Genomic DNA, 56,128 nt, shown 5'->3' on the forward strand with positions numbered 1-56,128 from the left:
TCGACCCCCACGCCGGCCACATCCTCACCAACCGAGGGACGCCGACCACTTGGAGTGAACTCACGACAAGTCGTGTGTCACTACATACCGTCTAGCCGGACTTGTCGGTCACGAGGCGGTAGATCACGTAGACGCAGAACCAAGTCGTCATCAGAACGGCGAGTGCGAGGAGAGCTTCGATCACAATCGCGAGCATGGTTGCCTCCAGGGCATCGGTTGGATTGTGGACTCCGGACGTGGTGTGTGCTGTGGACGGTGCCGGAAGGCCGTGAGACGAGTGGGACAGGGTCACGACCACTGTGCATTCACGACCTCAGCCCCTTCCCGAAACGACCTCCGACACCCCTGTGGCAGCCGACGCTAGATCCCCGAATCCGATATCTCCAATGCATTCAAACCATCGACCTAATGCATTTACGCTATGGGCGTGACCCTGGATCAATTGGCCTGCTTTGTCGCGGTCACGAGAAGTGGGCATTTCACCCGGGCAGCCGACGAGGTCGGCATCGCTCAGCCGTCCCTCAGCCGCCAGATAGCCGCACTCGAAAAGGATGTCGGCACCCGACTGTTCGACCGAGGGGCGGGAACCGTCACACTCACCGATGCCGGCGAAGCACTGCTGCCCGTCGCTATTCGCATGCTCGAAGACCGCGCGGAGGCATATCGGCAGATCGCGGAACTCAACGGATTGATCAAAGGCAGGCTCCGGCTGGGAGCCACCCCAAGTCTGTGCATCAGCCTTGTTGCCGACGTCCTCAGTCAGTTCCATGCCAAGTACCCGGGCATCGAGCTACACCTCACGGAGGCCGGATCGCGCACCCTCGTAACCAAACTCGATCAGGGCGAGCTCGACCTGGCGCTGGTTGTCGCGGAACGAACCGACAAGGGGTCCGGACTCGTCCTGACACCCCTCCTGAGCGAGGAACTTGTGATTGTCTCCTCTGCGAGCAAACCGCCGTTGACATCCCACCATTCGATGACGCTCGCGGAGCTTGCCAACGAAGAACTCGTGGCGTGTCACGACAACTACGACCTGCGCGTCACCGTCGACCACGCCTTCGCCACCGCTGGACTGCAAACGCACACCGTCGTGGAAGGTGCCGAATTGGATGCAGTTCTACGATTCGTCGCCCACGGAATAGGGGTGAGCGTCGCACCCATGATGGCGGCCCTCCACTACCCGGGCTTGAGGATTACGCGCCTGACCGCACCACAACTGACTCGCACTGTCAGCCTCGCGCACCGCTCGAACCTGGCTCCGACTCGCGTGTCCGCCGCGTTCCACGCCCTGCTCGACGACGCGATCGCTGAAAACACCGCTCGAGCGATCGCGTCGTTCTCGCCGGCATCGTCGTAGCGTGTGGCGTCAGGGAGAACGACTTTCACGGCGTCTTCGGAGATCCCAGCAGCGCCTCGGTTAACCTGTCTTGATGTTCCTCACCAGGATCGTCGCCGGGCGCATGCCGAGTCGGTTGTTGTCTGTGTTCGTACGCAACGCGGAACTGTTGAAATTCCTGACAGTGGGATCGATCGCGTTCGTCGTCACGTGCGTGCTGTTCTTCGGTTTGAAGTGGACGATCCTGGACGGCAAGCCGGTAACAGCCAATGTTGTGGCGGTGCTGCTGGCCACCGTGCTGTCATACGTCCTCAATCGAGAGTGGGCATTCACCGCCCGCGGAGGTCGAGAGCGTCGGCACGAGGCAGCCCTGTTCTTCGTCGTGGCAGCTGTCGGGCTGGTGATCAACCAGCTACCGCTGGCGGTGTCGCGGTATGTCTTCGCTCTCCAGACACCACATGTGTCGCTGGTCGTGGAGAACCTTGCCGACTTCATCAGCGCCACAATCGTGGGCACCCTCCTCGCGACGGTGTTCCGTTGGTGGGCAATGCGCAAGTTCGTGTTCCCGGATCCAGTGACGCCGCAACAGGAGTGTGACGAACCGGTGCTGGAAGCCGGACGCTGACGTCGTCGCCGCAAGCGGCATCGGGGCCGGGGTCGCGGGATTCAGTATCGCCTGGCTGTACGACGCGATGAATTCCGTGGCCGGCCCGGGTCAGTACCGGTGGACACGGGAGCACCCCCGTGCCGTGAATCGAGGAGGCGCGGTCCACATGATCGTCATCGAGGCAGGCCGACTACGCCACGGGAACTGCTCACTTCCCGTCGGACCGGGGACCGGCGGGGCAGCCGACCGGAAGTTACCCTGCAGGGCAGGTGATCCCGATCTGTGGTTCGCCGAGTCGCCGGCCGATCTCGAACGTGCCAAGGGGCTGTGTGGGGGATGCGCTGTCCGTTCCCGCTGTCTGAGCGACGCGCTCGATCGCGCCGAGCCGTGGGGTGTGTGGGGTGGTGAGATCCTTCGACAGGGGGTTGTCGTCGCCCGCAAGCGGTCCCGAGGTCGACCGCGCAGGAACACGGTGTTCGGATGCAGCCGAGTCGGAAGGTCGGGTGTCGCTCACTGCGGTGGCGACTCGGGACCGAGCGGCATCGTGTCGGCGTCCCCGTCCCGAACGGCTCGGCGGTAGCGGTCGAGGTACTCGTCTTCGAGTTCCCGCGCGGCGGATTGTCCCTCCCATCGGGCCGGCACGGGAACGCCGTCGTGGGTGCAGCGGGTGCGCCGCGCGGCATCCAGGCCGGGCAGGGTGCCGCGAAACTCGCACCGGTCGAACGTGGTCAGCGGCGAGACGGTGACCCCGTCGAACGTGCAGTCGACGAATCGTCCGCCGATGAGCGTGGCGTCGGTGAGGTCGGCCGCGTCGAGGGTGCATCGCTCGAACACGGTGTTCTCGCCGAGGGTGAGCTTCCGGAGCGACGCTCCGGTGAAGTCGCAGTCGACCAGTCGACGCCCGATCCGCGACTTCGAGAGGCGGGCCGAGCGGAAGCTGCATCGCTCGAACAGTCGGTCCAGCAGGCTGTCCGACGCCGAGATCCTGTCGAAGCAACTGTCCCTGACCTCCGTCTCGAAGACGTGCAACCGTCCCCGGGCGTGACTGAGATCGAGACGCTCCACGGACAGGTACCTGATGGACAGATCGTCCGCGGTCCGCGGCGTCAGGCCACGCAGGTCCAGCAGGCCCTGCGGTGTGGTGCCCTGTGGTGACGCGATCAGGTGCGGACCCCGGACGATCCGGGCCTGCAACTCCAGTTGACGCCGCACGTCGGCCAGTTGATCCGGGTCCCACCGGCGGCGAAGCATCGCAGCGCTTTCGCCTGCACTCCTGCGCGTCGTCACGCGCCCACTATAGGAGTCGGGGCGGGATCTAGCGGTAGGCGCCGGGCGTCGATCCGGTCCAGCGTTTGAACGCGCGGCGGAAGGCGCTGGGCTCCGAGAAGCCGAGGCGGGTCGAGAGTTCGTCGACGGGTTCGCCGCGTCGCAGCGCGGCGATGGCGGCGTCGCGCAGCACTTCCTCGCGAAGGGTGTTGAGCGAGGTGCCCTCCTGGCGCAGCAACCGGCGCAGGTGCGGCACGCTGATGGAGAGCATTTCCGCGATCTCCTCAGCTGTGCACGTCCGCCCGCGCACACCCATCTCCAGGACCCGACGGACCTGTGCGGACGCGGTGCTGTCGTAGTCACGTGCGGAGAGAAGGAGATTCGGCGACTCGCGCAGGTACTCGGCGAGGCTCTGCTCGTCCTGGATGAGCGGCGCGCGCAGGATCGCGTTGTCGAACTCGAGTGAGGCCACGCTCGCGTCGAACGTGACGGGGACACCGAAGATGGTGTCGTAGTGCTTCGCGAACTGAGCCTCGGGCTGCGGGTAGGGGATGAGCACGGACCGCAGCTTCACGCGCCGGCCCACCAGCCAGGCCGCGAACCGGTGCAGCAGGATCAGTTCGAAGTCCGTGACCAGCCGGAAGGCCTCGTCGGCGAACTCGGGGGAGACGGCGCCGTCGCGGACCTCGACGCGCACCTCGAGGCGGGTGGACTCGTCGCCGGGGACGAGGGTGAGCGGCGGCACCGGCAGCGCCCGTGTCACGTCGGCCATCCGTTCGAGGGCACTACCGAGATCGGGTCGGTGGATCAGCGACAGGCAGATCAGCCGGAACGTCCCGCGCGGCACCGGCGACGCGCCGATACCGAACAGTTCGTCGTCGGTGAGCTGCCACGTGGCCTGGGTGAACGCCGTGACCTGCTCCGGTGTCAGTCGGGTGCGGGGATCCTCGAGCGAGGCCACGTCGATCCCCGACGCCTCGAGCGTGGCGGCCAGGTCGGCCCCGGCCGATTCGGCGAGATGCAGCGCACGACGGAGGAAGTCTGCCGGGATCGTCGCCAGACTCACCGCGGCACCTCGAGCCGGCGCAGGCGCGACACCGCCTCCGACAGCACGTCCTCGCGCTTGCAGAACGCGAAGCGCACCAAGTGATTCCACTGATCGGGGCGGTCGGTGAACACACTGATCGGCACCGCCGCGACCCCCACCCGCTGCGGCAGCGTCCGGCAGAACTCGACGCCGTCGCGGGTACCGAACGCGCTGATGTCGGCGCACAGGAAGTACGTGCCGCCGCCCGAATAGACGTCGAATCCGGTGTCCCGCAGCGCCGTCGCGAGCAGATCGCGTTTGCGCTGCAGTTCGTCGCGCATGGACCGCACCCATGCCTGCTCGTGCTCGAGCGCGTACGCGACGGCGGGCTGGAACGGGCCGCCGGCCACGAACGACATGAACTGCTTGGCGGCGCGGACGGCGTCGATCAGTTCCGCGGGCCCGAGCGCCCAGCCGGTCTTCCAGCCGGTGACGTTGAACGTCTTCGCGGCGCTCGACACGGTGACGGTGCGCTCGTACATCCCCGGCAGCGACGCCATCGGGGTGTGCGTGCGGCCGTCGAAGACCAGGTGTTCGTACACCTCGTCGCTGAGGACCAACAGGTCGTGCTCGCACGCCAGTTCGGCGACCGCGATCAGCTCGGCCTCGGTGAGCACCGTCCCGGTGGGGTTGTGCGGCGAATTGACCACCAGCATCCGGGTGTTCGGGGTGATCGCGGCCCGCAGGGCGTCGAGGTCGAGGGCGAAGCTGTCGCCGTCCCGCACCATCGGCACGGCCCGGCGGACCGCCCCGGCCAGCGCGACGGCGGCGGCGTACGAGTCGTAGTACGGCTCGATCAGCACCACCTCCTCGCCGGGCTCGACGAGCCCGAGGATCGCGGCACTGATCGCCTCGGTGGCGCCGACGGTGACCAGGACCTCGGAGTTGGGCTCGTGCGAGATGCCGTACCGGACGGCGCGGTCGGCGACGATGGCCTGCCGCAGCACCGGCATGCCCGGACCCGGCGGGTACTGGTTGAGGCCGTCCGCGATGGCACGGCGCGCCGTCTCGAGCATCGCCGTCGGGCCGTCGGTGTCCGGGTAGCCCTGGCCCAGGTTGATCGCGTCGTGCTCGGTGGCCAGCGCTGTCATCTCGGCGAAGATGGTGGACGCGAACGGTTGCAGTCGCGAGACGGTGCGGGAACGTGGCGCTGCGGGCATTTGTCCAGCGTAGCGGCGTGGACGTCGTCGAACGAACTCGGTGTGTCACGTTCTCGGGTGCTGCATCGTCCTAGGGGTGGACGGGCGCGCACCGGCGCCCGACGACGGTCGAGACGACGGAGGAGATCATGCCTCGTATTGCCCCTGTGTCCCCGCAGGAAGCCGGCCCCCTGATCAAGGCCGCGTACAAGTACGTGGGTCGCCGGTACGGCGAGGTGCCCGAGCCCTTCGCGGTGGTCGCCAACCATCGCAAGCTGTTCGCGGTGTCGGCCGCTCACGAGATGGGCGCCCGGAAGGCCTCGACCGTGCTGCCGCCCAATGTCCGCGACATCGCGGTGTACCGGGTGGCATGGACCGTCGGCTGCTCGTGGTGCATCGACTTCGGCACGATGCTCCAGAGGTTCGAGGGACTGGACGTGGAGCGCCTGCAGCACATCGCAGACTATGCGGACTCGCCCCTGTACACCGAGGACGAGCGGATCGCGATCGCGTACGCCGACGCCATGACCGAGACTCCCACGACCGCGACCGACGAGCAGGTGGCCGAGCTCGAACGGCGGTTCGGACGCGACGGCGTCGTGGAGCTGACCTACCAGATCGGGCTCGAGAACATGCGGTCGCGGATGTACTCGGCGCTCGGCATCCACGACCAGGGGTTCGACTCCGGCGATGCGTGCCGGGTGCCCTGGGCGACGGATCAGGGGACGGCGGATCGGGAACGGAAAGCCTGATCCCGCGCAACTTCTCGCGGTTCGCGATGTCGTACGCGGACCGCACCTTGCCGTCGCCGGCCGTGAACGCGGTGACCAGCCCCGGAGAACCGGGGTGGACGTCGTCGCCGGGGGAGCCGTGGCCGAGGACCCCGGTTGGTCGTCGACCGATACGGGTGCAGCGCGGCGACGACCGCGTCGAGGTCGCCGGCCGCCATCGCGGAGAGCAGTCGGGTGACGACCTCCGCGTGCGCGGCATCGGGGACCGGCGGCGGTGCGGCGGCGACCGCGCGCCGGGCGCGGGACGCGAGCTGCCGAGCGGACGGAACGTTCACCGACAGCACGCCCGCGATCTCGTCGAACGGCACCGCGAAGCCGTCGTGCAGGACGAACGCCACCCGCTGGGCGGGGGAGAGGGCGTCCAGCACGACCATCGCCGCCATACGGTTTGCTTCTTGCCGGACAACCGATTCCAGTGGATCCGGCGTGTTCGACGGCGTCAGGTCGGTGCCGATCGGCTCGGGCGGCCACTGTCCGACGTACCGTTCGCGGCGCGCCGTCGCCGAGTGGAGGCGGTCCAGGCAGATTCGGTCGACGACGGTGGTCAGCCACGCGCGCAGGTCGCGGATGGCCGCGGTGTCGGCAGCGGCCAGTCGCAGCCAGGCGTCCTGCACGGCGTCCTCGGCGTCGCTCACGCTGCCGGTGAGGCGGTACGCCGCGGACAGCAGGTGGCTGCGGTGCGACTCGAACGACTCCGCGAGTGGCGCGACGCTCATGCCGTGATCCTACGTCCGCCCCCGTGTTGGACAAATGTCCACTTTGTAAGCCCGATCACATTAATGTGAACATCGGTAACGGCTACCGCTAGCGTGTTGTCCGGGTAACAGCAGGGCGGTTCCGGTGATCTCGCCGACATGCTTTGAGTGGCGAGTGGTGGAGGGCCGTCGACGTTGAACACGGTGTCGAAGCTGGCCAGGTGGCAGCTGAGCGCGTTCGTGGTGCTCGCGATCCTGAGCGTGATCTTCGTGGGCGGACGCTATGTTCGGCTCGACAACCTGATGGGTTTCGGGCAGTACTCCGTCTACGTGGACCTGCCGTCGTCGGGTGGCATCTTCACCAACGCCGAGGTGACGTACCGGGGTGTGCCGGTGGGCCGGGTCGGCGACCTCACGCTCACTGCCGACGGGGTCCGGGTGGAACTGCACCTCGACAACGACGGGCCGGACGTGCCCGCGTCCGCGGCGGCGGTGGTCGCCAACCGGTCGGCGATCGGTGAGCAGTACGTGGATCTGCGGCCCGACCGAGACTCCGGGCCGTACCTGCGGGACGGGTCGGTGATCGACGTCGACGACGCCGCAGTCCCGATCCCGGTCGAGGACCTCATCGCATCGGTCGACTCGCTCGCGCGATCAGTCCCGACCGACAGCCTGCACGCCGTCGCGACCGAACTCGGGAAGGCGTTCGACGGCCAGGGCGACAACCTGCGGACCGTCGTCGACTCGCTGGCCGACTTCACCCGCGAGGCCTCCGCCGCGTTGCCGCAGACCCTCGACCTCGTCTCCGACGGTCGCACCGTGCTCGACAGCCAGGCGGACCAGGTGTCGTCGATCCGTTCGTTCAGCTCCGACCTCGACGCGCTCACCGCGCAGTTGCGCTCGAGCGACCCGGACGTGCGCCGGCTGATCGGCACCGGCGCCGCCACCAGTGAGCAGGTGGGGGCGCTGGTCCGCGACAGCGGCGCCGACCTCACCGAGGTGCTGTCGAACACCCGGCAGATCGTCTCGCTCGCGCCGGGGCGCGAGGCCTACCTGCGGACCGCGCTGCAGTTGCTGCCGGCGCTGCCGGTGGCGGCGCGTGCCGTGGCGCCGGGTGACGGCACCATCCACTTCGGCCTCGTTCTCGAGACCAACAACCCGCCGGCGTGCACCCTCGGCTACGAGAGCACCCACGAGACGCTCGCCGAGATGAAGCGTCGTGACCCGGACTTCGACGACACCCGCGACGACTTCCCGTTCTCCTCCGATGTCCGGTGCCTCGTCCCGCAGGGCAGCGTCACCGGTGTGCGCAATGCCGAGCGTGCGGTCCTCGCCGACCCGACGGTGTCGCAGCCGTGGGACGCGAAGCCCAAGCAGGCCCCGGATGCGTTGAACCTCAACCCGATTGCGTCCGCGCTCGCGACCCTCATGGGCATCGCTCCGCCGCGCTGACGACCCTATCCGTGAACGGGACACAGTGGGAAATGCGGAACCGACCTGCGAAATCCGCCGATGTGCGAGAGACTGAGGTGACCCCCTAGTAGGAGGTCACCTCGTATGGAACTCCGATCGAACGGGTCTCTACCCGATGAAATTCGTCCAGCCTTGTTGCAGGACTTCGATCTTCGGAGGTCGAACCCGATTCCGGCCGTGCTGTGGTGGGTCGTTCTGATGCTGATGGTTGCCGCGGTGCCGGCTGTCGCGACGGTTCTGCTGGTGGGTTCGGTGACCCTCGCAATGACAATGGCTCTCGTTACCGTCGGCGGCGTCGGCCTTGCGGCGCTGATGATCTGACGACGTCACCACCCGGATTGGACTGGGGCGAATCCCATCAGTGCAATTCGGTCGCTAGTTCGGCCGAGGCCGTTGCAACCAATTGGTTGTTCGATGCCGGGAGCATGGCGCTCACAGTGCGATCGAGTCGAGTCCGTCCGCCTCTATGCCGATGGAGGCTCGATCCAAGGTCGCGTCGAGGATGCGGAAGAGTCGCTCGGCGTCACCCGCCGGCCAATTGTCCGGAAGTAGCGGAATGGGTAGTAGGGGATCGGTCCGCGTGATGGAGAGCCACTCCGCCTGTAGTCGCACCCGCGTGGCGAAGGCATGTTCACGGGTCGGTCCCGAGGTGTCCTGGTTCTGCCACCGTGACGTGAATCCGGTGTAACGGGCGGCGATCTCGTCGAGGTCGAATGCCGAGGTCACCAGCGCTTCGTCGGTCGTGGGCGGGATGACCCGGCCGACCAGCACCGTGAGGTCGACATCGGCGAACTCCGGGCCGAGGATCGTGGCTACCTCGTGCCGGCGGGGTGCCACCCAGAGTCCCGAGGCGGTGTTCCCGAAACCGGCCCAACTCAATCGTGAGCGGGCCCGGTGGCGCAGATGGCGCGAATCCTCGGGCACCGACAGTGCGACCGTCGTCCACAGGCCGTCCCAGTCCGCGTCCCCTACGCCGCGCCACACCTTCTTCGATCCGTCCTCGAGCACGGATGTCCCGTGCTCGGTCAGGGCGTAGTAGGTCTTGCGGCCCAACTTGTGTCGCTCCAGCAGCCGTCGATCCGTCATCCGGGCGAGTAGTGACCGAGTGGCCGACTGGCCGACGTCGAGCCAGCCGAACACCTCGACAATGGACGCGCCACTGATGGCGATCGGCTTCCAGAGCAGGTGCATTCCCAGGAACGCGAGCAGGAGCGACTGGGGGGTGGCGTCGACCCTGTCGATGGGCTCTGCAGTGGGGTTATACCGCATGCGTGGAGTGTAGTTGTCGCGCCCGGAGGGTGTCCCGCCAAGTCAATTACAACTCATGTCATTGACGCTACGTAATGAAAGTGCATAGTATTCGGCGCGTCAGTGAGTGAGGTGGATCACGGTTGAGTCCGGATTCGCCGTCCGTCCAGACCACTCCCCAGTGAGGTTTCCCCATGGATCAGAGTCATCCCGAGGCGGCAAAGGACCCGACGATGCTCAAGCGCGCCGCCGCGTCGAGCTTCCTCGGAAGTGTCATCGAGTACTTCGACTTCTTCGTCTATGCCACCTGCGCTGCGGTGGTCTTCAAGGACGTGTTCTTCTCCAACATGGCCCCGCTCGTCGGCACGCTGGCGAGCCTGGCCACCTTCGCCGCCGGCTATCTGGCTCGACCGCTCGGCGGCATCGTCTTCGGGCACTTCGGCGACAGGCTCGGCCGCAAGAAGATGCTCGTGATGACGATGTCGATCATGGGCATCGCGAGTGCACTGATCGGTGTGCTCCCGACGTACGCCACCGCCGGTGTCATCGCCCCGATCCTCCTGGTGCTCCTGCGTGTGGTCCAGGGCATCGCGCTCGGCGGCGAGTGGGGCGGCGCAGTCCTCATGTCGGCCGAGCACGCGGACTCGCGCCGCGGATTCTGGGCCAGCTTCACCAACGCCGGCGCGCCGACCGGCACCCTCACCTCCACGATCGTCATCACCTCCACGATCGCCATCGTGGGCAACGACGCCTTCGTCGAGTGGGGTTGGCGCCTACCGTTCCTGTTCAGCCTCCTGCTGCTGGTCATCGGTCTGGTCGTCCGCGCCAAGGTCGACGAGTCGCCCGAATTCGTTGCCGCCCGTGAGCGCACGCCGACCGCCGGTGTCCCGCTGCTGCGGGTGTTCAAGGATCAGCCCAAGACGCTGCTGCTCTCGGTCGGCGTCGGTCTCGGGGCCTTCGTGTTCCAGGGCGCGTTGACCACCTACTCGATCGCGTTCGGCGTGCAGTCCGGGGTCCCGCGCCAGGAGATCCTCAACGCGCTCACCATCTCGTCGTTCCTGTCGATCTTCGGCATCATCGGGTGGTCGGCCCTCTCCGACAAGATCGGCAGGCTGCCGATGGTCGTCGCCGGCTCCGTCGGCATCATCGCGTGGGGATTCGCGTTGTTCCCCCTGATCGGATCGAAGAGCTTCCCGCTCATCGTGCTCGCGATGGTGGTCGGCCAGGCGATCGTCCACCCGATGGTCTACGGCCCGCTCGCCGGCCTCTACACCGAGCTCTTCAGCACCGAGTACCGCTACACCGGCGCCTCGCTCGGGTACCAGCTCGCGGGTCTCGGTGCGGGCATCTCCCCGGTCCTGTTCGCCGAGATCATGCGCTCGAACGGCGGCACCAGCACCGTCGCGCTGTCCGTCGTCATCGCCGTGACCTCCGGGCTGAGCATCGTCTGTATCGCGAAGCTCGGCGAGACCAAGAATCGGCGGCTGTCGAAGGTCGGGGCCGACGAGGTCGTCGCCCCCGACTCGCGTCCCGCCGGCGCACCCGCGGCGGGGGTGGCGTGATGCGGGGCGGCTACCGTCCGGGCCTGGCCACACTGTCCGAGCGGCGGGCTCGGATGAGCGGTGACTCGGTGGCGCTGGTCTACCGGGACACCGAGCTCAGCTACCGCGAGGTCCACAACCGCGTCCTCGTCAGGGCCGCACAGCTCGCGCGGTGCGGGGTGGGACAGGGGGACCGGGTCGCCTATCTGGGTCCCAACCACCCGGCATTCGTCGAAACGATGCTCGCGGTGGTCCGGCTCGGGGCCGTCTTCCTTCCGCTCAACCACCGCCTCTCGGCTCCCGAGCTGGACTACCAGCTGACCGATGCCGGGGTCTCTGTGCTCCTCGTCGCCCCCGAGTCGCGGGCGACCGCGGATTCGCTAGGAGTCGACGGCGTCGTCGTCGAGGACGTGGTGTGGTCGACCGAATCGGTGGATACGCCCGGTGATCCGATCGGCGCCGCCGAGGTCGGCGGGCACGATCCCGCCTTCGTTCTGTACACCTCCGGCACGACGGGTCGTCCGAAGGGCGCGATCCTCACTCACGAGAACCTGTTGTGGAACAGCGTCAACCTGCTCCTCGACCTCGACGTCACGTCCGACGAGGTGGCGCTCGTGTCCGCCCCGTTGTTCCACGTCGCCGCCCTCGACCAGCTCGTCCTGACGGTGTTCCTCAAGGGCGGCACGAGCGTTATCACCCCGAAGTGGGACGTCGACGTCGCCCTCGACCTCATCGAACGTCACCGGATCACATGGATGTTCGGGGTCACAACGATGTTCGCGGACCTCGCACACTCGCCGCGCTGGGAGGACGCGGACCTGAGTTCCATCCGCAGCGTCATGTCGGGCGGGGCCCCGATTCCGGTGCGCCTCATCGACACCTACCGCGCGAAGGGTGTCACCTTCTGCCAGGGTTACGGCCTCACCGAGACCGCGCCCGGCGCAACCTTCCTCGCTCCCGGGGACGCGGTCCGCAAGGCAGGTTCGGCGGGGCAGCAGGTGATGTTCGACGAGGTCAAGATCGTCGACGACATCGGCGAGGAATGCCCCCGAGGCACGGCAGGGGAGGTGATCATCCGGGGGCCGAACGTCACCCCCGGTTACTGGAACAATCCCGAGGCGACCGCGGCGGCCTTCACCGACGACTGCTGGTTCCACTCCGGCGACATCGCGTACATGGACGACGACGGGTTCGTCTTCGTCGTCGACCGCATGAAGGACATGTACATCTCGGGCGGTGAGAACGTCTACCCGGCCGAGGTCGAAAGCGTGCTGTTCCAGCACCCCGACGTTCTCGAGGCCGCGGTCGTCGGCGCCCCGGACGACCGTTGGGGCGAGGTGGGTCATGCCCACGTCGTCCGGCGGGAGGGCTCGGGTCTCGACCGGGACGCCCTCCTGGCCTTCGCGACCGAGCGACTGGCCCGGTACAAGGTTCCGAAACTGGTGTCGTTCGTTCCTGCCCTACCTCGCACCGGCTCCGGAAAGGTGCGCAAGCAAGACCTCCGCGCCGGCACCGCACTCGGCGCTCACTCCGATTCCGTACAACAGATCTGCACGATCAGCAAGGCGTTGAATTGATATGACCACCGCCATCTCCGAATCCCTCGTCTTCGACCAGCGCGGCGACATCGGCATCCTCACCCTGGACCGACCGCACAAGCGAAATGCCCTCGACGACAAGACCGTTCTCTCCCTCGGTGACTTCTTCCGGACGCCCCCCGAGGGCGTGCGTGCCATCGTCCTGACCTCGTCCGGCGATCACTTCTGCGCCGGCCTCGACCTCTCGGAGCTCTCGGACCGGGACGCCGTCGCCGGACTCCATCACTCCCGTATGTGGCACAAGTCGCTCGGCGAGATGGCGGGCGGCACGATCCCCGTGGTCGCGGTCCTGCGCGGTGCGGTCGTCGGTGGCGGACTCGAACTCGCCAGCGCCGCGCACATCCGAGTGGCGGAGCGAAGCGCGTTCTTCGCGCTGCCGGAAGGACAGCGCGGGCTGTTCGTGGGCGGCGGTGCCTCGGTGCGGGTTCCGCGGTTGATCGGCGTCGCCCGGATGCAGGACATGATGCTCACGGGTAGGGTCCTCACCGCAGAAGAGGGCGAACGTGTCGGCCTCGCAACCTATCTCGTCGACAACGGTGGTGGCGACAACCTGGCCCGCGAGCTCGCCGGGAAGATCGCCTCGAACTCTCCCGTCACCAACTACTCGGTGATGCACGCCCTTCCACGGATCGCCGAGGTCGGCCCGGACGAGGGGCTGATGATGGAGTCGCTCATGGCCGCCGTCGCGCAGTCCAGCCAGGAAGCCAAGCATCGGATGAACGAGTTCCTCACCGGCCGTGGGCCAAAGGTCCGCACCGCGGACGGAGGGGCGAACTGATGGCGGCGATCCTGCGGTCCGTGCCCGCAGACGCCCGGGACACCACGCGGGTCGGGGCCTTCATGGACTGGCTCGGAGCCGAGCGCGGTGTGCGGGTGGAGAACTGGGACGACCTCTACCGGTGGTCGGTCGAGGACGTCGAGGGATTCTGGGCGGCGATCTGGGACCATTTCGGCGTCGTCACCCACCGCCCGTACCGCCAGGTGCTCGAGGCCCGGGTGATGCCCGGCGCGCGGTGGTTTACCGGCGCACTCCTCAACTACACCGAGCACTCTCTCGGAACCGAAGTGGACCTGGACGCGGTCGCCGTCGTGGCCACGTCGCAGACCCGCGCCGACATCACGATGACCTTCGGTCAACTGCGCGACGAGGTCCGCCGCGTGCGGGCCGGCCTCGTCGACCTCGGGGTGGGCCGCGGCGACCGGGTCGCCGGCTACCTGCCCAACGCCCCCGAGGCGCTCGTCGCGTTCCTCGCCACGGTGAGCCTCGGCGCGATCTGGGCGGCATGCGCACCCGAGTTCGGCGCCCACAGCGTCGTGGACCGGTTCGGTCAGATCGGCCCCAAGGTGCTGTTCGTCGTCGGCGGCTACACGTACGGATCCAAGACCGTCGATCGTCGTGACGAGGTCGCCCACATCCGCGAGAATCTCCCGGGGGTCTCCACGGTGGTCTCGGTCGCCTACGGCGAGCACGTCGTCACCGACGACGTCGTGGCCTGGAACGACCTGGGGCGCGGTGAGGCCGGTGCACCGGGGGCGATGCCCGATGTCGAGCCGGTCCCGTTCGACCACCCGCTCGTGGTGCTGTTCTCGTCCGGCACCACCGGCAAGCCCAAGGCCATCGTGCACGGCCACGGCGGCATTCTGCTCGAGACCCTCAAGAACCACGCCCTCCACTTCGATCTCGGGCCTGGGGACACGTTCTCCTGGTTCAGCACCACGGCGTGGATGATGTGGAACTCCCTGGTCGGCGGACTGCTGGTGCGGTCGTCGATCGTCATGATCGACGGCAACCCCATGTACCCGGACTCGGGTCACCAGTGGCGGGTAGCCGCTGAGACCGGGGCGACGGTGATGGGCATGAGCCCGGGCGTGGTCATGGCGTGCCGACGCGAAGGTCTCGATCCCACAATCGAATTCGATCTCTCGGCTGTCCGGCAGTTCGGCGCCGCCGGCAGCCCGCTGCCGCGGGAGGGCTACGAGTGGATCTCCGACCGCTTCGGCCCCGGCGTGCTCCTCAACGTCGGCAGCGGCGGCACGGACGTGTGCACCGGCATCATCCAGGCCTCGCCGATGACCCCGGTCTACGCGGGCGAGATGTCCGGGCCGAGCCTCGGTTTCGCGGCGGCCGCGTACGACGGGGACGGCAACGAGGTGGTCGGTGAGCTCGGCGAACTCGTCATCACGCTGCCGGTGCCGTCGATGCCGGTGAAGTTCTGGGGCGACGACGACGGCTCCCGATACCGAAGCACATACTTCGACACCTATCCGGGGGCGTGGCGGCACGGCGACTGGATCCGCTTCGACCCGGAGGGCGGTGCAGTCGTCACCGGCCGGTCCGATGCGACTCTCAACCGTGGTGGTGTCCGGCTCGGCACCGCCGAGTTCTACCGCGTGGTCGAGGAGCTGCCCGGCATCGCCGACTCCCTCGTCGTCCACCTCGAGGACGCCGACGGCGGGATGGGCCGCCTGGTCCTGTTCGTCGTGACCGACCCCGGCGTGGAGGTCGACGACGCGCTGAGGAGGACCGTCTCGACGACTCTGCGAACGGCGCTGTCGCCGCGGCACATCCCGGACGAGATCCATCCCGTCGCGGTGGTGCCGTACAACCGGACCGGGAAGAAGCTCGAGATCCCGGTCAAACGGATCCTTCTCGGGGCCTCGCCGGACAGCGTCGCGGCACCCGGTTCGCTGGCACAACCGGAAGCCCTCGACGCGTTCGTCGCGTGGAGCGTCACGGGAGCGATCGGATGAGCGCCCCGGCCGCGGCGCAGATCCGGACCGTCGCGGTGATCGGGACCGGCGTCATCGGCGCGGCGTGGGTGGCAGGCTTCCTCGCCGCCGGTCTCGACGTCGTCGCCACCGATCCGGCCGACGGAGCCGAGGCGCGGCTCCGGTCCTATCTCGACGAAACCAGCGATCTCGTCACCGAACTCACCGGATCCGCGGTGTCCGAGCGTGGTGATCTCCGGTTCGTCGCGACCGCCGCCGAGGCTGCGCGCGACGCCGATTTCGTCCAGGAGAACGGCCCCGAGAGACTGGACGCGAAGGGTGCGCTGCTCGCGGAGATCGACGCCGCGGCGCGCCCGGGCGTGATCATCGCGTCGTCGACGTCGGGTCTCGAGCCCAGCGCGCTGCAGGCCGCGTGTTCGGTCGATCCCGGCCGTGTGCTGGTGGGCCACCCGTTCAACCCCGCGCACATCATTCCGCTCGTCGAGGTGGTACCGGGCGGGGCCACGCTGCCCGAGACGGCGCAGGCGGCGCTCGACTTCTACCGCCTGGTCGGCAAGAAGCCGATCCTCGTCCGCGCCGAGATCCCCGGGCATGTCACCAACCGGTTGCAAGCCGCCCTCTGGCGCGAGGCCTACTCGCTGGTGGACCGCGGTGTGGTATCCGTCGCCGACATCGACACCGCCATCTCGAACGGGCCGGGACTGCGCTGGGCCATCCTCGGACCACTTACCGCACAGCACCTTTCCGGTGGGAAGGGCGGCCTGCGGCATCTGCTGGAACATCTGGGCCCACCAACCCAGAAGTGGATGGACGACCTCGGGACGCCGCAGCTCACCCCGGAACTCGCCGACAAACTCGTCGCCGGCATGGACGACGAGATGGCGGGGGTAGACCAGGCCGGCCTGGTCGCGGACCGCGACCGATTGCTGGTCGACATCATGCGACTCAAACGCGCCGGCCGAAACCTCCCCTGACAGTTCCCACCCGATCCACAGAGGAATAACGATGTACTCTCCCGCAATCGATCTCGACGCCATCACCGCCATCGACGTGCACACCCACGTCGAAGCGGACGGTGCGCACCACTGCTCGCTCGACCAGGAACTGCTCGACGCCTCGGCCAAGTACTTCAAGCCCGGGGTCAACCGCACGCCCACCGTCGACGACCTCGCCGAGTACTACCGCGAGCGCAACATGGCCGCCGTGGTGTTCACCGTCGACGCGCGCACCGCACTCGGCGGGCACCCGCCGGTCTCCAGTGAGGAGATCGCGGCGAAGGCCGCCGAGCACCCCGACGTCCTGATCCCCTTCGGATCCGTGGACCCGCACGACGTCGGCACTGCCGTCGCCCGGATCACGACCCTGGCGAGGGACTACGGCGTTCGGGGCATGAAGTTCCACCCCAGCCTGCAGGGATTTCTGCCCAACGACCCGATCTACTACCCGATCTACGAGGCGTGCGCCGAGCACGGGCTCGTGACGCTCTTCCATACCGGGCAGACCGGGATCGGTGCCGGTCTGCCGGGTGGCCGCGGCATCAAACTGCGGTACTCGGACCCGATGCTGCTCGACGACGTCGCAGCCGACTTCCCGACGCTGACGATGATCCTCGCCCACCCCTCGGTCCCGTGGGTCGACTCCTCGATCTCCATGGCCACCCACAAGGCGAACGTGTACGTCGACCTGTCGGGTTGGTCGCCGAAGTACTTCCCGCCGCAGCTCGTTCGCAACATCAACTCGCTGCTCAAGCACAAGGCGCTCTTCGGATCCGACTATCCGGTGCTGACGCCGGATCGGTGGATGGCTGACTTCGCGGAACTGGGCATCAAGGACGACGTCATGCCCCTGGTGATGAAGGAGAACGCTATCCGGGTGCTCGGACTCGACCGACCCACGGGGCGGTGAGGCAGCGGTGAGGACGAGCGCCGAGGCCGAATGGCTCCTCGACGACGAGCACCGGGACCTCCGGGAGATGGCCGCCGAGGTAGCGAATCGTCAGGTGGCGCCGCACGCCGCCGCGGTAGACGAGTCGGGAGAGTTCCCGGAGCGGTCACTGGCGGCGGTGACCGCGAGCGGGTTGCACGCGATCGGCATCCCCGAGGCGTACGGCGGGCAGGGCGGAGACCACCTCGCCTCCGCGATCGTCGCCGAGGAGATCGCCCGCGCGTGCGCAACTACGCAGCAGGTCGCCGGCGGCAACGAACTCTTCGCCATCCCGCTCCTGCTCGCGGGCTCGGAGGAGCTCAAGGCCCGGTACCTGCCGAGGATCGCGTCCGGTGAGCATCTCGGGGCCTTCGCGCTCAGCGAGCCCGAGGCCGGCAGCGACATCGCGAGCATGAAGGTCCGGGCCAGGCAGACGGACGGCGGCTGGCTGCTGAAGGGAACGAAGCGGTGGATCACCAACGCGGGTCGTGCCGACGTCTACGTCGTGTTCGCCTCGACCGACCCGGCCGCCGGCGCCAAGGGGATCTCTGCGTTCGTGGTGGAGGCCGCGGATGAGGGGATCGTGTTCGGGGCGCCGGAGCGGAAGATGGGCCTGAAGGGATCTCCGACCCGGGAGGTCACATTCGAGGACGTGTTCGTTCCCGGCGACCGCATGGTCGGCGAGCCCGGCCGTGGCATGCGCATCGCCCTCGGGACGCTGGACCGGACCCGGACGGCCGTGGCGGCGCAGGCAGTCGGTATCGCACAGGGCGCCCTGGACGCCGCGGTGTCCTATGCGGCCGAACGTGAACAGTTCGGTTCCCCGATCTCCGAGTTCCAGGGCATCCAGTTCATGGCGGCCGACATGGAGACGAAGGTGCGGGCGTCCCGGCTGCTCACGTGGGCCGCCGCGATCGCCTGCGACCGTGGACACCGGGAGATCGGGTCGGCGGGCGCGATGGCCAAGTGCTTCGCCTCCGACACCGCCATGGCGGTGACCACCGACGCTGTTCAAATCCTCGGTGGCGCAGGGTATGTCAAGGACTTTCCGGTGGAGCGAATGATGCGCGACGCGAAGATCACCCAGATCTACGAGGGAACCAATCAGATCCAGCGGATCGTCATCGCCCGCCACCTCTTCCACGGACGAGCTCGATAGCACACAGAATGGAGCAACCAATGTCAGGTACGGCGCAGCATGCACCATCGGTCGTCGCCAAGGCGGCCGTCGCCTTCTCGGTCGCGGCCTTCACGCTCACCGCCTGTGGCGGCGCGAACGCATCCGAGCCCGAGTCGATCTCGCTGTCCGCGCCCGCGGGACCGGCCGGGACGACCTTCTGGGACGTCGGGGAGCAGCCGCCCGCCGACGCGAAGCCGGGCGATGTTCACTCGGTCCAGCCCCGGTCCGACGCTCCGGAGGGAAGCCAGGGCTGGAACATCGTCTACGTCTCCGAAATCCAGCCCGGAGTCCGGAAGTACGTATCCGGGGAGATCTACGTTCCGCTGTCCAAGGGCGACGGTCCCCGCGACATGGTGCTGTGGAACCACGAGACCACCGGGCTGGCCGACAACTGTGCCCCGTCCAGACGGAGCCTGGGGGAGGGGGATCAGTCCCGCGTTCCGGCGATCGGCGAACTTCTCGACCAGGGATATGTGGTCGCCATGAGTGACTATCCGGGACAAGCTCTTCCGGGGCCGTCCTACTACATGGCCGGTGAGGTCAACGCCCGGGCTTCTCTCGACGTCCTGCGCGCTGTGCACAACCTCCCCGAGATCGACGCCTCGAACCGGTTCGTCGAATACGGCTGGTCGCAGGGCGGACAGACGACGATGCACGTCGAATCGATCCTGGATTCGTACGCCCCCGAATTCGACGGTGTGGGAGCTGGATTGATCGCGCCGGCGGTCCGCATCCGTGAACTGACCCTCAACTCGATGCAGAGTCCGGAGTTGGCGGGCTACGTCATCTCCACCCTGCCGGGCATCAAGGCGGCCTACCCGGATCTGCGTTACGGCGATTTCCTCACGGCCCCGGCGATGGAGCAGCTTCCGGTGCTCAGCGACGGCTGCTTCGACATCTGGAGCAGCGCTGCATCTTTGCGTGACGCGTACCAGCCGGGCGCGATGTCGCCGGACGGTAGTTGGTGGAAGGCCTTCACCGCCGTCGACGACTTCCGGCCCGCAGGGTCCATGCCGTTCGTCATCTATCAGGGATCGGACGACACGACCACCCCCGTTGCACTGACGTCACGCGAGCAGGAGGGACTGTGCCGCACCGGAACCGAGTCCGACTACCGCGAGTTCCCCGGACTCGACCACGAGTCCGTCGTTCCCGAGGCGGCGAAGCAGTTCCCCGCATGGGCCGCAGACCGGTTCGCCGGGAAGGCCGCACCGAGCAACTGCCCGCAGCCGTGATCGCCGGTCCCGGACCCGGTTACTGACGCCCGGTCCGCCCCGTGCCTCTCGGGGGCGGGTCGGACCGGGCTATCCGCGCAGTTCGTTCGGCAGCTCTGCCGGATCGACCAGGACGAACTGGTTGCTCGACCCGCGCACCTTCTCCGACATCGAGATGTTCTTGCGCAGCAGATTCCACTCCACATCGTCGATGCGGGCGGTGGCCTGCGTGAGCACCTTGCTGTCGCGGGTGCCCCAGGCGATCGGCATGAAACTCACCATCTGCCACGTGTCGCCGTTGCCCCGCGAGCTGCGGTCGCCCAGCACCGACACCGACGGGATCTTCTTGCCCACGGTCCAGCCCCGGCCGGGCAGGGCGCGGACGGTGCGGGTCGCGAGCGCGTAGTGCGGTTCGGTGGCGTCGGGCTTGGCGATGTCGAGCAACGAGAGCAGCGTGTACCCGCGGGGGTGGATCTCCGACACCACGGCCGGCACCAGGTTGCCCTTGGCGTACAGCTCGTCGATGCTGCCGACCTTGCGCGGCGTCCACACCACCATCCACAGCGACGTCACCGCGCACACCGCGAGGACGGCGCCGAGGATGTACGACCACGGCTGGCCCAGGACGAACAGTCCGGCGGCGCCGGCGCCGAGGGCGACCGCCATCACCGCGGCCGACCACTGCAGCCGCCGGAGATCTGCGAGGGTCTCGTTGACGGACTTGGCGTGAAGCTTGTCGACGGGGAACTCGAAGCGTCGCACGGGGGTGAAGTCCTATCCGATGGTCGGGCCGAGCAGGTCGTCGGCGTCCGTGATGCGGTACGCGTAGCCCTGTTCGGCGAGGAAGCGTTGGCGGTGGGCGGCGTACTCGGCGTCGAGTGTGTCCCGAGCGACCACCGAGTAGAAGTGTGCCTGACCGCCGTCGTGCTTCGGCCGCAGGAGTCGGCCCAGCCGCTGCGCCTCCTCCTGCCGGGAGCCGAACGTGCCCGACACCTGCACCGCCACCGACGCCTCCGGCAGGTCGATGGAGAAGTTCGCGACCTTGCTGACCACGAGGGTCTGGATCTCGCCAGCACGGAACTTGTCGAAGAGGAGCTCGCGTTCCTTGTTTCGCGTGGAACCCTGGATGACCGGGGCGTCGAGTTCCTCGCCCAGCTCCTCGAGCTGGTCCAGGTAGGCGCCGATCACCAGGGTCGGCGCACCCGGGTGCCGGTCCAGGATCGACTTCACGACGGCGTGCTTGGTCCGGGCCGTCGAGCACAGCTTGTAGCGCTCCTCCGGCTCGGCCGTCGCGTACGCCATGCGTTCGGCGTCGGTGAGCGTGACCCGCACCTCGATGCAGTCGGCGGGCGCGATCCACCCCTGCGCCTCGATGTCCTTCCACGGCGCGTCGTACCGCTTGGGGCCGATGAGGGAGAACACGTCGCCCTCGCGGCCGTCCTCGCGGACCAGTGTCGCGGTGAGGCCGAGGCGTCGACGCGACTGTAGGTCGGCGGTCATCCGGAACACCGGGGCGGGCAGCAGGTGCACCTCGTCGTAGATCACCAGGCCCCAGTCGCGGGAGTCGAACAGCTCGAGGTGCTTGTACTCGCCCTTCGACTTGCGGGTGATCACCTGGTAGGTCGCGATGGTGACCGGGCGGATCTCCTTTTTCTCGCCCGAGTACTCGCCGATCTCCTCCTCGGTGAGCGACGTGCGCGCGATCAGCTCGCGCTTCCACTGCCGGCCCGCGACAGTGTTGGTGACCAGGATCAGCGTCGTCGCCTTGGCCTTGGCCATCGCCGCCGCGCCCACCATGGTCTTGCCGGCGCCGCAGGGGAGCACGACGACGCCGGAGCCGCCGGCCCAGAACGAGTCGGCCGCCATCTCCTGGTAGTCGCGCAGGTGCCAGTGCCCCTCCTCGAACGCGAGGTCGATGGGGTGGGCCTCGCCGTCGACGTACCCGGCGAGGTCCTCGGCGGGCCAGCCGATCTTGAGCAGCATCTGCTTGAGGTGCCCGCGCTCGCTGGGATGCACGATCACGGTGTCGTCGTCGACCATGGCGCCGAGCATCGGGGCGATCTTCTTGTGCCTCATCACCTCGGTGAGCACCGCCCGGTCCAGGCTGATCAGCGTCAGCCCGTGCACGGGACTCTTCACCAGTTGCAGGCGGCCGTACCGGGCCATGGTGTCGACGATGTCGACCAGCAGCGGCTGCGGCACCGCGAAGCGGGAATAGCTGACGAGGGCGTCCACCACCTGCTCGGCGTCGTGCCCGGCGGCGCGGGCATTCCACAGCGCGAGCGGGGTGATCCGGTAGGTGTGGACGTGCTCGGGGGCGCGCTCGAGTTCGGCAAACGGGGCGATCGCCTGCCGGGCGTCGTTCGCGCGCTCGTGATCGACCTCGAGCAGCAGTGTCTTGTCGGACTGGACGATCAGCGGGCCGTCGGTCACGTGCGCCTCCTAGCAACGGTAACCAGACCATTGTCCAGACGGCGGCGCTGTCCCGCCATACGGCGGTGCCTCGGCGGCCGCGGACCGTGAAGGATTTCCGTCGGCGGCCGCCGGAAATCCTTCACGATCGGATCAGCGTCCGGCGGTGAGGGATTTCTTGGTCTCCATCACCTGGACGAGTGCCTCGGAAATTCCGGCGCGATATCCGACGTCCCGTTCGCTGTGCACGGCGGTGGTGTCGAGCTCGTTTTCCAGTCGCGCCTGAATTTTGTCCAGGGCGAGCAGGGTCCGCTTCACGATAGGGGTCCTTCACTTTTTTTCGTGCGTCGGCGGGAAAGGAAATCCGGAATGCTGGGCGCGCTCGTCGAGAACGAAAAGTTTCGCCGACGCGATGCCGGACCGGAAGCCGTCGGCGCGGGGTTGCGGCAGGGTGCTGTCGCCGAGCAGATGGTCCAGTTTCCGGTGCAGGTGGTCCAGCACACCCGGTGCGTCACGCGCCGGTGCCTCGCGGGTCATGGCGAGGTCCGTCAGTGGCGCTTACGCTTTTTGATCAACTCGCCGGCATCAACAGCGCGCTCGCGCTTTTCCGCCCGCTTTTCCTTGATCGACTGACTTGGTTTCTTCAGATTTTTGCCAGGTTTCTTGTCGGCCATTGTCGCTCCTAATTCGAAGTGGCAATCACTCGATCGAGACCATACGTCATTTCCAGGAAAATGCCAGTCGTGCAGTTCGGGGCGTTTTCCGGGGCGGGAGAAAGTCAGTCGACGAGCGCGACGGAGGTGATGCGGTGCAGTGTGAAGCGACGCATCTCACCGGTCGCCGGGTCGAGCGCGTCGAGCTGACCGCCGCCGACGCTGACCGGTTCCACGATGCGCTGCGACGCGATGCCCTGCGCGTCGACGTAACCGATCGACACGCTGCGCCGGACCTGCGCGGCGGTCTGCAGCAGCGTCATCGTCGCTGCGCTGGACGCGCGCGTGCCGTCGCTGCGCAGTCCGGCACCGGTGGACGCGGCGGCGCGGTCACCGGCGCGGAGCGAGCGGACCAGCGTCGCGAGCTGCTCGTCGGTGGGGACGGCCGGGGTGCGCAGCCGCGGCACCCGGGCCGCCGGCACGCGGGCCCCGCGAGGGCGCAGGTCGACGATCGCGCCGGACGAGTCCTCGCCGGCCGGGGCGAACCCGACCGCACGCAGCTCGGTGAGGACCTCCTTGAGCGGGGCCTGCGAGATGACGACGGTGGGAGCCAGGGCCCGCAGCGCCAGCTGCTCGGCCACGGGGGAGGCCAGGACCTCCGCGAGCAGCGCCGGGTCCTCGCAGCGGATGAACGACGACGCGACCCCGGCCCGCAGCCGGCCGTGGCGGCGGGCGACGTCGTCGATGAGGTAGCTCAGCGACTGCGGCACCGGCGTCTTGGAGCGGGTCGAGAACAGCGTCTGCAGCTCGGACGCTGAGAGCCCGGCGTCGAGCGCGCGCCGGATGCTGTTCTCGCTGACCCGGTACATCGACGCCGCGCCCGCGGACTCGATGTCGGCGACGAGCGTGATCTGATCGAGCAGCTCCGGGATGAGCGGCCCGGGCGCGACGACGGTGAGGTCGGCCTGCACCAGGACGTAGTCGATGGGCGCGGGCAGCGCGGCGTCCATCTCGGACTCGGGGTCGCCGCCGTGCAGCAGCGCCTTGCCCGGCGAACTGAGGACGCCGTGCGCCACCAGCCCGAGCGTGCGCGCCTCCCCGAGGGTCCGCTCCACGACGTGCGGCCCCAGCCGACCCGCCCAGCGCGGACGACGCCACGCGAGCAGCCGGCTGGCCTCGGACGCGGACACCGACTTCCCGCCGCCCGCCTCGGCGAGCAGTTCCAGCAGCAGCCGGCGTTCCAGGGCGGCGCCCGGCGCGCGCACCTCCTCGGACAGCGCCGAGATGGGCTTGTCGGTGGCGTCGCGGCTACCGATGATCCACGGGCGGCGCGGCAGCGTCAGCCATGCCCCGGCGAGGGTGGCCCAGCGCCGGGCGGTGCCCGAGTTGAGCCAGCCGTCCACGGCGACGGTGGGGGCCCAGTAGTCGTCGATGTCGGTGAGCGGTGCGGGGTCGGGGCTGCCGCTCGCGATCAGTCCGGCACCGGCCAGCAGTTCGAGCAGCAGGCCGATGCGGGCCTCGTCGATGCCGGTCGACTTGGACAGCCGCCGCACCTCCCGCACACCCAGGCCGCCGGCCTTGAGCGCGGGCGCCGGCCCGTCACCGAGCGCGGCCACCAGGTCCTCACAGTGCCGCACCAGTTCCAGGGCCTCGCCCGCGGCGGCCGCGTTGACGTCGGAGAGCTTCTGCTTGCGTCCGGTGAGCGGGGGCGGGGTAGGTGACGCGGGATCGAAGACGGCCTCGCCGCGCAGCACCTGACCCACCTGGACGGGCAGCTCCACCGTCTCGGCGTCGATCCAGTGCAGCAGCCCGCGGGCGAGCAGACGTTGGACGGGGCGGTCCGGGGAGGTGCCGGGCGCGGCGTCGCGGGTGCGGCCGATGGGCGACGACCGGGCCAGCGTGGTCAGCAGGTCGCGCTCACCCGGTTCGATCCCGTCGAGCGCGGCCCGGATCTCGTCCTCGGTCATCGCCTCGGACTCGGCGGTGATACGGCCGATGCGCCACGGGATGGCGTCGGCCGCGGCGCGCACGATCCGCAGCCGATCGTCGTCGCCCCACGCCAGCGCCAGGGCGCGCAGCCGGTCCAGCGCCTTGTCGACGGTCTTGGCCGGCACCCGGCCGCCGAGGGCGTCGTCGACGTGCCGGCGCGCCACCGGCATCTGATCGGCCTGTTCCAGCGCCAGGACCTCGAGGACGGTGAATTCGAGGGACCCCAGGGTGTCGGCGGCCCGCATCACCGACGCGCGCTGCTCGGCGCGCCCGGCCAGCACCGCGGCCGTGGCGGGTGGAGGCACGGCGAGATCCGGGCGCAGCCGCAACAGGTCGGTCAGTTCGGCGTCCTTGCGGGCGCTCAACCAGCCGGTCAGTGTGGGTGCTGCCACGGGGTTTGCGGTTTCCGGGGCGCCCTCGGTGCCATGCGTGGAGGTCATCGACTATGAGATTAGTGACCTGGGCTGTACGGCGGCGAACGCTCCTGTCAAAATGGGCGCGTGGCTAACAATTCGAAGAAGCGCTATGTCGATCCAGGGTGGCCGGAAACTGCGGATGGAGATCACGCGGTGACCGAGTTGTCTTCCAGCCGTGCAGGCAATCTCTCGCCGTTCGGCGAGGACACGGAGTTCCCGCTTCCGGTGGACTCGCTGCCCTACGTGCACCCGCACACCGTGATCAACCGCTGACGCGCAAACACAGAAAAGTGGGCCCCTCGCCATCGGCGAGGGGCCCACTTCGTGTTTCGGGGGGAGCGGCTCAGCTCTGCGAGAGGTTCGCCACGCCGGCGACGTCCTGCAGGTTCAGCTTGCTGAGGTCGATCGTCTTCGCGACGTCGTAGGCGTCGAGGATCGGCTGGCCGATGACGATGCCCTGATCGGCGGCGGCGTCGATGAGCGAGTCGATCTGGTCGAAGACGCCCTGCGCGGGGTGCACCGGTGCCTGGGCGACCGGGGCGGGAGTGACGACCCGCGGGGCCTCGGTGGCTGGGGCGCTGCGCTGCGACGGCGCGCTGCTCAGGCCGAGCTTGGACGAGCAGGACGGCCAGGCGCCCCAACCCTGGTTGGCGAGCACGCGCTCAGCGACGACGATCTGCTGCTCACGGGTGGCCTGGTTCGCGGTGGCAGCGAACTGTCCGCCACCATGGCTGGTCCAGGTGCTCGGCGAGAACTGCAGGCCACCGTGGTAGCCGTTGCCGGTGTTGATGCCCCAGTTGCCGCCGGCCTCGCACTGCGCGAGCTTGTCCCAGTCGGAGTCGGGGGCCGCGCTGGCCGTGCCGGCGAAGGCGACACCGCCCACGCCCATGATGGCGCCGGTGACGGCGACCTTGGCTACGGTGCGGCCGGTGGTAGACGGCTTGCGATGGCGTCCGCTCATGTCGGTTGGTTCCTCTCCGCACGCGCCTGCGAGGTCAGCTGTCGGGTTCGGACTGAGAGGTCGCCCGGCCTCGCCGCTCATGGATGGAGCGGGTCTGGCTTCACCCCCAGGGAGATTGCTCTCCCGATGCCCTGCGGGGTTGTCCCTTTCGGGACCTTCTACCCCGGAGGACCTTTGGGTCCCCCGTCCCCGTCCATGGATGGTTCGTGGGTGTTCCGGACCCACTGGACGGGGTTTGGCGCGGCGGGCCCGGATGTGGCCGAAGTTCCGGCCGGACACGACGGTACGACGATCGAGCGCCAAACGTCACCGGTTGATAACGCGGCGCGTCTTGTGTTGCTCGACTGCGGGATTCGACTGAGACGGCTTAGCCCCAGCTAGTCGCGTTGGGGCAGGGTTGATCACGGTTCGACACCGCTCCGTTATCGGGGCGTAATGTGAGTGAGATCACACTCTGAACGGGCGGTCTGTCCCACTTTTCGGAACGGTCAGGCCGTCGACCACTGGGCCTGATCGCGGCGGTCGACGTCCACGATCTCCTTACCGAGCGGCATCAGACAGACAGGGATCATCTTGAGATTGGCGATCGCGAGCGGGATACCGATGATCGTGATCGCCATGGCGACGGCGGTGACGATGTGGCCGATCGCGATCCAGACGCCCGCGAGGATGAGCCAGATGACATTGCCGATGAGCGACCCGACGCCTGCGGTGGGTTTGTCGACCACCGTCTTGCCGAACGGCCACAGCGCGTACACCCCGATCCGGAAGGACGCGATGCCGAACGGGATCGTGATGATGAGGATGCACATGATCACGCCGGCCAGGAAGTAGCCGAGCGCCAGCCACAGGCCACCGAAGATCAGCCAGATGATGTTCAGCAGGATCCTCATGGTGATTCCTTCCAATGGTTGGGGAGCCTCCGGCTCAGCGACTCCGGCGTCCGGAGCGGAGGGCGTAGGCGATCGCGAGCACGAAGCCGAGCGGGCACGCGAGCGTGAGGAAGTACAGAACCAGGCCGGGGTCGCCCTCGGAGAGTGAATGGACGAAGAAGATGGCGACGATCGCCGCGATCCCGATCAGGAAGCTGGCGACTGCTGCGTAGAACAGTCCTTTGCCGGCCCGGCCGGGGGTGTCGGTGCCGCTGCGGTTCGAATCGTTCGTCACAACACAACGGTAGGCCACCCGCGGGCGTGAGGTGCACGCGCTTCCCGAAGTGGCGGCCGGAGAAATATCTCCGAATTGGACGTTTGATTACATTCGCTGCCCTAGGCTCCGCGCCATGACTGCTTCCACTCGTGTGCCCGGATCGCTGGCGTGGCAGGGCAAGATTCTGGGTGGGGTGCTGCTCGCGCTTTTCCTCGCGGCCGTCGCCGTGATCGCGGTGCCCTCGCTGGCTCGCGCCGACGAGCCGGCCCCCACCGTCGAGTACTCGTCCGACAACGGTGTCACCTGGGGCGGCATCGGGGAGATCGACTGGAATCTCGGTGAGCTGGTCCCCGGGCGGGAGCTCGCGACCACCTTCCAGGTCCGCAACATCGCCGGCGTGGAGGGCTTCGTCGGCTTCTCGGTGGGCCCGTACACCCTGTCCCAGGGCATGACCGCGACCGCGCGCGTCGACATCGACGGCAAGGCCGGCGACGCGGTGACACTGACCGAGCCCCGCGTGGTGGCTCCCGGAACGCGGATCGGCTCGGTCCACCTCGGTCCGAACGAGACCGCCGCGATCTCTCTGGTCGTCGGAATGCCCTCCAACGTAGGTAACCAGGCGCAGAACGGCCACGTGAACCCGATGTGGGCGGTCGGCTTCGTGCCCGGGCCCGGCCCCGCCTCCACCGGTCCCCTCGGCTCCCTCGGCTCCCTCGGCAGCGGCAGCTTCGGTTCCTGACCGGGTGCCGGTAGCCCTGACGAACGAACGGGCGGTTGTCTGACTCGGCACTCGGCCGATGGTCGGACAACCGCCCGTTCGCGTTCCGATGCGAGTTGCCGGCACCGCTGACCGAGAAGCGCCGGCTGTTCTCCGTCTGCGGGAGAACAACCGGCGCTGTGCGGCGTGCGTCGATCCGGAACGCACGCGCCCGTTTCCCCGCGCACGTCGTCCACCCGACCTCCGGTGCAGGATCGGGGAGTTGCGGGAAGTGGGGGATCAGGGCCGCCCGATGGGAGGGGGGACCGACGGTGGCCCTGAGATTGTGGGGGGGGGTTAGGAGAGGACCTGCTCGAGACGAATCCTGAAGTCGCCGAAGGTTGCCGAATCCGACTGCCCGACAATGCCCGACGTCTGTGGGTCGAAGGTGAACTTGGCTGCCACGTCGACAACCGCGTTGTTCTGTGAGGTGTCGACCACGATGCCGGCAGGGCCGGACGGGACGACGGTACCCCCGATGGTCGCGGTGACCTGAGGCTGCAGCTTGCCCTTGAGCTGGCCGCCGCCGGTGAATGTGATGTCGTCGGCCGTCAGCCGCGCCTGCAGGCCGGTGCCGTTGACGGTGAGCCTGTAGCTGCCTCGGTACGTCAGAACGTCGCCGGGTACCACCCGGAACGTCGCGATGTCGATGGGACCGTTCCGGTCGCTCCAGCCCGGCGTCGTCACCTGGGTGAGAGCGAGGGAGCCCGAACCGTTGCCCCCACCACCGATCGTCGTGGGGGGTGCGGTGGTGGTGGGCGCCGACGGCGTCGTGGTCGTTGCGCCACCGGCGCTACCGCTGCCGAGGCTGCCGAAGTCGCACGCGGACAGCATCAGTGTGGAGCCGAGTGCGGCGGCCGCGACGGCGACCCTGAAGCCCTTGGTCTGTGTCTTCATCGGACTACTTTCATTCCCCTCGTGCAAGATTCGCCGGCCCCGACCCGATTGGACTTCCCGGCGGTGAGGCCGGGCAGCAGGAGCATCATTCGATCAGGGCCGCGATGTCGGCCGGCACGTCGGTGGACGACGGGTCGACGGCGGTCTTGTTCCATGTGGAACCCGTTGCCTTGTAGAGCTTCCCGTTATCCACAATCCACAGGGCGTCTGTGGATGAATCCCACTCGTAGTGGGCCGATGCCGACGCTGGAATCCGCTCCAGTTCTTCACCGTTCGCGTCCTCGATCACGATCGCGGTCTGCGAGGTTTCGGCCGAGTTCACCAACAGCGCCGAGTAGTCGCGGGACTGCGACTTTTCCGACGTGCCCAGGGGGGTGTCGGCGGCAGTGGTCGTCGTAGCCGGAGGCGTGGTTGTAGTCGTAGTGGTCGTCGTGGTTTCCGATGTCTCCGACGCCGTTGTCGGAGGCGTGGTTGTCGTGGTGGTGGTGCTTGCCGTCGTGTCGGACGTCGTCGGAGCGGTCGTTGTGGTGCTAGTGGTGGTCTGAGGCGACGTCGTGCTCGACGGTGCGGCGGTTGTCGAGGACGGCGTCGTGGTGGTCTCGACGGGTCCCGCCATCCGGGCGTTCAGCGCTTCGGTGCCGGCGGTTAGTCCCTGCACCTGGTTGCCGTCGGAGGTAGCGCCGTCGCACTTGATGTTCCAGAGGGTGAACGCCCACATGTTCTCGCCTACCCAGCCGGAGCCAATCTGCCCGTCTCGCTTCGCGCGCACCTCGATTCGGGAGGACGAGGCCGTCTCGTAGACGTTGTCGTATGCGCTCACGCTGAGGGAGACTACGTCTCCCTTGTTCTGCGGGATCGTGGGATTCCAGGATCCGCCCCATCCGCTCACCAGCTTGACATCATAGGTGTACCCGGGTCCGAGATGCGCCCACTTCATCGTGACGGAGCCACCGCTACCGCTGCACCCCAACCACTTCGGTGCCGCCAACATATCGGCGGGCGTCGAGAATGACGCTGCCGCCGTGGCATTGTCGGTGAGCGCCGCAGCGGTCATCGTGGCCTGGGTGATGCCGAGGACAGACAGGGCGGCGGCGCTGATCGCAAGTATCGATCGAGCGGAGGGGACCGAGAATCGCTTTGTGGGAGACATGGGTTCGACCTTCGACTCGATGACTGGCACGAATTCGGTGGTGGCAGCGTCCTCGATAGACGAACCCGGGCCGGTCGCCTGGTCGTCGTCGCTGTCGTCGTCATTCTTCTTGGCTGGGCGTACCACGATCATCAGTAGAGCGCCGACGAAAGCGCCGCCGAGGAGGAGTGCAGCGGGGCTCGACAGCCACGCCACCACGTAGCCGAGTCCGCCGACGCTCGTGAAGACGCGATCGGCTTCGGTGATTGCGTAGGGCTCGATGTCGGGATCCTGGTTGGCATCGCCCTTGAGTGTGACGAGCACGGTGCCACCGGCCTGTGGATCGAGCGCGTACACGCGGTGCGTGATGCGGGTGCCCTGCGTATTCTCGACGCTGACAACGTCACCAACCTTCAGATCGGTGGCTGGGACGTTGCGAGACAACGCGAGTGAACCGGTTGTGATCTCGGGCGACATCGAACCGGACCGGAAGATCAGCGGCTTGATGCCGAACACCAGTGCGGCGACGGTCGCCACTATGCAGATCAAGCCGGCGACGGCACCGATGGTGAGGGCAGATTCTCGGCAGACCCGGCCGATCGATCCTGTTCGGCGCGAGGCCTTCTCATTGTCAGACATTGCTACCTCACGCCGTGGTCGCCGCAAAGGCGAATGAGACGTTGACCGTCTTGTTCTGCGAGGCGACTGTCACGGTGGGGTCGAGTGCGACGCGGAAACACAGTGTCTCCGAACCGGTCGACGGGGCGAGGTTGCGGCCGACGGTGATGATCGGCTTGGCTGCGCTGGTGGACAGGGCCGTGGGGGCGATGATCTGGTTTGCGCACGCGGCGTCGAGGACAGTGACCTTGAGGAATCCGGCCAGGGTGGCGTCGCCGGTTGCAGAGGCCGACATCGTATAGCTGAACGGGGCAGTGCCCTTGTTCTGGATCGGCAGGGCGGCCTGGACACTGTCGCCCGGCATCATGTTGGTCTTGTTCAGCGTTGTGAACGCGTACGCGGGATTGCCCTGATTGTTGTTGAGCTGCAGGTCGATCGAGGCAACGCTGAAAACACCCGACGTCGCGGTTGCGGTGTCACTCCACGCGGCCATAGTGCCGACCGCACCCAGACCGAGCACGATTCCGAGGGAGAGTGCGGCGCGCACTCGGCCGCCACCTAACGCCTTGCGCACGCGGGTACCGGAGGTGGGAGTCGATGAGGAGTGCTCGGGGCGAGGCATCGCGGTCCTTCTTACTTCGTCGTGGCCGGCGCGTCGGCGTCGACAACGGGGATTACGGCAGTGACGGTGGAGTCGTCGTCGGAGGCCGACTCGGGTCGGCGCTTGCGGGCCTTGTCCAGGCCTGAGCTGACGAACATCGACACCGCGTAGATCAGCAGACCGCCGACGACCACCACGAGGAGGACCGAGCGCTGCTTGCCGGTGATGTAGTTGTTGACATACCCCACATAGGGCACGGAGTACCAGACCTTGCCCCGAACCTGCTCGGGTACAACCGGTCTCTCGTCGGGTGACGGGTTGTTGTCGCCGTGCGTCACAAACGTCAGTTCGCCCTGAGACGTGCGCCGCACCTGGGTGATCCGGTGGGTCACAACATCCGGCTTGCCGGACTCCCACTGAAAGGTGATGGGGTCGCCGACCGCGAGTGTCTGCGGGTCCTGCGGTCGCACAACGATGAGCGTTCCCGGAGGATACGTGGGCTTCATCGAACCGGTCAGCACCGTATATGGGGTGGCGCCGACGATTCGTGGAATCACGATCGTCAGCGCCAGGATGCCGACCATCGCGATGAGCAGCAGCCAAGAGACGACGGACTTCACCCACCACCAAATGGTGGTGGGCTCGTCCCTCCCGACCGCGTTACTCATCAGGACTCCGAAGCGAAGGTGAATGTTGCCGTGGTGCTGGCGCCTTGAATTGCTGCAGCGCCGACTGTGCCGCGAAGACACAGCACCTCGGACGCACCTGAGCCGAGAGTGCGCCATTGCGGCGACGTGGGAGTCTGCGCACCGACCATCGCCCCGCTGTAAAGCTGCGTTGCCCCAGTCGGGTTGGCGTCTGCGGGGCATGCCGCCTCTGAGCCGACGGTCGATACCGTGAGCGTCAGGGGCACAGCAGCATCGGATTGCACGACGTTCTGCAGTCGGTACTTCATTGGCACGTTGCCGGAGTTGCGCACCGTCAGCGGAGCCTGCGCGAAGCCTCCGGGTATCAGGTTGGTCTTGCCCAGGGCCGAGAACGCGAAGTTGCTCTGCGTCGTGCCGCCGGCACCGACACCGATGTCGAGGGTTCCGGAGGTGATGGTTCCCCCGGCGAGGCTCTTGGAGTCACTCCACAGGGCGCCGGTCTGCTGGGTGGAGAAGAAGATCAGACCCAGGACCGGCACCGCTGCGAGTGCCCACCAACGGTGGTTTTTGGACAACTGTCAGGAATCCTGCGTGAGGGTGAGGTTGAAGTTTGCGAGGTTCACGCTCTGGGTCTGCGCCGTCGTGCCGGTCGCGTTGAATGTGAAGGTGACCTGGACGTCGACCGTCTGGCCGTCGTTGTCCTGGTTGATCGCCACTCCCGTGGCACCGGTGGCCAGGGCGTCGCCGTTAAGGGTTGCGGTGGTCTGAGGAGCGAGGGCGGCAAGAAGCTCTGGGTCGCCAGTGATGCTGCTGGCATCTGCCTTGAGCGTCGCGTGCAGGTTGTCGCCAACCGCGCCGATCTTGGCCTTTGCGTTGTAGACGAGGACATCGCCGGGAACGGCCTTGTAGCTGGAGATGGTGACCGGGCTTCCGCCCTTGGTCCAACCGGGAGTTCCCACGGTCTCGAGGGAGAGCTTGCCGGAGGAGATCGTGCCGCCGTTGAGCGTCTCGGTGTCGCTCCACAGCGCGAACGAGCCGGCCCCACCGGCGAGGAGCAGCGCCGCTGCGCCGGCGGCGATTGCGCCCTTGGTCTGCTTGTTCATGCGGGTGTTCTCGTTTCTTCTGGCCCCGGGGCAGGGGTCGTTACAAGGGGTGGTGCGTCGGCACTCAGACACTTGGACCAGTCAAAACTTTGTTTCACGCATACACCTGGTCGGCGCTTGTCCGGCGCTGGCAGAGCTGGTGGAGCAGATGAACTGGTGGAACAGATCGGCACAACCCCCGCGCTGCGCCGGAGTAATTTGTAGCACCTTCTGCGCCTGGTTGAAGGTAAAACTGGTCAAATGTCCAGTAGAAAGGTTTGTCCTGATCGGTTCAGCTGGTGCGGCAACGCCGACCAGCACCGACAGCCAGCACCGAAACCCCCGTCAGTGCCCCTTGAACGCCTCGGCGAGCCACCACGCGCCGCCGTCGGAGGCGACCTTCGCGTCGATCAGCAGCGGACGGGTTCGCGGACTCGCGACCCATGCGCGCACCGCGTCGAGGTCGCCGACCGACCGCACCGTGACCGCCTCGGCGCCGTACCCACGGGCGATGGCCGCAATGTCGGTGTCGGGGAAGGTGACCGCCGAATGGTCGGTGCCGGGAGAGTCGAAGTGGTGCACCTCCGCGCCGTACGCGCTGTCGTTGTAGACCACCAGCACCATCGGCAGTCCCAGGCGCACCACGGTCTCCAACTCGGAGATCCCCATGAGGAATCCGCCGTCACCGAGCGCCGCGACCGGCAGCCGATCCGGTTGTGCCAGTGCGGTGCCGACCGCCGTGGCCAGGCCCAGCCCGATCGACTGGAACGCCTGCGTGAAGCAGAAGCCGAACTCGTCCGGCACCGACAGGTACGCGCTGGGGTAACCCATGAAGTTGCCGGAGTCCACCGACACCGTCCGCTCCCGCGGCAGGATCACGTCCAGCTCCCGTGAGAGCAGGCGCGGGTCGATCGTCGTCGCGGTGGACAGGTCGTCGAACGGCACGTCGTTCCAACGGCCCTGCGCCGCAATGCGCGAGTGAACCTCGTCGCTGCGGTAGCCGCGACCGCCCTCACGCACCCGCTCGAGCGCGACGGCCGCGGTCTCCCGGCAGTCGCCCAGCACACCCAGGTCGATCGGCCGGTTCGCGCCCAGCGCCGAGTCCTCGATGTCCACCTGCACGACGGTGGCCTCCGGGCCGATGAGCGACCCGTGCCGCATGGTCCACATGTTCAACGCGCAGCCCCAGCCCACGATCACGTCGGCGCCGGCGATCAGTTCCGCGGTGAGCGGGCTCGAGAAGCCGCCGGAGATGCCGAGCGAGAACGGATCTCCCTCGAACAAACCGTTGGCCACCGCCGATGTCGCGACCAGCGCGCCGACCTCATCCGCGAGCGCCGCGATCTGCGGGCCGGCATCGCGGGCGCCGCGCCCGGCGACGAACACCGGCCGCTGCGCCTTGTCCAGCACCGACACCAGCGCGTGGAGCGCGTCCACGTCGGGTCGGATGCGCTGCACCGGCGGCAGCAGCGGAACCGTCCACGAATCCGGCGCCGGCGCCTCCTGCACGTCCAGCGGCAGGCTCAGTACCACCGTCCGGCGCTCCCGCACCGCCGTGCGGTACGCGCGGACGGTGTCGGCCACCGCCGACGCCGCCGAATGCACCCGCTCGGCGACGGCACCGACGCTGCGCGCCAACGCGTCCTGGTCGATCCGGAAGTTCGACCGCACTGCCGCGCCCGCGGTGTCGGCGGTGAGCACGATCAGCGGCGTGCGGCTCTTGGCCGCCTCACCGATCCCCGTCAGAGCATTGGTCAGCCCGCACCCCTGGTGGGTGGTGACGACCGCGGGCAGCTCCGACATGCGCGAGTACGCGTCGGCCATGGTCGCGGCCCCGCCCTCGTGCCGGGCCGCGACGAACGGCACCCCCGCCGCGATCAGGGCGTTGGTGACCGCGAAGTTGCCGCTGCCCACCACGCCGAACGCGTGACCGATCCCGAGGTCGGCGAGGGTGCGACCGACCAGCTGCGCGACGGTGGAACTCATGCGCGCTCGACCAGTGCGAACACGCGTGCCGGGCTGCCGGTTCCGCCGACGATCGGCAGCGGCGACGCCACCAGCACCGCGCCCAGCGTCGGCAGCTTGTCGACGTTGCGCAGCTGCGTCAGGCCGTACTTGTCGTGGCCCAGCAGGAAGTAGTGCGCCGGGAACATCGGGTCGAAGCCGCCCGCGATGCCGGCGTCGATGCCGACCGTCTCCACACCGAACCCGGTGATGGGGCTCGACTCGGCCAGCCATTTGGCCGCCGCCACCGACAGGCCGGGGGTGTGCGGGCCGTCGGCGTCCGCGTTCGCGAAACGCACCGGGTCGCTGCCCCGCTCGCCCCAGCCGGTGCGCAGGATCAGCCACGCGCCGTCGGGCAGCGGGCCGTGCTCGGCCTCCCACGCCTCGATGTGTTCCACCTCGAGCACGAAGTCCGGGTTCGCCTCCACCTCGGCGGTGACGTCGATGACCGCGACCGGACCGATCAGCCGCTCCGGCGGAATCTGGTCGACGCTGGCGCCGTCCCGCCCGGTGATCCAGTGCGTCGGCGCATCCAGATGGGTGCCGGTGTGTTCGCCGGTGTGCAGGTTGTTCCACGCCCACATCGGGCCGTCGTCGTCGAAGTTGCTGACCGTCTCGAGTCCCGCCGGGATGGTGTTGGCGAACGGCTCCGGCAGATGCAGGACCGGTGTGTCCGAGCTGAGCGGCGCGGTCAGGTCGAGCACCTCGATGCTCTTGGAGCCGATCTTGGTGAGCAGGTCGGTCAGCGTCGTCACTATCTCGTCCCATCGGTCGTCGGAGGGGTCGTCGGAGGGGTCGTCGGAGGGGTCGGGCCCGCCGAGCACCCCGACCATCTGCACAGTATCGAGCACGACGCCGACGAACCGACCGCCCGGTCACCCGGTCGAGAGGCCGCCGCGTGCCGGGAAAGGAGGATGCCGGGCAGCTGGCCAGGCGGTACACTCGGCCATTCACGCGTCCCGCACTCCGAGTGGGGCGCGTTGTTTTGCATGTATCCACGCGCGCGCTCAACGACGAGTGCGGCAGGCAGATGAGCGGGTGAACACGGTGCCTACCGGCAAGGTGAAGTGGTACGACGTCGAGAAGGGTTTCGGCTTCCTGTCCCAGGAAGAGGGGGAGGACGTCTACGTCCGCGCGGCGGCGCTACCCGAAGGCGTCGAGGGCCTCAAGGCCGGCCAGCGCGTCGAATTCGGCATGGCCGCCGGACGCCGCGGCCCGCAGGCGCTGAGCGTCAAGGTGCTCGATCCGGCGCCGACGCTGCGTCAGAGCGGCGGCGCGCGCAAGGAGGCCGTGGCCCGCAAGCACTCGCCCGACGAACTGCACGGCATGGTCGAGGACATGATCACGCTGCTCGAGGCCAAGATCCAGCCGGACCTGCGCAAGGGCAAGTACCCGGACCGCAAGACCGCGCAGCGGATCTCCGAGGTGGTGCGCGCCGTGGCGCGCGAGCTCGACAGCTGAGTGGACTCACTGCGGTAAGCAGTCGCTGACAGACGAAACGGGAGCCCTCCGATGATCATCGGAAGGCTCCCGTTTCGTCGTTCCTGGGGTCAGGAGGCCGGGGCGACCTGTCCGCCGCCGGGCATCGGGATGGTCTGCAGGGCCCACACCGGTGCCAGCCCGCCCTGCGCGGGAAGCTGGATGATGGCGCTGATCAGCTGCTCGCCCGGATTGCCGGGCACCGTCACCGCCCACGCCTCGCCGGGGGTGTAGTCGCGGTAGCCCTCGAAGATCTCGCCGGTCTTCGGGTTACCGATCTGGACGTTGAGACGCCAGTCGGAGTCCGCGACCTCCTTGGGCAGCGACAGCTGCAGCGGGTAGCCCTCGGGCACGTGGAGTTCGACGATCTCGAGCCCCTCGCACTGCAGCGTCTGGTCGCAGAACCCCGGCGTGGCCGAGACGGTCTCCTGCTTCGAGTACGCGGTGATGGTCGGCAGCTTCTCCTCCGACTGACCGACGAGGTAGGCGACGACCCCTGCAAGACCGGCCGCCGCGACCACCACTAGGGCCGCGATCAGCGCGACAATCTTTTTCGTCCGGTCCTGCATCATGGAATCCGTTTCTCGTTCGGTGGATCAGTCGGCACGAGGGCTGTGGCCGACGGTGGTCTCCTGGTTCACGTGCTCCGGTCGCTTGCCGCCCAGTCCCGGCAGCAGCGAGGCGCCGCGGTACGTGAGGACGGTCTGCACCAGCCCGATCGTAAGCACCACCGACACGACCGTGAAACCGATCCACAGTTCGGTGGGCAGCAGGACGCCCATCGCGCCGCCGATGACCCAGCTGAGCTGCAGGACGGTCTCGGACCGGCCGAAACCGGATGCGATGGACTCTTCGGGCAGGTCTTGCTGCAGCGACGCGTCCAGCGACACCTTCGCCAGGGCGCTGGCGGCCGATGCCACGAGCGCTGCGAGCGCCGCGGTGAGCAGGTTACCGGTGACCGCCGCGATGATCGCGACGACCGTCACCGCGATCGTGCAGCGCAGCACCATCACCGCGGGCCGCCCCAGCTCCAGCCGGGCGCCGGCGGCATTGCCGGCGAAGTTGCCGATGCCGGCGGCCGCGCCGACCAGGCCGAGCATCGCGGCCTGCATCAGCGCCGCGTGTTCGGTGCTGGCCTTCGCGACGAACGCGATGTACAGCGTCAGGAATCCGGTGAGCACGCGGATGGTGCCGTTGCCCCACAGTCCGGTGACCACCACGCGGCCCAGGGGTTGGCGTCGCTTGTCCGGTTTGACGCTCGCCACGGCGGACACGTCGATCAGTTCGGTGGGGGAGTCGTCGCCGTGGAAGGTCAGCGTGGCCGGCACCTCACCCTCGGTGACCTCCACCCACGCCGGGATCCGCATGCTCAGGTAGGCGCCGAACGCGGTGATGAGCGCGGCCAACCAGAGCGCCCCGGTGGACCCGGTGACCAGCGCCAGGGCGCCGGCCAGCGCGCCCGCGCCGATGGTGCCGCCGAGCAGGCCGAACACCGTCAGCCGCGAATTGACCCGCACCAGATCGATTTCCGGTGGCAGCACACGTGGGGTCACGGCGCTCTTGAGGACCGAGAACGATTTGCTGAGCACCATCATGCCCAGCGCACACGGGTAGAGCGCCCAGCTGTCGAAGTTGAAGACGAGGACGAGCGCGAGCACCGTCCGCAGCGCGAACGACGACGCCAGCGCGATCCGGCGACCCCGCTGCAGGCGGTCGAGCGCCGGGCCGATCAGCGGGGCGATCACCGCGAACGGCGCGATCGTGATCAACAGGTACAGCGCGACCTTGGTCTTGTCCTCGCCGGTGGCCGCCGAGAAGAACAGCGTGTTGGCCAGCGCCACGGCGATCGCGGCGTCGGTCGCGAAGTTCGCCATCACCGCGTACGTGAGGGCGGTGAGCCCGGACTTGTCGGCGCCGTCCGCGGTCGCGGCCCGCCGGAACGTCGCGATGCTCTTGTTGGTCAGCTCGCGACTGCGCATCGCGGCGACCCGGGTGACCGTCAGCTTCCGCGGCATCGGCCGCGGCTTGGGCGCCCCGTCGTCGGTGTCGGCCTCGAGCGCCTCCGCGTCCTGCTTGGAGAACCGTCGGGTCGACTGCTCCGGGTGTTCGGGCGGCTGCTCCACGCGCGCGGTCTCGTCGGGGCCCGGCGCGGCCTGCCCGTTCCGGTCCTGCCCGGTGCGGCCCGGCTCGCCCTGGCTGTGTCCGTTCGGTCCCGGCGGGATCCGATCGGTGGGCGCGGACCGGTCGACGGGATGCAGCGGGGGCAGCGGAGTGCGCCGGGCAGTGGCACGTCGCGCGGGCGGATAGTTGTCGTAGCCGGGGTGTCGCGGGGGCGCGGGGATACGCGGGTCCTGCCCACGCCGGTCGGCGTCGTGGGGTTCGCGAGGTCCGGTCACCCCCCAATTCTGTCCTAGTCCCCGGACATTGCACGACACGGGCGGTCTGTTCCAGCTAGTTCGGACGTGTCGGATGCGTCACGCGCTCGTCACGTCCGCCCTCAGGCGACGAACCGGACCTCGAACATGCGCGGCCACAGCTTCCCGGTCACGAGGAAGCGGTCGGTGCCCGGAATCTGGGCGATGCCGTTGAGGACGTCGATGTCGCGGCTCTCACCGGACGGCAGGGCCTCGCGTAGCGCGGCGGCATCGATCCGGCCGACCGCCACTCCGGTCGCGGGATCGATCCGCAGGATGGTGTCGGTCTGCCACACGTTCGCGTATACGAAACCGTCACTGCTGCATTCGAGTTCGTTGAGCTGATCGATCGACCGGCCGTCGAGCGTGACATCCACCGACCCCGTCGGCTCGAACGTCGCGGGATCACGGAACGTCAGGGAGTCCGAGCCGTTGCTCATCACCAGGCGGTCCGGTTGCGCGCACAGCCCCCACCCCTCGCCGTCGTACCGGACCTGCTGCTTCTGGGTCAGCGTGTCCCGGTCGCGCGCGACCGCGACACCGTCCTTCCAGGTGAGCTGCCACACCGTGTCGCCGACGACGGTGATCCCCTCACCGAACATCGGGCGCATCAGATCGGCACGCGCCCGCTCGGCGCCGGTGTCGAACTCGGTGGCCCGCACCCACGACCGGCCCACCCGGCCGGTGCTCTCGTACAGCGTGCCGTCGGAGATCTCGAGGCCCTGCGTGAACGCGTCCGGGTCGTGCGGAAGCTCGCGGACGATCTCCGGACGCAGCGATTGGGCGATGGTCGCGCCCTCCGGCGGGGTGCCGTCGTCGGTGCTTGCGGTGCAGCCGGCGAGCAGCGCAACGGCCAGCACGGACACTCCGACAGCGACGGGATACGGGGTGTGACGCCGATTCACCGGACCAGCATGACAGCCCGCACGAGCACGGTCCGGACCCAGTGCGGCAAGATGGACATTGTGAGTGTTACGTCGTCTCCAGAGAGCGCCGTCGTGCGCCCCGTCCTCGCCGAAGCCGTCGAGCCTGCCCGAGCGGCACTGACCGCGCTCGGTGAGGGTGGTGTGGGGAAGCACCTGGGCGTGACCGGGGAGGACTTCTGCGCGGCCACCCACCGGTTCGAGGCCGAGCTTCCGGGCTATCGCGGCTGGCAGTGGGCCGTCGTGGTGGCCGCAGCCCCCGACTCCGATCGGGTGACGATCAGCGAGCTGGCGCTGCTGCCGGGACCCGACGCGCTCGTCGCCCCCGAATGGCTGCCGTGGGATCAGCGAGTCCGTCCCGGCGACCTGTCGCCCGGCGACCTGCTGGCGCCGCCCGCCGGCGACCCCCGTCTGGTGCCGGGGTACGTCGCGACCGGCGATCCCGAGGTGGACGACGTCGCGCTCGAGATCGGGCTGGGCCGCAAGCAGGTCATGAGCCGCGAGGGTCGACTGGAGTGCGCCGAGCGTTGGCACGACGGCGACTTCGGACCGGACTCGGACATGGCGAAGGCCGCGCCGTCCACGTGTGACCTGTGCGGTTTCTATCTGCCGCTGTCCGGTTCGCTGCACGCGGCGTTCGGCGTGTGCGGAAACGAGATGGCCGCCGACGGTCACGTCGTGCACGCCGCGCACGGCTGCGGCGCGCATTCCGACACCACCCTGCCGACCGGTGCCGGCACCCCGCGCTACGACGCGTACGACGACGCCGCCGTCGAGGTCGTCGAGATCGAGCGCCCGGTCGCGCCCGAGGCACAGGCCGAGGCGACCGCCGAGATGCAGGCCGACGAGCCCACCGATCCCGAGCCCCCGCTGGACCCGGCATCGACCAGCTGACGGATCCGTTCGGCACCGCGGCGCTGCGGGAGGGGACGCTCCTCGCATGGCGGAACTCGCCGACGCGTCTGCGTGAGGACGCGGCGGCCGAGGCCGACCTCGTCCGCGCCGGCTACCGCGACCGGCTGCTGACCGAACTGGCGCAGAACGCGGCCGACGCCGCCGCCCGCACCGGGATCCCCGGCGCCCTGCGGGTCCAACTGCACGACGACGTGCTCCGGATCGCGAACACCGGTGCACCCCTCGATGTCGAAGGCGTGCACGCGCTCGCCGCGCTCCGTGCCTCCGGGAAGACCGGAAGCTCCGGAGAGTTCGCGGGGGTAGGACGATTCGGCGTCGGATTCACCGCGGTCCGGGCCGTCAGCGACGAGGTGGAACTGCGGTCCACCAGCGGCTCGCTGCTGTTCTCCGCCGCCCGCACCCGTGCCGCCGTCGCGGAGGAGGGCCTGGAGGTGCCCGACGCGGGTGTCCCGGCGCTGCGCCTGGTGTGGGCCACCGACGAACGGCCGCCGTCCGGATTCGACACCGAGGTGGTGCTGCGGCTGCGCCCCGATGTCGATGCCGCGGCCCTGGTGGCCGGATTCGCCGCCGAGGCCGTCGACCTGCTGCTCGAGCTCCCGGGAATCGCGACGATCGAGGTCGGCGACACGGTGCTGCGCCGCACCGAGCGCGAACTCGACGGTGACCGCGCCGGGCTCACCGAGATCACCGTCGGCGACCGCACGTGGTGGCAGTTCCGGGCCGATGCCGCGCGGTGGTTGGTGCCGGTGGTCGACGGGCGGGTGCGGACCGTGACCGCCGACGTCCTGCGTGCCCCCACCCGCTCCGACGAGGAACTGTCGATCCCGGCGCTGCTGATCGCCGACGTCCCGATGCAGCCCGACCGCCGGCGTGTGCTGCCCGGCGCGCCGTTGGCCGCCGTCGCCCGCGGCTACGCACGGTTCGTCGCGGCGCTCCCGCGCGACCAGCGCCCGGATCTGGTGCCGCAGCCCGGATTCGCGCGCAGCGAGGTGGACGCGGCCCTGCGCGAGGAGTTGCTGCGCGAGTTGCGCACGCAGCCGTGGGTGCCCGCCGCCCGCACCGCTGCCTACCCGGATGCCGCCGACCTGGTCCCGACCCGCGCCACCGTGATCCCCGCACTGACCGACGAACTGGCCGATGCGCTCGCCGATGTCGTGCCCGACCTGGTGGACCCGGAGCTGTCGGGGCCGCGGCACGCCCCGGTGCTGGCGGCGGTGGACGTGCACCGGGTGGGACTGGCCCGTATCGCCGAACTGCTGGGCGGCCATCACCGGGAACCGTCGTGGTGGCACGCCCTCTACGACGCGCTCGAACCGCTGGTGGTGGATGCGCTGGCCGTCGAAGAGCTTGCCGCCGTTTCGGTTCCGCTCGCGGACGGTCGCACCGTCACCGGCCCGCGCACCACCGTCACCGGCACCGATCTGGGGCATGCGGTGGATGCGGCCGTCGCGGCCCTGGACTGGGTGCGGCTGGTGCACCCGGACGCCGTCCATCCGCTGCTCAACCGGTTGGGTGCCGAGCGGGCGACCGCGGGGGACCTGCTGTCCGATCCCGCGCTGCGCGCCCGCATCGAGGACGTCGACTACGACGACCCCACCGCCGCAACCGAATTGGCGACCGTAGTGCTCTCGCTGGTCGGACTCGCGCCGCCCGACGCGCGGCCGGGTTGGCTGGGTGAGCTGCCGCTGCCCGACGCCGACGGCGAACTGGTGCCCGCTGACGAACTGCTGCTGCCGGGCGCCCCGCTCGCCGAGGTGCTCGACGACGACTCGCCGTTCGGCACCGTCGACGCGGCACTGGTCGAGCGGGTGGGGGAGGAGTCGCTGCGCGCGCTCGGCGTCGGCTGGGGCTTCTCCGTGATGCGTGCCGAGTTGCCCACTGGCCCCGAACACGACCTCGACGACGAGCCCCGCTGGTGGGACACCCTTTCCGACGACCCCGAGACGCTGGTCGCGGTGCGGGACCTGGACCTGGTCGATCCCGCGCGGTGGTCGCAGGCGCTGACGCTGCTCGCCGGCGACCCGCTCACCGCGGCCGCGCTCGCCGACCGCGACGGCTACACCGCGTGGTGGCTGCGCACGCACGCCGAGATCGACGGACGGCGCCTCGGCCTGCTGCGCGCACCCGACGACGACACGTTCGCCGGACTGCTCGACGTCTTCGACCACCCGGCCGCACCCGCGCTGGCCGGTGCGCTGGCACCCACCGCGGTCGACGACACCGGGCTGGCCCGGGTGCTGCTCGACCGGCTCGCCGACCCCGAGCGCACCCCCACCCCGGACGTCGTGACCCGCACCCACCGGCTGCTGGCCGCGGCCGCGGACCGCGGCGTGCTGGACCTCGACGAACTGGGCCTGCCGTCCGGCGTGCGCAGCCTCGCGGGCGCCGTCGCCGATCCCGACGTCGCGCTGGTGCTCGACCGCGCGCACCTCGGCGCCGTCGTCCCACCGGGGCGCCTGGTGCTCGGTGCGCTGGACACCGCCGCCGCCCTCGCGGATCTGCTGGATCTGCCGCTCGCGTCGGCCGCGGTCCACGCACAGGTCCTCGGGGACGGCGAGACCAGCACGTGGGATCGCGAACCGGGAGCCGTGCTGGCGTGCACGGTGCTGGGGCTGCCGCTGCCGAGCGGATCCGTCGTCGTGCACGACGAGCTCGTCGTGCGGCTCGGCGGTGCGCTCGACGGTGACGTCGCCGTCGCATGGTGGGTGGACACCGACGGCCGGACCCACTGCCGTCGCCGTCCGTGAGGGGAGAGACATGACGTTCGACCAGTCGGTACTGGACTGGATGCTCGACATCCGCACGCCCGGGCTCACGGACGCCGTCACGGTCGTCACGAACAGCGGCGGGACGCTCGCGGTGTTCGTCATCTCCGCGGTCGTGACGACCGCGCTGCTCGCGCGGCGGTACACCGCGGACGCCGTGATGGTCGCCGGCGCGATGCTCTCCGGCTGGGCGGCGATGAGTTTGCTCAAACTTTTGTTCGGGCGTGAACGGCCGCCCCTGCCGGAGCGTCTCGTGATGCTCGAGAGCTATTCGTTCCCGTCCGGACACGCGATGATGTCCGCGATCCTCGCGTGCGTCCTGGGTGCGGTGGCGGTGCGGATCCTCGCCGCCGGCCTCCGGCGGAACCTGCTGCTGGTGCTGCTGGCGTGCTACACCCTGGCCGTCGGGCTCTCACGGGTGTACCTGGGCGCGCACTGGCTCACCGACGTGCTCGCCGGCTGGGCGTTCGGTGTGGCGTGGGCCGCACTGTGGATCTGGGCGATCACCCGTCGAAATACCCGTTTGACGCGCGCGAACTCCGTGTGAATTCCCTCACCCCGCAGATCGGGCGGCGGTGACGACGTCCGAGGCTCAGGCGAGGCCGCGCTGCGCGCCCCGGCTGCCGCGCCGCGCGGCCCGGCGCTGAACGAGGAACAACGCGAATCCCAGGAGGCCCAGGGCGGTTCCGGCATAACAGACCGGAAGTGCGTCGCTCCACCGGTCGCCCACCAGTAGCACCACGACGGTCGCCAGAACCCACGCTGCCGTGCCCACCGCGAGCACCGGGCGGGGATCGGACAGGCGGGCCACGAGCGTCGACGTGCTATGGATTTCGGTCACACGATTAAGTTACCCCTGCGTCGGTGCCCTAATCTGCCAGGTGCGAAACCCCACTTCCCGGCGATTGGACCGAAACTCGACATGGCGGTTACCGACAAAACGACCGAGCCCACGCGGCGGTCGGCGCCCTCGCGGTTGCTCGACACCTACTTCAAGATCACAGAGCGTGGCTCGACCATCAGCACCGAGGTCCGCGGCGGCCTGGTCACGTTCGTGGCCATGGCGTACATCGTCGTCCTCAACCCGCTGATCCTCGGTAGCTTCTCGGCCGACGACGCCGCCGCCAAGACCGACGTCCTCGGCAACATCCTGCCGATCAGCCAGGTCGCGGCGGTGACCGCGCTGGTCGCCGGTCTGATGAGCATCGCCTTCGGCATCATCGCGAACTATCCGTTCGGTATCGCCGCGGGTCTGGGCATCAACAGCCTCCTCGCCGTGTCGATCGCGCCGCAGGTCACCTGGCCCGAGGCGATGGGTCTGGTCGTCATCGACGGCATCATCATCGTGGTGCTGGCCGCGACCGGTTTCCGCACGGCGGTCTTCAACGCCATCCCGCGTGAACTCAAGGCCGCGATCGCCGCCGGTATCGGCATGTTCATCGCGTTCATCGGTCTGGTCGACGCCGGATTCGTCCGCCGCATCCCCGACGCCGCCGGCACGTCCGTCCCCGTCGGCCTCGGCATCAACGGTTCGATCGGCGCGTGGCCGACCGCAGTCTTCGTCTTCGGTGTCCTGCTCATGGGCGTCCTCGTGGTCCGGAAGGTCCGCGGCGGCCTGCTGATCGGCATCGTCGTCACCACCGTGCTCGCCGCGATCATCGAGGCCGTCTTCGATGTCGGCGCCTCCAAGGGCGTCGACCCCAAGGGCTGGAACCTCAGCGTTCCCGTGCTGCCCGACGTCGTCGCGCAGCTGCCCGACCTGAGCCTGGTCGGCGACGTCAGCCTGTTCGGTGCGTTCACCCGCATCGGTGTCCTCGCCGCCAGCCTGCTGGTCTTCACCCTGGTGCTCGCCAACTTCTTCGACGCGATGGGCACCATGACCGGCCTCGGCAAGGAAGCCGGGCTCACCGACAAGGACGACAACCTGCCCGGCGTCGGCAAGGCCCTCGTCGTCGAGGGCGCCGGCGCGATCGTCGGCGGCGGCGCATCCGCGTCGTCCAACACGGTGTTCGTCGAGTCCGCGTCCGGCATCGCCGAGGGCGCCCGCACCGGCCTCGCCAACGTCGTCACCGGTGTGCTGTTCCTGGCCGCGATGTTCCTCACGCCGCTGTACTCGGTGGTCCCGATCGAGGCCGCGGCCCCGGCTCTGGTCGTGGTGGGCGCGTTGATGATCGGCCAGGTGCGCGACATCGACTTCGGCAAGTTCTCGATCGCGCTGCCGGCGTTCCTGACGATCGTCACGATGCCGTTCACGTACTCCATCGCCAACGGCATCGGTGTCGGCTTCATCTCCTACGTGGTCCTCGCGGCCGCGGGCGGCAACGCCAAGAAGGTGCACCCGCTGCTGTGGCTCGTTGCGGCACTGTTCGTCGCGTACTTCGCAGTCGGCCCGATCACTGACGCCGTTACGTGATTGGCGGGGCGCGAGTTCCCGTATTGTTTGATTCTGTGACATCGGATACTCGCGCCCTGGCCAGCGACCTGTCCTTAGCGGTTGTGCGTCTCACGCGCCACCTGCGGGGACGGCGTGCGGAGGCCCAGGTCTCGCTGACGCAGCTGTCGGCGCTCGCCACCCTCGCCGCCGAGGGGTCGATGACGCCGGGCGCTCTGGCCGCGCGCGAGAAGGTCCAGCCGCCGTCGATGACCCGGGTCATCGCGTCGCTCGCCGACCTCGGACTGGTCGATCGCACACCGCATCCCACCGACGGTCGGCAGATCATCGTCTCGCTCTCCGATGCCGGTCACGCCCTCATCGAGGGCGAGACCCAGGCGCGCGAGGCGTGGATGACCGAGAAGCTGTCGGGCCTCGACGACGAGCAGATCGAAACCCTGCGCAACGCCGTCACCATCATCTCCGGTCTGGTCTCCGAGAACGACTGACCTTCCCGGGCCCGGTCAGCGGGACGGGACCGTCGACCGCCCCCAACTGTCGGCAAGATCGCAGTGTGTCAACCGATCTCGCGCCGTCCATGTTCGCGGCCCTGCGCTCGCGCAACTACCGGTACTTCGCGACCGGACAGATCGTCTCACTGGTCGGCACCTGGATGCAGCGGCTGGCGCAGGACTGGCTGGTCCTGACCCTCTCGGGCGGTGACGGTTTCGCCGTCGGCGTCGTGATGGCCCTGCAGTTCGGGCCCACACTGTTCCTCTCGATGTACGGCGGTGTGCTCGCCGACCGCTACGACAAGCGGCGCGTCCTGATGGTCTCACTCGTCGCGATGGCGGCATTCGGGCTGATCCTCGGACTGCTCGACGTCGGTGGGGTGGTGCAACTGTGGCACGTCTACGTGCTCTCGTTCGCGCTGGGATGCGTGACGGCACTCGAAACGCCTGTCCGCCAGTCGTTCACGATCGAGATGGTGGGCCCGGACCGGCTGGCCAACGCAATCGCGTTGAACTCCATGATGTTCAACGCCGCCCGTATCGTCGGTCCGGCGATCTCCGGTGTGCTCATCACGCTGATCGGCACCGGACCGGTGTTCCTCGTGAACGCCGCCTCCTTCGTTGCGGTGTTCGCCTCGCTCGCCTGGATGCGGGCGGACGAACTCACCCGGGCTACTCCCGCACCGCGAGCCAAGGGGCAGGTGCGTGATGGCTTCCGGTACGTGCGGAGCAGGGCCGACCTCACCGTCGTCCTCCTCACCGTCTTCGTCGTCTCCACGTCCGGGCTCAACTTCTCGCTCACGCTTGCGGTCCTGGCCCGCAACACCTTCGACAAGGGCGCCGACGCCTTCGGTCTGCTCTCGACGATGCTCGCGATCGGCATGCTCGCCGGTGCCACATTCGCCGCTCGGAGACTGTCGACCCCGACGGTGCGCTGGTGCCTCGGTGTCGCGGTCGGGTTCGGCGTCCTGGAGACGGCCGTCGGATTCGTGCCGTCCTACCTCGCGGTCGCTCTCCTGCTCGTGCCGACCGGTGCCCTCGTCCTGACGTTCTCCACGGCGGCCATGAGCATCCTGCAGATGTCGGTTCCGTCGGAGATGCGAGGCCGGGTGATGGGCATGTACATGCTGGCGTTCCTCGGTGGAACCCCGCTGGGCGGCCCACTGCTGGGCTGGCTGGCCGACGCGGTCGACCCGCGGGCGCCGCTCGTGGTCGGCGGGTTGGTGTCCCTCGCGACGGGACTGGCCGCCGCACTCTACGTGCGGCGCTCCACGGCCTTCGCCCCTGCCGGGAACACCGTGTAGCTCAGGGCGATGACGCCCCAGACCCCGAGTACGACGGTGAGGGTGTCGATCCAGTCGGACAGGGCTGCGGTGCGGGTCGGGTCGTCGACCATCGCGATCGCCGCGGACAGCAATCCGCACGCGATGCCCCACGCGATCATGGCCTTTCCGAACTCGCGCCACTCGCGGATCGCCCGGCCCGCGCCGTGCCGCGGCGGCTTCACCGGGGCCGGCCCGCCGGCGAACCGGTACGCGAATCGGGCGTCGGCCCAGCAGATGATGCTGTGCCCGAACGCCACCGAGAAGCCGATGTAGGCGGCCGCCAGGCCGTGACTCCACGACGCCGCACTGCCGCTGCGCAGGTCGATCGTGGTGGCGACGAGGAGCACTACGTCGACCAGTGGTGCGCCGATGAGTAGCGCGGCACCCAGGGCGGGGCGGCGCAGCAGGTAGCGGGCGACGAGGCCGGCGCCGAGGAACACCCAGAAGAGGATCTCGCATACGACGATCAGTTGGACGATCATGCTCGACCCCATTTCTAGTACGACTGTGTTAGTTATTCGAAAGCTAGCACAGTCGTGTTAGTTTTGCGATGTGGTGAAGAGGCCGAGCCCCGAATGCAGACGCGAGGAGATCGCCGACGCCGTGCTGCGCGTGATCCGCCGCGACGGCATCGGCGCGGCCAGCGTGCGAACCGTCGCCGACGAGGCGGGCATGTCGACCGGGTCGCTCCGGCACTTCTTCGGCACCCAGTCCGAACTGCTGCTCTTCGCGATGGAACTCGTCACCAAACGGGTCTACGACCGCATCGCCGGGATCGAGTTCAGTGGGGATCTGCGGGCCGACGTGCGCGTTCTGGCCGAGCAGTTCGTCCCCCTCGACGACGACCGTCGCGGCGAGATGGAGGTGTGGCAGGCGTTCACCGTCGCCGCCCAGGCCGATCCCGCGCTCGCCGAGGTGCGCGACCGCTCCGACCTCGCGGTGTACGAGGGCTTCCTGGGAGCCACTCGGTTGCTCGCGGAGGCCGGGATGCTCGCGGCGTCCGCGGTCGAGGTCGAGGCGATGCGGATGCACGCCCTGGTGGACGGCCTCGCGGCACACGGCCTCAACCACCCCCACCGGATCGGTCCCGAGCAGATCCACGCCGTCCTCGACGCACACTTCGCCGCGCTGTTCGCGGCGGGCGGGAGCGCCCGCTAGCCGTCGACCACCCATACGGCACGATGGATCCGTGGTTCACGTCATCGACATCGCAGACCCCGCCGATCCCCGGCTGGACGGCTTCCGAGACCTCAACTCGTCGGATCGTCGGCCGGACCTGCCCGGGGGCAAGGGGCTGGTGATCGCCGAGGGTGTGCTGGTGGTCCAGCGGATGCTCGCGTCCCGGTACGCGCCGATCGGCCTGCTGGGTGTGGACCGCAGGCTCGGCGAGCTGTCCGCGGACCTAGACGGCGTGGACGTGCCGTTCTACCGAACCACGGCCGACGTGATGGCCGAGGTGGTGGGCTTCCATCTCAACCGGGGTGTGCTCGCTGCGGCGCACCGGCCGCCTCCGCTCGACGTCGAGGACGCACTGCGCGACGCGCGGACGGTCGCGGTGCTCGAGGGCGTCAACGACCACGAGAACATCGGCTCGATGTTCCGCAACGCCGCCGGCCTGGGTGTGGACGCGATCCTGTTCGGTGCCGCCGTCGCCGACCCGCTCTACCGCCGCGCGGTACGGGTGTCGATGGGGCACGTGCTGCGCGTCCCGTTCGCGCAGGTCCCCGAGTGGCCGCGTGGGCTGAACATTTTGCGCGACAAGGGCTTCCAGTTGATCTCGCTCACCCCCGATCCTGCGGCGGTGCCGCTGGCCGAGGCGATGACGGGGGAGAAGGTGGCGGTTCTGCTCGGAGCGGAGGGCCCCGGCCTCACCGAACACGCGATGCGCGTCACCGACGTGCGTGCCCGCATCCCGATGGCGCCGGGCACCGACTCGCTCAACGTCGCGACCGCCGCGGCGATGGCGTTCTACGAGCGCATCCGGACCGGCTCGTGACGGCAGGTCCGGCGTCGCCACCCACCCCGTGGTGCACGGGACTGCTGGTCAGTGGCTTCGCGGCGCTCGTGACGTTGGTCGCCGTGGTGGCCTTCGGGTCCGCGCTGGCGCACATCCACGTGCTGCTCGCGGTCGGCTTCAACCTGGTGGTCGTCGGCGGCGCCGCCCCCACCGTGTGGCGTTGGCGGCACCGGCCGGTATGGCGCTGGGTGGTGTACGGCGTCGGGGCCGGCGTGGTCTCCGGTTGGGTCGCACTGCTTTTCGGGGCCCTCTGACGTCGGTCAGTGGTCGCGACGGAACAGGCGGGAGAGCAGCGACGGCCTCTTCGGTGACGGCACCGACTCCTGGTCGCTGCCGTCCTCCGGCTCGCTGTGCGCATTCGGTTCGCTGTGCTCGTCCGGTGCACCAGGCTCTTCCTGCTCCCGGGCCGATTCGGCGCGGCGCGCCTCCTCGAGTCGGAGGACCGACTCGGGAACCTGTCCGGTCGGGTGCACCGCGAACCGCGAGACCGTGATCGACGCCGGATCCAGGTCGTCGCCCAGCCAGCCCCGGGGTGCCGCCTCCGCGAACTCGCCGGGATTGAACGGCAGCGTCTGCGGGTCCGGTAACACGTCCAGCGAGGGGCGCACCGGATGCTCCCCGGCCCAGAACGGACGCTCCCACACCTGCGGGAGGCCGAGGTCCTCGATGATGTGAACCGGTGTGGCGCTGAACGATCGCTTCAGTTCCCCGTGGTCCCAGTGCGCGAACGCGCCCCACGAACCGGCCTTCGTCACCGGACTCGACGAGCAGAGATACGTGTGGCGGAAGCCCGTCGGGTGGATCCAGTGCTCCACCAGTGAAGAAGGGACCGGCGGCAGGGATTCGCCCGTGCGGACGACGACCACCCCGGGGTACCAGCCGGCGATCACCTCGCCCGCTTCGGGTTTCGCGGCGTCCGTCAACGGTTCGTCGCCGAGATATGACACCTCGAGCCCTGGATGCAACTGCCCGACGAGGTCGCGGGCGGCGTCCCGGTCCGGTTCCGCGTCACGCAGAACCGAGGCGGGCTCGGTGGCGTCGACGTACCAGATGGTGGATGCGCTGACCCCCAGCACTGACGTCAGCCGCGCCCGTTGCTCCGAACGCCCAGCAGAACGTCGTCCCAGGACGGCAGTGCGGGCTTACCGCGCTTGTCCTTGCCGTGGGTGTGCTGGGGTGCGGTCTTCGGCTCGTCGTGCTCGGCCTCGTCGACGGGCTCCGGCGTGTCGACCTGCTCCGCCGATTCCTCTTCGATATCGTTGTCCGCCAAGATGATCGACGAGTCTTCCGCGACCTCGTGATCGTGGTCCTGCTCCATGTCGGCCGGGCCGTAGATGCCGTCGCTGGGGACGGGAGCCAGCCCGCGGAGCGGACGCCCGAAGTCGGGATCGATCAGCTGGACCGCGGCGTCGTCGAGGGAGTTGATGGTGCCGCCGTGCGCGTCCGGCTGGTAGCGCCAGTGCGCGGCGTTGGTGCTCCGTCCGGCCTGCCACTGCAGCTGGGCCACCCAGTGGCCGTCCTCGTCCTTCCACGCGTCCCACGTGGCGGCGTCCATGTCGTGGCCGCGGGCTCGGAACGCCTGCGCGACGATCTCGGACAGGGTGTCCACGGCGGGGCCGTCCGGGCGGACCGGGTGACCGGCCTGTGCCATCTCGGCCGCGCGACTGCGTTCGAGAAGCACGGGATGTGCGTAGCGCTCCACCTTGGAGTACGGAATGCCCGCCTGCTCGGCGACCTGTTCGATGGATGCGCCGGCGCGGATACGGGCCTGGATCTCTCGCGGGCGAAGCTGACTGTCCATTTCGATCTCAATCTGGCCGAGTCGAGCGATGTCTCCGCGAGAGGCCGCGCGGAGCTTGTCATCGGCGGGGAGCCGGAACTTTTCGCCGGTATCTGGATCCGAACACACTACGTGCGCGCCGCCAGGTTCGAGACCGATCACTCGCAGCTCTCGCACACTGTCCTCCTCATCGCGCCGACTCGCGATCACGCCGGAATCGACTGTAATTCATCTGTGACCCGTGTGCAGGAAAGACACGCGTGTGAATACGTTTCCTCGCGATTTGCGCACATATCGGTGTTTCGCGGGCGTCCCCGGGACCGATACGTGCGCAAATCGCGGGGCGGCGGGGCGCGCGGACGACGAAAGGGAGGGGCGGTCACGCAATGCGTGACCGCCCCTCCCTTCAGAGGTAGTGCGGGATCAGCCGAGCTGCGAGACGACCCAGTCGATGCTCTTGGTGAGCTGCGAGATGTCCTCGGGATCGATCGCCGGGAACATGCCGATGCGCAGCTGGTTGCGGCCCAGCTTGCGGTACGGCTCGGTGTCGACGATGCCGTTGGCGCGCAGGATCTTCGCGACCGCGGCCGCGTCGACCGAGTCGGCGAAGTCGATGGTGCCGACAACCTGCGAGCGGTATGCCGGATCGGCGACGAACGGCGTCGCGTACTCGGAGGCCTCGGCCCACGAGTACAGGCGCTCCGACGAATCCTTGGTGCGCGCGGTGGTCCAGTCCAGGCCGCCGCCCGAGTTCATCCACGCGATCTGGTTCTCGAACATGAGCAGCGTCGCGAGCGCCGGGGTGTTGTAGGTCTGGTCCTTGGTGGAGTTGTCGACCGCGATCGGCAGCGACAGGAAGTCCGGCGTCCAGCGACCCGAGTCCTTGATCTCGGCGACACGCTCGAGCGCGGCCGGGCTCATCAGCGCGATCCACAGGCCACCGTCGGCGGCGAAGCACTTCTGCGGCGCGAAGTAGTAGACGTCGGCGTCGGCGGCGTTGACCGGCAGACCGCCGGCACCCGAGGTGGCGTCGATCGCGATGAGCGCGTTCTCCGAGCCCGCCGGGCGGGACACTGGCACGGCGACACCCGTCGAGGTCTCGTTGTGCGCCCAGCCGATGAGGTCGACGGAGCCGTCGGCGACGATCGCCGGCGCGGTGCCCGGATCGCTCGAGACGACGATCGGGTCACCGATGAACGGGTTGTTCTTCGCGACCGACGCGAACTTCGACGAGAACTCGCCGTACGTGAAGTGCTGCGAACGCTCACGGATCAGACCGAACGCCGCGGCGTCCCAGAACGCGGTGGAGCCGCCGTTGCCGAGCACGACCTCGTAGCCCTCGGGTAGCGAGAACAGGTCGCGCAGGCCCGAACGCACGCGGGCGACGACGTCCTTGACGGGCTTCTGCCGGTGGCTGGTGCCGAACACCGAGGCGCCGACGTCGACCAGGGACTGCAGCTGTTCGGGGCGGACCTTCGACGGTCCGCAACCGAAGCGGCCGTCTACGGGCTTGAGGTCGGCGGGGATGATCGGAGTGCTCATCGGCGTGAGATGTCCTTCTCGGTTGTGGTGACGGTCCAACTGGTCTAGCTGTGCGAGATCTGGTCCCAGCCCTCGACCGAGTCGGGGGTGCGGGGCTCGGGGCCGGTGTAGATCGCGGCCGGGCGGACGAGCTTGCCCAGACGCTTCTGCTCCATGATGTGCGCGCACCAGCCGGCGGTGCGGCCACACGTGAACATCGCGGGCATCATGTGCGCCGGGACCTCGGCGAAGTCGAGGATGACCGCCGCCCAGAACTCGACGTTGGTCTCGATTGCGCGGTCGGGGCGACGCTCGCGCAGTTCGGCCAGCGCGGCCTGCTCGAGGGCGGCAGCCGCCTCGAAGCGGGGGGCGTTGAGGCGCTTGGCTGTGGCGCGGAGCACGCGGGCGCGGGGATCCTCGGCCCGGTACACCCGGTGACCGAAGCCCATGAGCTTCTCCTTGCGATCCAGGATGCCCTTGACCAGTGCGCGGGCGTCGCCGGTGCGCTCGGTCTCCTCGATCATCGGCAGCACGCGGGCCGGGGCGCCGCCGTGCAGCGGGCCGGACATCGCGCCGATCGCGCCGGACAGCGAGGCCGCGACGTCGGCGCCGGTGGACGCGATGACGCGCGCGGTGAAGGTGGAGGCGTTCATGCCGTGCTCGGCGGCCGACACCCAGTAGGCGTCGATGGCCTCGATGTGCGCGGGGTCCGGGTCGCCCTTCCAGCGCGTCATGAAACGTGCTGTGACGGTGGGGCATTCGTCGATCAGCTTCTGCGGGACGGCGGGCTGGTAGATCCCGCGGGCCGACTGCGCGACGTAGGACAGTGCCATGACGGACGCGCGGGCAGCCTGCTCGCGGGCGGTCTCGTCGTCGATGTCCAGCAGCGGCTGGTAGCCCCAGATCGGGGCGAGCATCGCCAGGCCGGCCTGCACGTCGACGCGGACGTCGCCGGTGTGGATGGGCAGCGGGAACGGCTCGGCCGGGGGCAGTCCGGGGCCGAATCGACCGTCGACCAGCAGGGCCCACACGTTGCCGAACGTGACACGACGACCGACCAGGTCCTCGATGTCGACACCGCGGTAGCGCAGCGCGCCGCCGTCCTTGTCGGGCTCGGCGATGTCAGTGGTGAAGGCGATGACGCCTTCGAGGCCGCTGACGAAATCCTCGGGTACTACAGCGCTTGGTGCCATTGCTCCTGGACTCTCCTCATCCGAGTGCGTCCCGGTGAGGGGTGCACTGCCTTGGACCGAATCAGCCTTCGACTACTGCGGTAACTGTCAGGTGCGGGATGCGCCGCCGGGCCTGGTACCCAAACTTTAGCCGGTGTCACCGGTCACCTGGTCAGCGCATACCCGGGGGTAGCGTCTGAGGCTGTGTCACCAGATTCCCAACGCCGGGGTTCCCGGAAGTCCGACCTCTCCGCGATGCGGGTGAGCTACGGCGAGATCGGACCCGAACGGCCCGTCGTCGACCCCGATCTGGAACCGTCGTGGCTCGACGACGGCTGGCCCGCGCTGGCGCGGCACTGGGTGGAGGACGCCGTCCAGGCCGCACTGCCCGAACCCAACGCGATGGTGCTCGGCACCGTCGACGCCGCCGGACACCCCTGCACGCGAACGGTGCTGTGCAAGGGACTCGACGCCGACGGGGTGCTGTTCTTCACGAACTACGACTCCGACAAGGGCCGTCAGCTCGCGGCCACCCCGTACGCGTCGGTGACGTTCACCTGGATTCCGCTGGCCCGGCAGATCACCGTCCGCGGCCCGGTGGAAAGAACCAGCGAGAACACGACCTCCGACTACTGGGCCAGCCGGCCCCGCGGCTCGCAGTTGGGGGCGTGGGCGTCGCAGCAGTCGCGGCCGATCGGCTCCCGGGCCGAGCTCGAGGCGGCACTGATCGAGGCGGGCGAGCGGTTCGCCGTCGACGGGGACATCCCGGTCCCGGGACACTGGGGCGGATTCCGGATCCGACCGGAGTCGGTGGAGTTCTGGCAGGGCCGACCCAATCGCATGCACAACCGGATCCGCACCCGTCTGGTCGACGGTGCATGGATCGTCGAACGCCTCCAGCCGTGATGCGGGGACTGCTCGCCGACACCACACCGCTGCGCAATCGCGACTACCGCCGGCTGTGGACGAGCGGCATCGTCACGGTCATCGGCGGTCAGCTGACCGTGGTCGCGGTGCCGGTGCAGATCTACGCGATGACGCAGAACTCGGCGTACGTCGGCCTCGCCGGCTTGTTCGGGCTGGTCCCGCTGGTCATCTTCGGGCTGTGGGGCGGCGCACTGGCCGACGTCATGGACCGCCGAAAGCTGATCATCATCACCACGCTCGGGCTCATCGGCACGTCGGTGCTGCTGTGGCTGCAGGCCGCGTCCGGGGTGAACAACGTGTGGCTGCTGCTGTGCCTGTTCTCGCTGCAACAGGTGTTCTTCGCGGTGAACTCGCCCACCCGCAGCGCGATCATCCCCCGGCTGCTGCCGCTGAAGGACCTGCCCGCCGCGAACTCGCTCAACATGACGGTGATGCAGTTCGGTGCGATCGCCGGTCCGCTGCTCGCGGGCGTGCTCATCCCGCACCTGGGCTTCGCGACGATCTACCTGCTGGACTCGCTCGCGCTGCTCGCGACGCTGTGGGCGGTGATCAAGCTGCCCGCGCTGCCGCCGACCGGGGAGGCGCGCCGCGTCGGCCTGCGGGTGCTGGGGGAGGGCTTCACGTACCTCGCGACCCAGAAGGTGCTGCTGGCGTCGTTCGTCGTCGACATCATCGCGATGGTGTTCGGCATGCCGCGCGCGCTGTTCCCGCAGATCGCCGAGGACACCTTCGGCGACCCGAGCGGCGGCGGGCTCGCACTCGGGCTGCTGTTCGCCGCGATGTCGGCGGGCGCGGTCCTCGGCGGCGTCTTCTCCGGGTGGCTGCCGCGGATCCGCTACCAGGGCCGTGCGGTGATCGTCTGCA

General features: G+C 68.7%; 59 protein-coding genes and 1 riboswitch (1 of these 60 cut by a window edge). Of the genes, 28 read left to right on the forward strand and 31 right to left on the reverse strand.

What is annotated here, in order from left to right; genetic code table 11:
* Positions 1–421: 421 nt before the first annotated feature.
* The 3 genes from DEU38_RS18615 to DEU38_RS18625 all read left to right on the forward strand — a co-directional run bounded on the left by DEU38_RS18615 (position 422) and on the right by DEU38_RS18625 (position 2,523).
* Positions 422–1,357, forward strand: a complete 936-nt coding sequence (locus tag DEU38_RS18615; protein WP_220181936.1) for a LysR family transcriptional regulator — start codon at positions 422–424, stop codon at positions 1,355–1,357.
* Positions 1,358–1,430: 73 nt separating this feature from the next.
* Positions 1,431–1,961, forward strand: a complete 531-nt coding sequence (locus DEU38_RS18620; protein ID WP_258557997.1) for a GtrA family protein — start codon at positions 1,431–1,433, stop codon at positions 1,959–1,961.
* 148 nt (positions 1,962–2,109) lie between these two features.
* The gene (locus DEU38_RS18625; RefSeq protein ID WP_114723000.1) at positions 2,110–2,523 is read left to right on the forward strand and encodes a WhiB family transcriptional regulator; all 414 of its coding nucleotides are present in this window, start codon (positions 2,110–2,112) and stop codon (positions 2,521–2,523) included.
* Here DEU38_RS18625 and DEU38_RS18630 read toward each other — a convergent pair.
* From DEU38_RS18630 to DEU38_RS18640, 3 genes are read right to left on the reverse strand one after another with little or no spacing between them, the layout of a single operon-like run.
* A complete protein-coding gene (locus DEU38_RS18630) occupies positions 2,454–3,230 on the reverse strand; it encodes a pentapeptide repeat-containing protein (RefSeq protein ID WP_114722889.1) in 777 nt (258 codons plus the stop codon). The two genes, DEU38_RS18625 and DEU38_RS18630, sit on opposite strands and share 70 nt — an antisense overlap.
* Before the next feature lie 28 nt (positions 3,231–3,258).
* Positions 3,259–4,275 (reverse strand): AraC family transcriptional regulator, encoded by a 1,017-nt coding sequence (locus DEU38_RS18635; protein WP_114722890.1) that lies wholly within the window; start codon positions 4,273–4,275, stop codon positions 3,259–3,261.
* A complete protein-coding gene (locus tag DEU38_RS18640; RefSeq protein ID WP_114722891.1) occupies positions 4,272–5,456 on the reverse strand; it encodes a pyridoxal phosphate-dependent aminotransferase in 1,185 nt (394 codons plus the stop codon). Before DEU38_RS18640 ends, DEU38_RS18635 begins: the two co-directional genes overlap by 4 nt.
* 128 nt (positions 5,457–5,584) lie before the next feature.
* Here DEU38_RS18640 and DEU38_RS28565 point away from each other — a divergent pair, with 128 nt between their 5' ends.
* Complete coding sequence (locus DEU38_RS28565) at positions 5,585–6,187, forward strand: carboxymuconolactone decarboxylase family protein (protein WP_181818843.1); 603 nt, start codon at positions 5,585–5,587, stop codon at positions 6,185–6,187.
* Here the strand turns inward: DEU38_RS28565 and DEU38_RS28570 are convergent.
* Complete coding sequence (locus DEU38_RS28570) at positions 6,154–6,942, reverse strand: sigma-70 family RNA polymerase sigma factor (protein WP_181818844.1); 789 nt, start codon at positions 6,940–6,942, stop codon at positions 6,154–6,156. The genes DEU38_RS28565 and DEU38_RS28570 overlap by 34 nt on opposite strands.
* Before the next feature lie 174 nt (positions 6,943–7,116).
* Between DEU38_RS28570 and DEU38_RS18650 the strand changes: the two genes are divergently transcribed.
* Together DEU38_RS18650 and DEU38_RS18655 are read left to right on the forward strand one after the other, a co-directional pair.
* Positions 7,117–8,373 (forward strand): MCE family protein, encoded by a 1,257-nt coding sequence (locus DEU38_RS18650; RefSeq protein ID WP_114722892.1) that lies wholly within the window; start codon positions 7,117–7,119, stop codon positions 8,371–8,373.
* Between the two features lie 105 nt (positions 8,374–8,478).
* Positions 8,479–8,715, forward strand: a complete 237-nt coding sequence (locus tag DEU38_RS18655) for a hypothetical protein (RefSeq protein WP_114722893.1) — start codon at positions 8,479–8,481, stop codon at positions 8,713–8,715.
* A gap of 111 nt (positions 8,716–8,826) precedes the next feature.
* On the opposite strand, the gene DEU38_RS18660 is transcribed toward DEU38_RS18655, so the two are convergent.
* A complete protein-coding gene (locus DEU38_RS18660; protein ID WP_114722894.1) occupies positions 8,827–9,663 on the reverse strand; it encodes a PaaX family transcriptional regulator C-terminal domain-containing protein in 837 nt (278 codons plus the stop codon).
* A 173-nt stretch (positions 9,664–9,836) separates the two neighbouring features.
* On the opposite strand from DEU38_RS18660, the gene DEU38_RS18665 reads away from it, so the two are divergent.
* The 8 genes from DEU38_RS18665 to DEU38_RS18700 are packed head-to-tail and all read left to right on the forward strand — an operon-like array spanning position 9,837 to position 19,849.
* Entirely contained in the window at positions 9,837–11,204 is a 1,368-nt protein-coding gene (locus DEU38_RS18665) for an MFS transporter (protein ID WP_114722895.1), read from the forward strand.
* The gene (locus tag DEU38_RS18670) at positions 11,204–12,760 is read left to right on the forward strand and encodes a long-chain fatty acid--CoA ligase (protein WP_114722896.1); all 1,557 of its coding nucleotides are present in this window, start codon (positions 11,204–11,206) and stop codon (positions 12,758–12,760) included. The genes DEU38_RS18665 and DEU38_RS18670 overlap by 1 nt, the downstream gene beginning before the upstream one ends.
* A 1-nt stretch (position 12,761) precedes the next feature.
* Positions 12,762–13,559 (forward strand): crotonase/enoyl-CoA hydratase family protein, encoded by a 798-nt coding sequence (locus DEU38_RS18675; protein ID WP_114722897.1) that lies wholly within the window; start codon positions 12,762–12,764, stop codon positions 13,557–13,559.
* Entirely contained in the window at positions 13,559–15,532 is a 1,974-nt protein-coding gene (locus DEU38_RS18680) for an acetoacetate--CoA ligase (RefSeq protein ID WP_114722898.1), read from the forward strand. Before DEU38_RS18675 ends, DEU38_RS18680 begins: the two co-directional genes overlap by 1 nt.
* Positions 15,529–16,485 (forward strand): 3-hydroxyacyl-CoA dehydrogenase NAD-binding domain-containing protein, encoded by a 957-nt coding sequence (locus tag DEU38_RS18685; protein WP_114723001.1) that lies wholly within the window; start codon positions 15,529–15,531, stop codon positions 16,483–16,485. Before DEU38_RS18680 ends, DEU38_RS18685 begins: the two co-directional genes overlap by 4 nt.
* Positions 16,486–16,531: 46 nt before the next feature.
* On the forward strand, positions 16,532–17,416 hold the full coding sequence (locus tag DEU38_RS18690) for an amidohydrolase family protein (protein ID WP_309473103.1): 885 nt from the start codon (positions 16,532–16,534) through the stop codon (positions 17,414–17,416).
* A gap of 7 nt (positions 17,417–17,423) precedes the next feature.
* Positions 17,424–18,593, forward strand: coding sequence for an acyl-CoA dehydrogenase family protein (locus DEU38_RS18695; protein ID WP_220181937.1), 1,170 nt, complete (start codon positions 17,424–17,426; stop codon positions 18,591–18,593).
* A gap of 20 nt (positions 18,594–18,613) precedes the next feature.
* Positions 18,614–19,849, forward strand: a complete 1,236-nt coding sequence (locus DEU38_RS18700) for a lipase family protein (protein WP_181818845.1) — start codon at positions 18,614–18,616, stop codon at positions 19,847–19,849.
* Between the two features lie 69 nt (positions 19,850–19,918).
* On the opposite strand, the gene DEU38_RS18705 is transcribed toward DEU38_RS18700, so the two are convergent.
* The 6 genes from DEU38_RS18705 to DEU38_RS18720 all read right to left on the reverse strand — a co-directional run bounded on the left by DEU38_RS18705 (position 19,919) and on the right by DEU38_RS18720 (position 25,322).
* A complete protein-coding gene (locus DEU38_RS18705; RefSeq protein ID WP_114722901.1) occupies positions 19,919–20,590 on the reverse strand; it encodes a DUF3239 domain-containing protein in 672 nt (223 codons plus the stop codon).
* A 12-nt stretch (positions 20,591–20,602) separates the two neighbouring features.
* Positions 20,603–22,261, reverse strand: a complete 1,659-nt coding sequence (locus DEU38_RS18710) for a DNA repair helicase XPB (protein WP_114722902.1) — start codon at positions 22,259–22,261, stop codon at positions 20,603–20,605.
* A 132-nt stretch (positions 22,262–22,393) separates the two neighbouring features.
* The gene (locus DEU38_RS28575; protein WP_174908455.1) at positions 22,394–22,558 is read right to left on the reverse strand and encodes a hypothetical protein; all 165 of its coding nucleotides are present in this window, start codon (positions 22,556–22,558) and stop codon (positions 22,394–22,396) included.
* Positions 22,559–22,570: 12 nt separating this feature from the next.
* A complete protein-coding gene (locus DEU38_RS18715; protein WP_114722903.1) occupies positions 22,571–22,777 on the reverse strand; it encodes a hypothetical protein in 207 nt (68 codons plus the stop codon).
* An 11-nt stretch (positions 22,778–22,788) separates the two neighbouring features.
* Positions 22,789–22,914: a hypothetical protein gene (locus tag DEU38_RS29305; RefSeq protein WP_258557998.1), complete on the reverse strand. Its 126-nt coding sequence runs from the start codon at positions 22,912–22,914 to the stop codon at positions 22,789–22,791.
* Positions 22,915–23,018: 104 nt separating this feature from the next.
* Positions 23,019–25,322 carry a helicase-associated domain-containing protein gene (locus tag DEU38_RS18720; RefSeq protein WP_114722904.1) on the reverse strand — a complete coding sequence of 768 codons (2,304 nt, stop codon included), beginning with the start codon at positions 25,320–25,322 and terminating at the stop codon, positions 23,019–23,021.
* A gap of 60 nt (positions 25,323–25,382) precedes the next feature.
* On the opposite strand from DEU38_RS18720, the gene DEU38_RS18725 reads away from it, so the two are divergent.
* Positions 25,383–25,571, forward strand: a complete 189-nt coding sequence (locus tag DEU38_RS18725) for a hypothetical protein (RefSeq protein ID WP_114722905.1) — start codon at positions 25,383–25,385, stop codon at positions 25,569–25,571.
* Positions 25,572–25,641: 70 nt separating this feature from the next.
* Here the strand turns inward: DEU38_RS18725 and DEU38_RS18730 are convergent, their stop codons facing one another.
* From DEU38_RS18730 to DEU38_RS18740, 3 genes are all read right to left on the reverse strand, one after another.
* Positions 25,642–26,259 carry a resuscitation-promoting factor Rpf1 domain-containing protein gene (locus tag DEU38_RS18730; RefSeq protein ID WP_114722906.1) on the reverse strand — a complete coding sequence of 206 codons (618 nt, stop codon included), beginning with the start codon at positions 26,257–26,259 and terminating at the stop codon, positions 25,642–25,644.
* A gap of 7 nt (positions 26,260–26,266) precedes the next feature.
* Positions 26,267–26,474: riboswitch (cyclic di-AMP (ydaO/yuaA leader) on the reverse strand.
* A gap of 273 nt (positions 26,475–26,747) precedes the next feature.
* Positions 26,748–27,152, reverse strand: a complete 405-nt coding sequence (locus DEU38_RS18735; protein WP_114722907.1) for a YccF domain-containing protein — start codon at positions 27,150–27,152, stop codon at positions 26,748–26,750.
* 34 nt (positions 27,153–27,186) lie between these two features.
* Positions 27,187–27,426: a hypothetical protein gene (locus tag DEU38_RS18740; RefSeq protein ID WP_114722908.1), complete on the reverse strand. Its 240-nt coding sequence runs from the start codon at positions 27,424–27,426 to the stop codon at positions 27,187–27,189.
* Between the two features lie 115 nt (positions 27,427–27,541).
* Between DEU38_RS18740 and DEU38_RS18745 the strand changes: the two genes are divergently transcribed.
* A complete protein-coding gene (locus tag DEU38_RS18745; RefSeq protein WP_114722909.1) occupies positions 27,542–28,147 on the forward strand; it encodes a hypothetical protein in 606 nt (201 codons plus the stop codon).
* A 315-nt stretch (positions 28,148–28,462) separates the two neighbouring features.
* Here the strand turns inward: DEU38_RS18745 and DEU38_RS18750 are convergent, their stop codons facing one another.
* From DEU38_RS18750 to DEU38_RS18790, 8 genes are all read right to left on the reverse strand, one after another.
* On the reverse strand, positions 28,463–29,062 hold the full coding sequence (locus tag DEU38_RS18750) for an alternate-type signal peptide domain-containing protein (protein WP_114722910.1): 600 nt from the start codon (positions 29,060–29,062) through the stop codon (positions 28,463–28,465).
* A gap of 85 nt (positions 29,063–29,147) precedes the next feature.
* Positions 29,148–30,830: a signal peptidase I gene (locus tag DEU38_RS28580; RefSeq protein ID WP_181818846.1), complete on the reverse strand. Its 1,683-nt coding sequence runs from the start codon at positions 30,828–30,830 to the stop codon at positions 29,148–29,150.
* A gap of 7 nt (positions 30,831–30,837) precedes the next feature.
* Entirely contained in the window at positions 30,838–31,383 is a 546-nt protein-coding gene (locus DEU38_RS18765) for a CalY family protein (protein WP_258557999.1), read from the reverse strand.
* Positions 31,384–31,442: 59 nt separating this feature from the next.
* Positions 31,443–32,078 carry a signal peptidase I gene (locus DEU38_RS18770; RefSeq protein ID WP_114722912.1) on the reverse strand — a complete coding sequence of 212 codons (636 nt, stop codon included), beginning with the start codon at positions 32,076–32,078 and terminating at the stop codon, positions 31,443–31,445.
* On the reverse strand, positions 32,078–32,632 hold the full coding sequence (locus DEU38_RS18775) for a hypothetical protein (RefSeq protein ID WP_114722913.1): 555 nt from the start codon (positions 32,630–32,632) through the stop codon (positions 32,078–32,080). The genes DEU38_RS18770 and DEU38_RS18775 overlap by 1 nt, the downstream gene beginning before the upstream one ends.
* Before the next feature lie 3 nt (positions 32,633–32,635).
* Complete coding sequence (locus DEU38_RS18780) at positions 32,636–33,160, reverse strand: alternate-type signal peptide domain-containing protein (protein WP_114722914.1); 525 nt, start codon at positions 33,158–33,160, stop codon at positions 32,636–32,638.
* Positions 33,161–33,484: 324 nt separating this feature from the next.
* A complete protein-coding gene (locus tag DEU38_RS18785) occupies positions 33,485–35,125 on the reverse strand; it encodes a thiamine pyrophosphate-binding protein (RefSeq protein ID WP_114722915.1) in 1,641 nt (546 codons plus the stop codon).
* The gene (locus DEU38_RS18790) at positions 35,122–35,898 is read right to left on the reverse strand and encodes a cyclase family protein (protein WP_114723003.1); all 777 of its coding nucleotides are present in this window, start codon (positions 35,896–35,898) and stop codon (positions 35,122–35,124) included. The genes DEU38_RS18785 and DEU38_RS18790 overlap by 4 nt, the downstream gene beginning before the upstream one ends.
* 292 nt (positions 35,899–36,190) lie before the next feature.
* On the opposite strand from DEU38_RS18790, the gene DEU38_RS18795 reads away from it, so the two are divergent.
* Positions 36,191–36,604, forward strand: a complete 414-nt coding sequence (locus tag DEU38_RS18795) for a cold-shock protein (protein WP_174908475.1) — start codon at positions 36,191–36,193, stop codon at positions 36,602–36,604.
* An 89-nt stretch (positions 36,605–36,693) separates the two neighbouring features.
* On the opposite strand, the gene DEU38_RS18800 is transcribed toward DEU38_RS18795, so the two are convergent.
* The 3 genes from DEU38_RS18800 to DEU38_RS18810 all read right to left on the reverse strand — a co-directional run bounded on the left by DEU38_RS18800 (position 36,694) and on the right by DEU38_RS18810 (position 39,941).
* Positions 36,694–37,194, reverse strand: coding sequence for a DUF2771 family protein (locus DEU38_RS18800; protein WP_114722917.1), 501 nt, complete (start codon positions 37,192–37,194; stop codon positions 36,694–36,696).
* Positions 37,195–37,218: 24 nt separating this feature from the next.
* The gene (locus DEU38_RS18805; RefSeq protein WP_181818847.1) at positions 37,219–39,018 is read right to left on the reverse strand and encodes an MFS transporter; all 1,800 of its coding nucleotides are present in this window, start codon (positions 39,016–39,018) and stop codon (positions 37,219–37,221) included.
* A gap of 101 nt (positions 39,019–39,119) precedes the next feature.
* Complete coding sequence (locus DEU38_RS18810; protein ID WP_114722918.1) at positions 39,120–39,941, reverse strand: glutaminyl-peptide cyclotransferase; 822 nt, start codon at positions 39,939–39,941, stop codon at positions 39,120–39,122.
* Between the two features lie 51 nt (positions 39,942–39,992).
* On the opposite strand from DEU38_RS18810, the gene DEU38_RS18815 reads away from it, so the two are divergent.
* From DEU38_RS18815 to DEU38_RS18825, 3 genes are read left to right on the forward strand one after another with little or no spacing between them, the layout of a single operon-like run.
* On the forward strand, positions 39,993–40,853 hold the full coding sequence (locus DEU38_RS18815; protein ID WP_254622949.1) for a DUF3027 domain-containing protein: 861 nt from the start codon (positions 39,993–39,995) through the stop codon (positions 40,851–40,853).
* Complete coding sequence (locus DEU38_RS18820; protein WP_114723006.1) at positions 40,850–43,621, forward strand: sacsin N-terminal ATP-binding-like domain-containing protein; 2,772 nt, start codon at positions 40,850–40,852, stop codon at positions 43,619–43,621. Before DEU38_RS18815 ends, DEU38_RS18820 begins: the two co-directional genes overlap by 4 nt.
* A gap of 10 nt (positions 43,622–43,631) precedes the next feature.
* Entirely contained in the window at positions 43,632–44,186 is a 555-nt protein-coding gene (locus tag DEU38_RS18825; protein WP_114722919.1) for a phosphatase PAP2 family protein, read from the forward strand.
* Between the two features lie 45 nt (positions 44,187–44,231).
* On the opposite strand, the gene DEU38_RS18830 is transcribed toward DEU38_RS18825, so the two are convergent.
* A complete protein-coding gene (locus tag DEU38_RS18830) occupies positions 44,232–44,480 on the reverse strand; it encodes a DUF2530 domain-containing protein (RefSeq protein WP_114722920.1) in 249 nt (82 codons plus the stop codon).
* Positions 44,481–44,561: 81 nt separating this feature from the next.
* Here DEU38_RS18830 and DEU38_RS18835 point away from each other — a divergent pair, with 81 nt between their 5' ends.
* From DEU38_RS18835 to DEU38_RS18845, 3 genes are all read left to right on the forward strand, one after another.
* The gene (locus tag DEU38_RS18835; protein WP_114722921.1) at positions 44,562–46,052 is read left to right on the forward strand and encodes an NCS2 family permease; all 1,491 of its coding nucleotides are present in this window, start codon (positions 44,562–44,564) and stop codon (positions 46,050–46,052) included.
* Positions 46,053–46,087: 35 nt separating this feature from the next.
* Complete coding sequence (locus DEU38_RS18840; RefSeq protein WP_114722922.1) at positions 46,088–46,519, forward strand: MarR family winged helix-turn-helix transcriptional regulator; 432 nt, start codon at positions 46,088–46,090, stop codon at positions 46,517–46,519.
* Positions 46,520–46,608: 89 nt separating this feature from the next.
* Entirely contained in the window at positions 46,609–47,826 is a 1,218-nt protein-coding gene (locus DEU38_RS18845; RefSeq protein ID WP_114723007.1) for an MFS transporter, read from the forward strand.
* Here the strand turns inward: DEU38_RS18845 and DEU38_RS18850 are convergent.
* On the reverse strand, positions 47,778–48,329 hold the full coding sequence (locus tag DEU38_RS18850; protein ID WP_114723008.1) for a hypothetical protein: 552 nt from the start codon (positions 48,327–48,329) through the stop codon (positions 47,778–47,780). The genes DEU38_RS18845 and DEU38_RS18850 overlap by 49 nt on opposite strands.
* A 70-nt stretch (positions 48,330–48,399) precedes the next feature.
* On the opposite strand from DEU38_RS18850, the gene DEU38_RS18855 reads away from it, so the two are divergent.
* The 3 genes from DEU38_RS18855 to DEU38_RS18865 are packed head-to-tail and all read left to right on the forward strand — an operon-like array spanning position 48,400 to position 50,118.
* Complete coding sequence (locus DEU38_RS18855) at positions 48,400–49,005, forward strand: TetR/AcrR family transcriptional regulator (protein ID WP_114722923.1); 606 nt, start codon at positions 48,400–48,402, stop codon at positions 49,003–49,005.
* Positions 49,006–49,036: 31 nt separating this feature from the next.
* Positions 49,037–49,843, forward strand: coding sequence for an RNA methyltransferase (locus DEU38_RS18860; protein WP_114722924.1), 807 nt, complete (start codon positions 49,037–49,039; stop codon positions 49,841–49,843).
* Positions 49,840–50,118 carry a DUF2537 domain-containing protein gene (locus tag DEU38_RS18865; RefSeq protein WP_114722925.1) on the forward strand — a complete coding sequence of 93 codons (279 nt, stop codon included), beginning with the start codon at positions 49,840–49,842 and terminating at the stop codon, positions 50,116–50,118. The genes DEU38_RS18860 and DEU38_RS18865 overlap by 4 nt, the downstream gene beginning before the upstream one ends.
* Positions 50,119–50,124: 6 nt before the next feature.
* Here the strand turns inward: DEU38_RS18865 and DEU38_RS18870 are convergent, their stop codons facing one another.
* The 4 genes from DEU38_RS18870 to DEU38_RS18885 all read right to left on the reverse strand — a co-directional run bounded on the left by DEU38_RS18870 (position 50,125) and on the right by DEU38_RS18885 (position 54,358).
* Positions 50,125–50,940: a DUF6928 family protein gene (locus DEU38_RS18870; RefSeq protein WP_114722926.1), complete on the reverse strand. Its 816-nt coding sequence runs from the start codon at positions 50,938–50,940 to the stop codon at positions 50,125–50,127.
* Between the two features lie 5 nt (positions 50,941–50,945).
* On the reverse strand, positions 50,946–51,821 hold the full coding sequence (gene sepH / locus DEU38_RS18875) for a septation protein SepH (RefSeq protein ID WP_114723009.1): 876 nt from the start codon (positions 51,819–51,821) through the stop codon (positions 50,946–50,948).
* 246 nt (positions 51,822–52,067) lie between these two features.
* Entirely contained in the window at positions 52,068–53,186 is a 1,119-nt protein-coding gene (gene serC / locus DEU38_RS18880) for a phosphoserine transaminase (protein WP_114722927.1), read from the reverse strand.
* Positions 53,187–53,230: 44 nt separating this feature from the next.
* On the reverse strand, positions 53,231–54,358 hold the full coding sequence (locus DEU38_RS18885; protein WP_114722928.1) for a citrate synthase 2: 1,128 nt from the start codon (positions 54,356–54,358) through the stop codon (positions 53,231–53,233).
* Between the two features lie 234 nt (positions 54,359–54,592).
* On the opposite strand from DEU38_RS18885, the gene pdxH reads away from it, so the two are divergent.
* Together pdxH and DEU38_RS18895 are read left to right on the forward strand one after the other, a co-directional pair.
* The gene (gene pdxH / locus DEU38_RS18890; RefSeq protein ID WP_114722929.1) at positions 54,593–55,243 is read left to right on the forward strand and encodes a pyridoxamine 5'-phosphate oxidase; all 651 of its coding nucleotides are present in this window, start codon (positions 54,593–54,595) and stop codon (positions 55,241–55,243) included.
* A protein-coding gene (locus DEU38_RS18895; RefSeq protein ID WP_114722930.1) for an MFS transporter crosses the window boundary here: on the forward strand, positions 55,243–56,128 show its 5' portion. It continues 395 nt past the right edge of the window; 886 of the gene's 1,281 nt are visible here — the first part of the coding sequence; the start codon lies at positions 55,243–55,245; its stop codon lies off the right edge, out of view. Before pdxH ends, DEU38_RS18895 begins: the two co-directional genes overlap by 1 nt.

The sequence above is a fragment of the Rhodococcus sp. AG1013 genome (assembly GCF_003350365.1).
Lineage (GTDB): Bacteria > Actinomycetota > Actinomycetes > Mycobacteriales > Mycobacteriaceae > Prescottella.

Coding starts and splice junctions, on each gene's coding strand:
- DEU38_RS18750 (WP_114722910.1), bottom strand. CDS start 29,062: ATGAAGACACAGACCAAGGGCTTCAGGGTCGCCGTCGCGGCCGCCGCA.
- DEU38_RS29305 (WP_258557998.1), bottom strand. CDS start 22,914: ATGGCCGACAAGAAACCTGGCAAAAATCTGAAGAAACCAAGTCAGTCG.
- DEU38_RS18625 (WP_114723000.1), top strand. CDS start 2,110: ATGATCGTCATCGAGGCAGGCCGACTACGCCACGGGAACTGCTCACTT.
- DEU38_RS18845 (WP_114723007.1), top strand. CDS start 46,609: ATGTTCGCGGCCCTGCGCTCGCGCAACTACCGGTACTTCGCGACCGGA.
- DEU38_RS18680 (WP_114722898.1), top strand. CDS start 13,559: ATGGCGGCGATCCTGCGGTCCGTGCCCGCAGACGCCCGGGACACCACG.
- DEU38_RS18670 (WP_114722896.1), top strand. CDS start 11,204: ATGCGGGGCGGCTACCGTCCGGGCCTGGCCACACTGTCCGAGCGGCGG.
- DEU38_RS18660 (WP_114722894.1), bottom strand. CDS start 9,663: ATGCGGTATAACCCCACTGCAGAGCCCATCGACAGGGTCGACGCCACC.
- DEU38_RS18735 (WP_114722907.1), bottom strand. CDS start 27,152: ATGAGGATCCTGCTGAACATCATCTGGCTGATCTTCGGTGGCCTGTGG.
- DEU38_RS18700 (WP_181818845.1), top strand. CDS start 18,614: ATGTCAGGTACGGCGCAGCATGCACCATCGGTCGTCGCCAAGGCGGCC.
- DEU38_RS18615 (WP_220181936.1), top strand. CDS start 422: ATGGGCGTGACCCTGGATCAATTGGCCTGCTTTGTCGCGGTCACGAGA.
- DEU38_RS18665 (WP_114722895.1), top strand. CDS start 9,837: ATGGATCAGAGTCATCCCGAGGCGGCAAAGGACCCGACGATGCTCAAG.
- serC (WP_114722927.1), bottom strand. CDS start 53,186: ATGAGCACTCCGATCATCCCCGCCGACCTCAAGCCCGTAGACGGCCGC.
- DEU38_RS18850 (WP_114723008.1), bottom strand. CDS start 48,329: ATGATCGTCCAACTGATCGTCGTATGCGAGATCCTCTTCTGGGTGTTC.
- DEU38_RS28580 (WP_181818846.1), bottom strand. CDS start 30,830: ATGTCTGACAATGAGAAGGCCTCGCGCCGAACAGGATCGATCGGCCGG.
- DEU38_RS28565 (WP_181818843.1), top strand. CDS start 5,585: ATGCCTCGTATTGCCCCTGTGTCCCCGCAGGAAGCCGGCCCCCTGATC.
- DEU38_RS18720 (WP_114722904.1), bottom strand. CDS start 25,322: ATGACCTCCACGCATGGCACCGAGGGCGCCCCGGAAACCGCAAACCCC.
- DEU38_RS18730 (WP_114722906.1), bottom strand. CDS start 26,259: ATGAGCGGACGCCATCGCAAGCCGTCTACCACCGGCCGCACCGTAGCC.
- DEU38_RS18620 (WP_258557997.1), top strand. CDS start 1,431: ATGTTCCTCACCAGGATCGTCGCCGGGCGCATGCCGAGTCGGTTGTTG.
- DEU38_RS18785 (WP_114722915.1), bottom strand. CDS start 35,125: ATGAGTTCCACCGTCGCGCAGCTGGTCGGTCGCACCCTCGCCGACCTC.
- pdxH (WP_114722929.1), top strand. CDS start 54,593: ATGCGGGTGAGCTACGGCGAGATCGGACCCGAACGGCCCGTCGTCGAC.
- DEU38_RS18655 (WP_114722893.1), top strand. CDS start 8,479: ATGGAACTCCGATCGAACGGGTCTCTACCCGATGAAATTCGTCCAGCC.
- DEU38_RS18780 (WP_114722914.1), bottom strand. CDS start 33,160: ATGAACAAGCAGACCAAGGGCGCAATCGCCGCCGGCGCAGCGGCGCTG.
- DEU38_RS18715 (WP_114722903.1), bottom strand. CDS start 22,777: ATGACCCGCGAGGCACCGGCGCGTGACGCACCGGGTGTGCTGGACCAC.
- DEU38_RS18770 (WP_114722912.1), bottom strand. CDS start 32,078: ATGAGTAACGCGGTCGGGAGGGACGAGCCCACCACCATTTGGTGGTGG.
- DEU38_RS18745 (WP_114722909.1), top strand. CDS start 27,542: ATGACTGCTTCCACTCGTGTGCCCGGATCGCTGGCGTGGCAGGGCAAG.
- DEU38_RS18815 (WP_254622949.1), top strand. CDS start 39,993: ATGGACATTGTGAGTGTTACGTCGTCTCCAGAGAGCGCCGTCGTGCGC.
- DEU38_RS18825 (WP_114722919.1), top strand. CDS start 43,632: ATGACGTTCGACCAGTCGGTACTGGACTGGATGCTCGACATCCGCACG.
- DEU38_RS18685 (WP_114723001.1), top strand. CDS start 15,529: ATGAGCGCCCCGGCCGCGGCGCAGATCCGGACCGTCGCGGTGATCGGG.
- DEU38_RS18800 (WP_114722917.1), bottom strand. CDS start 37,194: ATGATGCAGGACCGGACGAAAAAGATTGTCGCGCTGATCGCGGCCCTA.
- DEU38_RS18885 (WP_114722928.1), bottom strand. CDS start 54,358: ATGGCACCAAGCGCTGTAGTACCCGAGGATTTCGTCAGCGGCCTCGAA.
- DEU38_RS18640 (WP_114722891.1), bottom strand. CDS start 5,456: ATGCCCGCAGCGCCACGTTCCCGCACCGTCTCGCGACTGCAACCGTTC.
- DEU38_RS18675 (WP_114722897.1), top strand. CDS start 12,762: ATGACCACCGCCATCTCCGAATCCCTCGTCTTCGACCAGCGCGGCGAC.
- DEU38_RS18835 (WP_114722921.1), top strand. CDS start 44,562: ATGGCGGTTACCGACAAAACGACCGAGCCCACGCGGCGGTCGGCGCCC.
- DEU38_RS28570 (WP_181818844.1), bottom strand. CDS start 6,942: ATGAGCGTCGCGCCACTCGCGGAGTCGTTCGAGTCGCACCGCAGCCAC.